Genomic DNA, 54,423 nt, shown 5'->3' with positions numbered 1-54,423 from the left:
TCAGTGGTGGCGCATTATAGGGACTTCTGAACGGCTGACAAGTGTTTATTTGAAAATAATTACTGACCGCGTAATTTATCAACAAAAGTTGTGTTTTGTGATGATTATCGCACCATACTGCTGGTTAAACGGACAAATTCCTGTGCAAAGCGTCCCACATCCTGCCAATCCGTATATTCAACTTCTTTAGTTGTATCCGTTTCCCCACCGGTCATTTTCATAATAAGTTTGATCATGACCTTATCTAACCAACCATATCGCGGGTAACGCAGCGCTCCTGCAAACACCGAGCATTGTTTTGGCTGCCAAGGTGTTGCAAGTAAAAACTTGCGCGTATACGCATTGGTCTGTGGTGTTCTCTTCTCAGGCTTACGAGCAGTGAGGTTTACGGCAAAGAAAGCACTCGGCATTGCATTTAGCTGTGCGGCGTTCGTTTTAGTGAACTGATATAGCGCACGTTGAAAGTGTCCGTAGCGAACCGATGCACCGATCACAACCGCCTGGTAGTTCGCAAGATCGATATTCATCGAGATTGCCAAATCTTGCACATCACACATCGTCGTTTCAGATAAAGTTGAGGCGATATAAGAGGCGATAGCTTTTGTCTGTCCATCTCGGCTTGAATAAAGCACTAATGTTTTCTTCATGGCTTACGGCCTCTGGCATTATCCATAATTAATCGTGAATACTTTAGTTACGCCAAAACGTTGGCGTAAACAGCACTAACAAGGTGAAGACTTCTAATCGACCAAACAGCATAGTGACAACCAGAACCCATTTAGCCGCATCATTCATCGAGGTGAAGTTATCCGCAACCACCCCAAGCCCAGGGCCGAGGTTGTTCAATGTCGCAACCACTGCAGCAAACGCAGAGAAATCATCAACTCCTGTCGCGATAATCGCAAGCATACTAATGATGAAGACTAATGCGTAGGCAGAGAAGAAACCCCACACCGCTTCAAGGATGCGTTCCGGCAGAGCTCGGCTACCTAGCTTGATGGTATAGACCGCATTGGGATGCACCAGTCGCTTAAGTTCACGAGATCCTTGCAAGAACAACAGCAGGATACGGATGACCTTCAGCCCCCCGCCCGTTGAACCCGCACAGCCCCCGATGAATGCGGAACATAATAGAAGCACAGGCAGGAATAACGGCCAGTGCGCAATGCTATCAGTGGTAAAACCTGCGGTTGTCGCCATCGAAACCACTTGGAAAAACGCCTGATTCACCGTTTGTAGCCCCGTTTGATAAACGTTATGCCACCACAGAACAAGGGTACATACCGCGACCAGCGTCAACTGAACAAAAATGAACATGCGGAATTCAGGATCGCGCCAATACACTTTTAAGCTTCGCCCGCTAAGGAGCGCAAAGTGCAAACTAAAGTTACAGCCGGAAATCAGTAGGAATACAGCAATGATGGTATTGATAGTAGGACTGTTGAAATAACCTATGCTGGCATCGTGCGTTGAGAATCCGCCAATCGCGATAGTCGAGAAGCTATGAGAAATGGCGTCGAAAACATCCATTCCCGCTCCCCACAACGCCACAGCACACGCAACGGTCAGCAAAACATAGATGAACCATAACGTTTTGGCCGTTTCAGCAATACGTGGGCGCATCTTATTATCTTTTAGCGGCCCCGGCATCTCAGCGCGGTAGAGCTGTAATCCACCGACACCTAAAATAGGCAAAATGGCCACGGCCAAGACGATGATCCCCATCCCGCCAAGCCATTGCAGCATCTGTCGATAGAATAAAATAGCTTTAGGGAGGTTATCTAAACCAACAAGAGTCGTTGCCCCTGTGGTCGTTAAGCCTGAGAACGATTCAAAGAAGGCATCTGTCACGCTGAGGTTCGGACGCTCTGAAAACAGGAAAGGCAATGCCCCAACGCTGCCCAACACCGTCCAGAACAGCACAACTATCAAAAAACCTTCGCGCGGCTTTAACTCATGTTTTTGCTTACGCTGTGGCCACCACAGCAAAGTACCGATCGTTAGCGCAACAAAGAAAGTTTGAGTAAACGCCCGGCCTGCACCGTCACGATAAATCAGGGCAACAAGCCCCGGGATGATCATAGTTCCGGAGAACAATATGACGAGTAAACCGACGATGCGGATAATGGCACGAAAATGCATTCGGGCACGTTCCTTGCTCAATTAAAGAGTAATAAGTACAACAAAAAAGATAATGCGGGGGATTATTACGAAGTCTGATGTAATTGCAATGAGCCACGGCTCATGTTGCGTAACTTTTCAGCGACGTCTTCTACAACCAGCACTGGCAAACTCACCGTTAGCAGCACATCAACAGCATAATCACTCTGCAAGATCTCGCCCCCAGCCTGCGCTATGACGGCTTCAACTTGGGTTAATAATCCATAGTCACACTGCAAAGTATACTCAGCCTGTGGCACTTTACGCGCTACCGGCAAAAGTTTTAATGCTTGCTGAACACCGCCCCCGTAGGCCTTAACCAAACCACCGGTTCCCAATCGGATGCCGCCATAATAACGCACGACGACCGCCGTAATCTCTCCAATATGACTGCCCATCAGTTGAGCAAGCATTGGCTTTCCTGCCGTTCCCGACGGTTCACCATCATCTGAGAAACCTAACTGCTGGGAATCATCCGGTGCACCAGCAACAAACGCCCAGCAATGATGACGCGCATCAGGATGTTCGGACTTCACCTGAGTAACAAAAGCTTTTGCCGCCTCACTACCCGTCGTATGTGCCAACAAGGTAATGAAGCGGCTTTTTTTGATTTCCTCGCTGAAGCTCAGCGCCTCAGCGGGAATAAGATAAGGCTGACTCATTAATCCAAATGCAGATCGCGCGTCATATTTTCCACGGATTTCTCATGGAAAATAACGTTATCTTCAATACGGATCCCGCCGTAAGGACGGAAAGCGTCAATGCGGGCCCAATCAAAGTGCTGGCTAAATTTCCCTTCTTTCCATGGCGCGAGCAGTGAATCAATGAAGTACAGGCCAGGCTCGATAGTCATCACCATACCCGGTTCCATGATGCGCGTGCAGCGCAGGAATGGATACATTTCTGGCGCGGCCAGATGAGTACCATTTTCATCCTGCATAAAACCTGCAACATCATGAACCTGCAACCCAAGCGGATGCCCTAAGCCATGCGGCAGGAATGGGCATGTCAGCCCTTGTTCCACGGCAGCTTCTTCACTGATATCTTTTAGAATATGGTGTTTTTTGAGCAATTTTGCCAAACGCTGATGCATTTGCAGATGGTAATCCGTGTAGCGCACACCACATTTCAGTGTCGCGATCAGCGCCTGCTGCTCTTTGTTCATATCGCTGACCAACGCCGCAAAGTCGCTATCGCTTTTAGCCGCATAGGTACGCGTTAAATCCGCCGCATAGCCGTTATACTCCGCGCCCGCATCAAGCAAGAAGCTACGGACTTCAGAAGGCAACTTATGCTGTAACGTGGTGTAGTGCAGAACCGCAGCATGCTCATTCAGCGCCACGATATTGTCGTAAGGAACATCCGTATCACGATGTCCTGTTGCCGTCAGATATGCCTGATTGATATCAAACTCACTCATACCTGACTGGAATGCTTCTAACGCCGCTTGATGCCCAACTACCGCCGTCTTTTGCGCTTCGCGCATACACGCTTGTTCATAGCCGGTTTTGTATGCGCGATGGTAGTGCAGATAATCCAGCACCGACTGCGGATTAATATTTTCGGCTTTAATGCCCAGAGACTGCGCGCGCTGCGGCACATAGCCGATATAGGCAACACGCTCACGCGCACTTGGCAACAGCTGTGCAATGTCATCTGCTTTACGCAAAGCGGTCATTTCTACATGAGAAGTCCAAAACGCTTCTGGCAGTGGTTCAACGCTATACCAGTAATCAACGGGAGAATAGAACCAAAGCTTCGGCTTATTCACACCGTCTACCCACAGCCAGCAATTAGGCACTTGAGTCACCGGCACCCAGGCTTTGAACTGAGGATTCACCTTAAACGGATAATCGCGATCGTCTAAGAATAACGATAGCAACTCACCAGAATGAATCAGTAACCCATCCAGTTGACTACGCGCTAAAACCTCACGGGTGCGCTGCTGCAGCGTTTCCATGTGTTCAGAATACAACGAAGCTAGTGTTTCCATGTAAATGACCCTTTGCCCACAACGAATTTTTCCATCTTATCACAGCCCTCCTTAAAAACAGGAAGTTGGCAAAAATCCCATTCAGCTCTCTGTGATCAAGTTTGCAAATGCGCAATGTTTTGTTTGCATTTTATTAACATTAAAACCACACTTCAAAACATCTGGTCATACCAGATCAACTGCGCTGATTCAGGAGATCACGATGCTCTACCAAGGCGAAAACCTACATGTAAACTGGCTCGAAGACGGTATTGCCGAGCTGGTATTTGACGCTCCAGCCGCCATTAACAAGCTGGATACCAAAACTGTTGCCAGCTTAGGCGCAGCCCTAGACGTGCTTGAAAAACAGCCGCAGCTGCAGGGCCTATTGGTGCGTTCAACCAAAGCCGCTTTTATCGTTGGCGCAGATATCACCGAGTTTTTGTCTCTATTTGCGGCTCCAGCGGAAAAACTCACGGAATGGCTCAACTTCGCTAATAGCGTATTTAACCGTTTAGAAGATTTACCCGTCCCCACCATTACCGCCATAAATGGCTATGCGCTGGGCGGGGGTTGCGAATGTGTATTAGCCACCGATTTCCGCATCGCCACACCGGATGTTCGCATTGGCCTGCCTGAAACAAAGCTGGGAATTATGCCTGGCTTCGGCGGTTCGGTTCGTTTGCCGCGTCTGCTCGGTGCGGATAGCGCACTTGAGATCATTGCCGCCGGTAAAGATATTGGCGCTGAACAAGCCCTCAAAGTCGGTTTAGTCGATGCCGTAGTATCGCAAGATAAGCTGGTTAGTGGCGCACTCAAAATGCTGCACCAAGCCATCGATGGCCAACTTGATTGGAAAGCACAGCGCCAGCCAAAATTGGAACCGCTAAAACTCAGCCCAATTGAATCGCTGATGAGCTTCACCACGGCCAAAGGCATGGTGATGCAAACCGCTGGGAAACACTATCCTGCGCCAATCACTGCGGTGAAAACCATTGAAGCAGCCGCCGGTTTAAAACGTGCCGAAGCGCTCAAGCTTGAAACCGCCAGCTTTGTACCATTAACTCGCACTACCCAAGCTCGCGCTCTGGTTGGCATTTTCCTCAACGATCAGTTTGTAAAAGGCAAAGCAAAGAAACTTGCCCTGTCTGGACAAGTCCCTTCGCAGGCCGTGGTGCTCGGTGCGGGTATTATGGGAGGCGGTATCGCCTATCAATCTGCGCTGAAAGGCACGCCGGTGTTAATGAAAGACATCAGTGAAAAATCGCTGGTGCTCGGTATGAATGAAGCAGGAAAACTTCTCAATAAACAGCTCGAACGTGGGAAGATCAATGGCCTGAAAATGGCGCAGATCCTCTCCACAATCCAACCAACGCTGAACTACGCAGGTGTTGAACACGCGCAAATCGTGGTTGAGGCCGTTGTTGAAAATCCAAAAATTAAAGCAGCCGTCTTAGCGGAAGCAGAATCACTGATCAAACCAGACGCGGTTCTGGCTTCAAATACGTCCACCATCCCTATCGATCAGTTAGCCGCCTCGCTGCAACGTCCTGAAAACTTCTGCGGCATGCACTTCTTTAACCCAGTACATCGCATGCCATTGGTAGAGATCATTCGCGGAGCTAAAACCTCCGATCAAACAATTGGCACCGTTGTCGCTTATGCCACCAAAATGGGCAAAACACCGATCGTGGTGAATGATTGCCCTGGGTTTTTCGTCAACCGCGTGCTGTTCCCTTACTTCGCCGGTTTTAGCCTTCTGTTGCGCGACGGGGCTGATTTCCGCCAAGTTGATAAAGTGATGGAGAAGCAGTTTGGCTGGCCAATGGGCCCAGCTTATCTGCTCGACGTCGTCGGCATCGACACGGCACATCATGCTCAAGCGGTGATGGCTCAAGGTTTCCCGCAGCGTATGGGGAAAAACTATCGCGATGCGGTGGATGTGATGTTTGATGCACAGCGCTTTGGGCAGAAAAACGGCGTGGGCTTCTATCGTTACGAGCAAGACAGCAAAGGCAAACCACGCAAAGTGCAAGATGAGCAAACGGCGGCTCTGCTAGCCGAGGTTGCACCATCAAACGAACAGTTCACTGATGAAGAGATCATCGCTCGGATGATGATCCCGATGATCAACGAAGCCGTTCGCTGCTTCGAAGAGAAAATCGTGGCAAGTCCTGCAGAAGCAGATATGGCGCTGGTGTATGGCATTGGTTTCCCTCCGTTCCACGGCGGCGCATTCCGTTATCTGGACACCATCGGCACTACGCAATATGTCGAAATGGCTCAGCGCTATCAGCATTTAGGCGAGCTATATCAGGTGCCGGCCGGCCTGCGCGCCAAAGCAGAAACCAACGCGACCTATTATCCGGCGGCGGCGCCGATTGAGACCGACGCAACGATGGTCTCCAGCGCCACTCAACAGGCTTAAGGAAGGAATCATGGAAAACCGTTCAATTGAAAACGTGGTGGTTATCGATGCCGTCCGCACGCCAATGGGCCGCTCGAAAGGCGGCGCATATCGTCAGGTTCGAGCCGAAGATCTCTCGGCGCATCTGATGCGCTCACTGCTAAGCCGCAACCCAAACGTCGATGCAAAAGAGATCGATGATATTTACTGGGGCTGTGTACAACAAACGCTGGAACAAGGCTTTAATATTGCACGTAACGCCGCTTTGTTGGCTGAACTGCCACATAGCGTACCGGCAACAACGGTTAACCGCCTGTGCGGTTCATCGATGCAGGCGATTCACGATGCCGCTCGCGCCATTATGATCGGCGACGCACAGATTAGCCTGATTGGCGGCGTTGAGCATATGGGGCACGTGCCGATGAGCCACGGCGTTGATTTCCACCCGGGCCTAAGCCGCACCGTAGCCAAAGCGGCTGGCATGATGGGGCTGACCGCCGAAATGCTGGCGAAAATGCACAAAATCAGCCGTGAAATGCAGGATGAATTTGCCGCTCGCTCGCATCAACGCGCCTATGCCGCCACAACCTCTGGCGCATTTAAAAACGAGATCGTCCCTACCGCAGGTCACGATGCCGATGGCGTGTTGAAAATGCTGTTTAATGATGAAGTCATTCGCCCTGAAACCACCGTCGCCAGCTTGGCAGCATTAAGGCCCGCCTTCGATCCGGTAAATGGTACCGTCACGGCAGGCACCTCCTCAGCACTTTCCGATGGTGCATCGGCGATGCTGCTGATGAGCGAATCACGCGCCAAATCATTAGGCTTAAAACCACGGGCACGTATTCGTTCGATGGCCGTAGTGGGCTGCGATCCTTCCATTATGGGATACGGCCCTGTGCCCGCTACCCAGCTCGCCTTAAAACGTGCCGGACTGAGTATTTCAGATATCGGGCAGTTTGAATTAAACGAGGCGTTTGCGGCTCAGACCTTACCATGTCTAAAAGATCTTGGGCTGTTGGATGTATTGGATGAGAAGGTGAATCTTAACGGCGGTGCAATCGCCTTAGGCCATCCACTCGGCTGTTCCGGCTCACGTATTTCAACTACGCTGCTGAATCTAATGGAGCGCCGTGACGTACAGTTTGGTCTGGCAACCATGTGTATTGGATTAGGTCAGGGTATTGCGACCGTGTTCGAGCGGGTTTAACCAACTCTCTTGCCGCTTGAAGCATAACGGATATAAAAGTTTAGTTGCCGTACTTCCCGCCTGTCAGGGGCGGGTTTTTTATTTCTGGCAGAACATCACCTGCTAGCAGTCATTACACCACTAGCAGATGCGTTATATCAGATGAACGCAAACGCATCGCCAAACATATGCTCTGCTTTGGCTTCGCGCTCGGCGCAGAAACGCTCACGCGCAATCTTCGCCATTTCAAAACGCCCAGCGATATAGATGTCGTATTCTGCCAACGAGCCGTAGTCTTGCAAAACAGCGCTCAAAACGGTGCCAGTTCGGCCATTCCAGCCCTCTTCTGGTTGTTCAACCACTGGGATAACTTTCAGCTGTGGATGCTTTTCTTGCAGCGCTTCTAACTCGGCCAGATCGTACAGATACTTGGATTCACGGCCACCCCAATAAATCGCAATTTCACGATTAGGCTGTTGTGCCAGCGCCATCATTAAAATTGAGCGAGTGTAGGAGAACCCTGTACCGCCGGCGATCAACACTAATGGGCGATCGCCCTCTTCACGCAGCCAAGCGTCACCATGAGGAATATCAACATTCACCACACGATCTTTCAGAATGCGATCCATTACCGCCATCGCATAGAGATTAATCTCTGAAGCGCCGATATGCAGTTCGATAAAATCCTTTTCCAATGGCGTTGAAGCCATAGAGAACGGACGCTTGTCACGCTCATCCATTTCAACCATCAAATACTGGCCCGCGCGAAACGAAACCGGTGCTTCCGGCACTAAGCGAACGCGATAAACCGTATCGGTGATAGCCTCAACGGAAGTGACTTTACAGCTCAACGTTGTCATGTAGTTACTCTATCGGATAATGGGTTTTGCATAACCAGACAGCCACCTCTAATCAGGCTTACGGCTTTTCATAGCGTCAGTGTGGTTATCTTCCAGAATTGCCAGCTCGTCCCAGATGGCATCGATCCGCGTGCGGACTTTTTCATCCATAACAATGGGGCGTCCCCATTCGCGTTGTGTTTCGCCCGGCCATTTGTTGGTGGCATCCAGTCCCATTTTGGAACCCAGCCCCGACACAGGAGAAGCAAAATCAAGATAATCTATCGGTGTATTTTCAATCATCACCGTATCACGCGCGGGATCCATTCGAGTAGTGATAGCCCAAATAACGTCGTTCCAATCTCGAGCATTGATATCGTCATCACAAACAATGACAAATTTGGTGTACATGAATTGACGTAAAAACGACCAGACGCCCATCATCACGCGCTTGGCATGACCGGCGTACTGTTTCTTCATGGTAACGACCGCCATGCGATATGAACATCCTTCCGGCGGCAGATAGAAATCCACGATTTCTGGGAACTGCTTTTGCAGAATCGGCACAAAAACTTCGTTTAACGCCAGTCCCATCACCGCAGGTTCATCCGGTGGACGTCCCGTATAGGTCGAATGATAAATAGGATCACGACGTTGGGTAATATGAGTCACGGTAAAAACGGGGAAATTATCGATTTCATTGTAATAACCCGTGTGGTCGCCATAAGGTCCTTCTGGCGCCATTTCACCCGGCTCAATATAGCCTTCCAGCACGATTTCAGCACTGGCTGGCACTTCCAAATCGTTAGAAATACATTTAACGACTTCGCTCTTATTGCCGCGCAACAGCCCGGCAAACGCATATTCAGAAAGCGTATCCGGCACCGGCGTCACCGCGCCGAGTATCGTCGCCGGATCGGCACCTAAAGCCACTGACACTGGGAAGCGTTCACCAGGATGTGCTTGGCACCACTCTTGGAAATCAAGCGCACCGCCACGATGAGACAGCCAGCGCATAATCACTTTATTCTTGCCCAAAACCTGCTGGCGATAAATGCCAAGGTTCTGCCGCTCTTTATGTGGACCACGGGTCACCGTCAGTCCCCACGAAATCAGCGGTGCCGCGTCTTCAGGCCAGCAATGCATCACCGGAATACGGCCCAAATCCACGTCATCGCCCTGCCAAATAAGCTCCTGGCACGGTGCGGTGCTCAGCCGTTTCGTCGGCATATTCAGAACCTGTTTGAACTGAGGTAGTTTATCAAACAGATCGCGGAACCCTTTTGGCGGCTCCGGTTCTTTTAAAAATGCCAACAGCTTACCGACTTCACGCAACGCGCTAACATCTTCCTGCCCCATTCCTAAGGCAACACGCTTCGCGGTACCAAACAGGTTACACAAAACGGGAATGTCATACCCCTTCGGGTTTTCAAACAGCAACGCTGGGCCACCGGCACGCAAAGTGCGGTCAGCAATTTCTGTCATTTCCAGATAAGGATCGATTGGCTGGCTGATGCGTTTTAGCTCACCTCTCTGTTCCAGCAAAGAGAGGAATTCGCGCAAGTCACGGTATTTCATAGCTTTCTTATTGGGCTGGTGAAGAACCCATTATAAGCGTTCTTCACTTTGGTTGCTGCACTTTTGTTACAAGCAGGTAACTAATTGCTTTAATAAGCATTATCATTCGATAGGCTGCCAGCAACAAACGGTATCGCTTAACTCATTGACGATTAACGACAGCGAAAAGGCACCATCTCGGCCAATGCTTGCGTATCAAAATACTCATGAGTTTCTTGGTTGTGGCGGAACACTTTATAGCCCTGAGCTTTGACGCTGTAGTATTCCAACTCATCACCGGAGACATGCAGCAAGCTGCCTTCACGTAACGCAATCACATATTCACTTGGGTTCACCGCACAGAACTCAGCGATACGCTCGTCGCGCGTTTCGCCCATATGACCACTCAGGTGGGCATCGATATAGTGCGGGTTGATCTGAACAGGGAACAAACCTAGGGCAGGCAGTACCATGCTATTGCGCACCGGCATATCGTTGGTGGTTCGAATGCTTGGCGTTGCCACGTTACAACCGGCACTCCAGCCGATGTAGGGGATCTCACGTTCACGTACCGCGCGTTGAATCGGCACAATTAGGCCATTCTCATGCAGCATTTGGTTCAGTAGCCACGTATTACCGCCGCTCACCAGAATACATTCAGCCTCTTCAATGGCTTTTACCGGATCGTCAAAATGATGCAGGCTTGTCACTTGAATGCCTAATGAGTTTTCTAACTCTGCGGCACGCGCGTCGTAGTTACCGCGGATCACAGCATAGGGCACCAGTATCGCAGAACGTATCTTCTTGCTTAGCAGCATGGACTGAATGGGTCCTTTTGCATAACCCAGCAATTCGGATTCACCGGAAACCTTACCGTTACTCAGTAAAAACAACTCCATGGAAATTTCTCCTGACATTGAGAATAATTTTATTGCGCTTTATCACGCCGAAACCACTCCTCACCCGAGTGGTTATATAGGGCGACATTTATAACTAATAATTATGGTCAACGCTGTGATCTTCTGCCTGAAGTGGCAAAAAATGTAAAACCTCGGCATAAGCAATAGGAAATACTCGCTATAAATACCTGAAACTGTCTATCAATCCGACCTTTTGCTATGCTCTGGGTAAGTCATTAAATTGTAGGTTGTTATGGAATCGTGGTATCTGCTGTATTGCAAAAGAGGTCAACTAGAGCGTGCGAAAGAACATCTGACACGTCAGGAAATCCCCTGCTTTACTCCAATGATTACGTTGGAAAAAATCGTACGCGGCAAACGTACACAGGTGAAGGAACCTATGTTCCCTAACTACATGTTTATTGAACTTGATCCCGAAAGAATTCACACCACCACAGTGCAATCTACGCGCGGGGTTAGCCATTTCGTTCGATTTGGATCTCTACCAGCCACTATTCCTTTTAAGGTTATCAAGCAGTTAATGACGGCTCCACCTACTGAGCTCATTGATCCTGATACGCCAACGCCGGGCGACACCGTTGTAATCACCAGCGGTGCGTTTGAAGGTTTTGAAGCCATTTACAGCGAAGCCGATGGCGAAAAACGTGCCATTCTATTGCTTAACCTACTCAACAAACCCGTTCAGCAAAGCGTTGAGAATACGGATTTCGAAAAGCGTTAAACAAAAAAACCGCCGTGAGATATCAACGGCGGTTCTTGTTTTCTTCAAACAGCGATTAACGATTCATTTCTGCATCATGCAACCACTGGGCAACACGCTTGGCGAAATAAGTCAGCACGCCGTCAGCGCCCGCACGTTTGAAGCAAATCAGAGATTCCATAATCGCCGGTTTTTCTTGTAGCCAGCCATTTTGGATAGCGGCCATATGCATCGCATACTCGCCAGAAACCTGATAGGCAAAGGTCGGAACACCAAAGGTATCTTTCACACGACGCACCATATCCAGATACGGCATACCCGGTTTTACCATCACCATATCAGCACCTTCTTGCAGATCTTGAGCCACTTCCTGCAAGGCTTCATCGCTGTTGGCTGGATCCATCTGATAGGTTTTCTTATTACCCCCTTTCAGATTGCCAGAAGAGCCCAATGCATCACGGAATGGGCCGTAGTAGCAAGAAGCATACTTAGCGGAATACGCCATGATCTGGGTATTGACCATCTGCTGGGCTTCGAGCTGATCGCGAATGGCACCAATACGCCCATCCATCATATCGCTCGGAGCGATAATTTCAGCACCGGCTTCAGCATGAGAGAGTGCCTGACGAACCAGAATCTCTTTGGTGATATCGTTAATGACGTAGCCATCAGCGTCAATAACCCCATCCTGACCATGAGTGGTATAAGGATCTAGCGCCACATCGGTCAACAACCCCAGCTCAGGAACCGCATCTTTCAGCGCACGCACGGCACGCTGCACCAACCCATCAGGGTTATAAGCTTCTTCAGCGTGCAGTGACTTTTTGTCTGTGCCAATAACCGGGAACAACGACAATACCGGTACGCCCAGTTTGGCAATCGCTTCTGCTTCTTTGATCAGCAGATCGATTGTCATACGGTGCACACCCGGCATTGAGGAAACCTCTTCCTGATGGTTTTTACCTTCCATCACAAACACGGGATAAATCAGATCGTCTACGGTCAGAACGTTTTCAGCAACTAAACGACGGCTGAAATCATGGCGACGAACACGGCGCAGACGACGGCCTGGGAAGGCCCCTGGAAATGCATAGCTCACGTTATTCTCCTTACTCATACCAGCTGAAAAAGTTGGCGGGCATTATTTTCAGTAACCTGCTTTAACCACTCCACATCCTGCTGACGCCAGCCAGCGACCTGTGAAACGATGTGCGGTAAGAAACAGGGTTCATTACGTCGCGATTTAGGTTTGTTTTCTAAGTCACGCGGCAGTAAATAGGGGGCGTCAGTTTCAAGCAATAGACGCTCAGTTGGGATCTCGGGCAGCATGGCACGCAGCTCAAGGCCACGCCGCTCATCACAAACCCATCCGGTGATGCCGATATACAGCCCCAGATCCAAACATTCATGCAGCTCTTCACGGCTACCGGTAAAACAATGTACTACCGCGCCAGGTATTTTGGCTAACCATGGACGCAATAGAGAGATAAATTTTTCATGTGCCGAACGGCAATGCAAAAACAGCGGTTTGTTGAGTTCTGATGCTAACGCCAACTGGGCGGTAAAGGCTCGCTCTTGTTCATCTGGGGTCGAAAAGTTACGGTCAAAATCAAGACCGCATTCGCCAACAGCAACCACCTCAGGCAAAGCAGCCAACGCGGCGATTTCCTCGGCACATTGACGATTCCATGAACTGGCATTGTGCGGGTGAACACCGGCAGTTGCCCAGCAATAATCTGGATATTCCTGCGCCATGGTGATAGCCCGTTTGCTCTCATGCACATCAGTGCCGGTGATCAACATCGCGTTCACCCCTGCCGTACGCGCACGCTCAACAACCAGAGGAACATCTTTGGCAAACTGACTGCTTGTTAAGTTAACGCCAATATCCAGCATGAAAGCACTCCAAAAACCATGTAAAGAGGCCGCCCTTTCGGCGGCCTCTGGCACTTACTGTGTCAGCCCTGTTTTGGCTGTTCGTCGGTATCTTCTTCGCTTCCCTCATCCTCGTCACTGCGAGAACGACGTTTACCCACGTAGAACCGAGCGAAGAACACACCGATTTCAAACAGGATACACATTGGGATCGCCAGCAGTGTTTGTGAGAACACGTCAGGCGGCGTGAGCAACATGCCCAGCACGAAGGCACCCACGATCACGTATGGGCGTTTCTGTTTTAACTCCGCTGGCGTAGTCACCCCGCTCCAGCACAGTAAAATAATAGCTACCGGAACCTCAAACGACACGCCAAACGCCATAAAGAGCGCCATAACGAAATCGAGATAGTTATTGATATCCGTTGCGATTGTCACACCAATCGGTGCGGTTTTCGCAAAGAAACCAAACGCCAGTGGGAACACGATAAAATAGGCAAACGCCATACCTAAATAGAACAGGAACGAGCTTGAAACCAGCAATGGCATCAGCAGACGGCGTTCATGCTTATAAAGGGCCGGAGCCACAAAAGCCCAAATCTGGTACAAAATCATCGGCGCAGAAACAAACACCGACACCATCATTGTCAGCTTAATCGGCGTAAAGAACGGCGATGCGACATCGGTGGCGATCATGCTAGCGCCCTGTGGCAGCTGCTTAATCAGCGGCGATGCAATCAGGTGGTAAATGTCGTTGGAAAAATAGACCAGCGCCAGGAATACCACCAGAATACAAATAATCGAATTTAAGAGTCGCTTACGTAGCTCGATTAAATGGCTAATCAGAGGCTGGGTATCATCAACGGCCATGCTTTAACGATCGCTTGTTGTAGAGTGAGAGGGAACAGGCTGCTCTGGCATTTTCACTGCTGGTTTTTCAGCATCGACCAAAGCGTCCTCTGTGGCTACCGGCTCAGCCGATGTTGCATTAGTTGCTTCAACCTTGACGGCTTCGGCACGCTTGCGTTCATCTTCTCTTAAGCCTGCATCGACTTCGTCGTGAAACGCTTCAGGGTCTGTCACATCCGGTTTATGGATGGTTTCAGCAGCCTTTGTAACAGGCTCAGCAACCTGAGTCTGATAACTGCGCTTCATTGACTCTGCGGCTTCTTTTAGCTCATCCATTGAGGCTTTTAGTTCAGGGGTCAGATTCTGAAGACCAGCGCTTTCGGCTTTCTTCAAACTATCCTGCAACTCCTGAAGCTTTAACTCCTGCGACAGTTCGTTCTGAACAGAGGCCGCAAGAGATCGCAGCGCCCTGATCCATCCGGCAACCGTACGCACTGCAACGGGCAAACGTTCAGGCCCTAGTACAACTAGGCCTATCACCATTACCAACAGCAGCTCACCAAACCCGATGTCAAACACGGCTTACACCTGCTCTTTGTTCTGGCTCTTAGATTCTTCTTTCTTCACTTCAGGCTGCTGCTCGGACAGAGACTTAAAGTCTGCATCCTGCGGGGCCGCAGTGTTGTTTGTGTTAGCCGACGGTGGGGTTTTGTCTTCATCACCAATCGCCTTTTTAAAACCTTTAATTGACGCACCAAGATCGGAACCCAGAGTACGCAGCTTATTAGTACCAAACAGCAGTACTACGATCACTGCAATAATCAACAACTGCCAAATACTGATACCACCCATTTTAATCACCTCTATTGATAGGGGTTATTCGTGCGCCGCATTATACGGTAGTCACGCAGAAATATTGAACTACTAACCAATAACAATTAACCAAAAGTATGCGCTAGGAACGATGAATTACTCGTTTTGGGTATCTACTGGCGGGTATAACGCCATCCAGCGATCCAAGCCACACATCCGCCAGCAATAACCCAAACTGGCCAGACTGCAATTTTCGCGGCAACCAAAATCGTACCACTCAGTAATAGTGTAGCGCCAATCCCAAACAAATATCGTGAGCGTCCATGGCGATTGCGTTGTTTATCGAGCTGCGTGAATAAACGGTCGACGCTCTGCTGCAAGGCTTTATGCTGTTGCAGGCTGTCATAGAATAACTCTGGCAGCTCCGGCAGCTTTTCAGCCCAGAACGGCGCTTTCTCTTTCAAGGAACGAATAATGGCAGGTATGCCTACCTGATCGCGCAACCATGTTTCCAAGAAAGGCTTGGCAGTCGTCCACAGATCTAACTGTGGATAAAGCTGACGCCCCAACCCTTCCACATACAGCAGCGTTTTTTGCAATAGAACCAGCTGCGGCTGCACTTCCATGTTGAAGCGCCGCGCAGTATTGAACAGATTTAACAGCACATGACCAAACGAGATTTCGGCCAATGGCTTTTCGAAAATAGGTTCACATACCGTGCGAATAGCAAATTCAAAATCTTCAATGTTGGTATCACGCGGAACCCAGCCGGAATCGACGTGTAACTCTGCAACCTTACGATAATCACGATTGAAGAACGCAATAAAGTTTTCTGCCAGATAGCGCTTATCGTCTTTGTTCAAGCTGCCCACGATGCCACAGTCGATGCCAATATACTGCGGATTTTCTGGGTGCTCGTAGCTCACAAAGATGTTGCCGGGGTGCATATCCGCATGGAAGAAACTATCGCGGAATACCTGAGTAAAGAAGACCTGCACGCCGCGCTCTGCCAACAGTTTCATATTGGTATTTTGCGCATGTAAAGCAGGCAAATCAGACACTGGGATACCGTAGATTCGTTCCATTACCAACACGCTTTCACGGCAGTAATCAGAGTAAATCTCGGGAACATACAGCATTGGGCTGTCTTCGAAATTACGACGAAGCTGAATGGCGTTCGCGGCTTCTCGCAGCAAGTTGAGCTCATCCAATAGCGTTTTTTCGTATTCACGCACCACTTCGCGCGGACGTAAGCGACGGCCATCCGGCATCAGCTTCGGAACCCAGCCCGCAAAACGATACATCAGGCGTACGTCAGCTTTGATGATAGGTAGGATATCGGGGCGAATCACTTTCAGGACGATCTCTCGGCCATTCTCTTTTAATTTAGCCGTATGAACCTGAGCGATAGAAGCCGAAGCCAGCGCATTTTGGTCAAAATCATCAAACCACTGCTCAAGCGGGCCGCCCATTGAATCTTCAATTTGCTTACGGGCCAGAGCACCATCAAAAGGCGCAACGCGATCCTGAAGCAGCGCCAGTTGATCGGCGATCATCGGCGGGAACAGATCGCGACGGGTCGACATCATCTGGCCAAACTTAATCCAAACCGGCCCTAACTCTTGTAATGCCAAACGCAGGCGTTCACCAAGAGGTTTGTCCTTGTGCTTGTTACGCATCCAAAACAGCAAATGCCTACCCATGCGCAGCGGCAAGGTAATGCGCATTTTCGGGATCAGTTCATCGAGGCCGTATGTGAGGAACACACGAACAATCAAATAAAAGCGGCACAGTTCCGTTGGCGTCATACCTTGTCCTCAAGCTGAGAAAGTCGCTTATCCAGACTTTCCATCTGACGATTGACAGCATCAACCTCTTCGTTAAACCACGCCGCTTCCAATGCGCCCGGAGCCACACGCCACTCTTCGGTCATAGCTTGGCCAATATACTGCTGTTGGCGTTTACAACCCGTGGCGATAAAACCAGCGCCTTTACGCAAAAACTGGCTCATCCCCTGAGCAACAATATCGCCCGTATACGGCGCTAACAGCTCAGCAGGATCCCATTCAGCTAAATCCAACAGACCAATGAACTGCTGCACAACCTGAATATCGCCTTCTACGTTTAAATCACCAGAACGAATAAGCGCAGTCAGTTGCTGACGATCGCGCAGTTCAGGTAACACGGATAGCCTCGTCGTAACGCTGCAATCCGTGTTGTCTTCCCATGCGCCTAAAACATCCACGCGACTCTCACTAAAAACCAAATAGAGCGGTGAGTTTATTTCATTGACGAAAACACCCAACACTTTACCTGTCAGGCGCTGACGAGCGCTGTTTAGCGCCCGATCGCGGTACAATATTCGGTTGAGCGCCGTTTCAATCGCACCAGTCAATAATGGGTTTAGCAATGGGGTCAGCATAACGATCCTTCAGTTAAAACTTGTAACCACGATGTAGAGCAACAATCCCACCGGTTAAGTTGAAATACGTAGTGTTTTCAAAACCTGCGTCATCCATCATAGATTTCAGCGTTTCTTGATCGGGATGCATACGGATAGATTCTGCCAAATAGCGATAGCTTTCAGAATCATGCGCAACCAGCTCGCCAATTTTTGGCAAGATGTGGAATGAATAAGCATCATAGGCTTTATTCAGTGGCTCGAGTAATGGCTTAGAGAACTCTAGCACCAGCAAGCGTCCACCCGGCTTCAACACGCGATACATAGAGCGCAGCGCTTTATCTTTATCGGTTACGTTACGCAGGCCAAAGGCAATGGTAATGCAGTCAAAATGGTTATCAGGGAACGGCAGCGCCTCAGCGTTTGCTTGAACGTAGTTGATATTGCCGATCACACCCAGATTGCGCAGTTTTTCGCGACCAATCTTCAACATGGAATCGTTGATATCCGCCAGAACAACTTCGCCCTGCTCGCCCACAATGCGTGAAAATTTCGCCGCTAGATCGCCCGTACCACCGGCAAGATCAAGCACCTTTTGCCCACGACGAACGCCGCTGCAATCAATGGTAAAACGCTTCCAAACCCGATGGATGCCAAATGACATGAGATCATTCATCAAGTCGTACTTTGCCGCAACGGAGTGGAATACCTGAGCAACTTTGCTCGCTTTTTCAGTGGTGGCGACGGTTTTGAAACCGAAATGAGTGGTTTCCGGCGTTTGATCTACCATTTTTTCTTAGCCTGCTTTTAATCTGATTGATTGTGAATCTACGCGATTAAGCGCTGTTCGGTGGTGCGAACAGTGCTCGGCCTAGTCGAAGCAAGGAGCAGTGTTAATCATCGAGTCCGTTAGCGACTCTTATGGCAGGTTGCTGGGTAGCGTAATCCGCAGGTTCAGCAAACTCCTCATCTTCGGGTTCATTTTCCAGTCGGGCTTCTTCAGCAAGTGAAGGGCTAATTGGCCGTTTCACTTCCACTCCCAGAGTACGGAAACTCTCGACTTGTCCTATCAGATTACCACGGCCTTGCGCCAGTTTGTTCATTGCCTGACGATAACTTGCCTGTGATTTATCCAGACTCTGTCCCAGAGATTCCATATCATCGACAAACAAGCGCATTTTATCGTATAGCTTCGATGCACGATCGGCGATCTTCTGTGCATTTTGGCTTTGATGTTCATAGCGCCACAAATTGCTGATAGTACGCAACGCAACCAATAAGGTCGTCGGGCTAACCAGCATGATGTTATGCCGCAATGCTTCGCTAATCAGTTCTGGTTCGCGATCAATAGCAGCCAAGAAAGCTGGCTCCACAGGGATAAACATCAAAACATAATCCAGCGAGCGCAATCCGGGGAGTTGCTGATAGTCTTTACGCCCTAGTTGACGTATATGTCCTTTAACCGAGGCAACATGTTCTTGTAGCGCGAGTTCTCGCACCGCGTCATCCTCGGCATTAAAGTAGCGTTCATAGGCCACCAGCGACATCTTGGCATCAACCACCACGTCTTTACCCTGCGGAAGACGCACAATCACATCCGGCTGCATGCGGTTATTTGCACCAACCTGCACACTCACCTGCGTTTGATATTCATATCCTTCACGCAGACCCGAGGCCTCTAAAACGCGGCTAAGTACCACCTCACCCCAGTTACCCTGCGTTTTGTTATCTCCTTTCAAGGCCTTAGTCAGGTTGACGGCCTCACGCGCCATTTGCGCATTCAACTGCTGGAGATTGCGAATTTCATGAGCCAGCGTATGCCGCTCTCGCGATTCTTGCCCAAAACTCTCTTGAACCTGACGGCGAAAGCCATCGAGCTGTTCACGCAATGGGCTTAGCAAGCCATTCAGGCTTTGCCGATTCTGTTCTTCAACGCGCTTTCCACTCTGCTCAAAAATACGGTTAGCGAGATTTTCGAACTGGGCACTCAGGCGCTGCTCGCTGTTAATCAGCAAGCGCTGCTTTTCTTCAGCCCCTAGTCGAGTTTCTTCTAAGCGAATCGTCACCTCGCGCAGTTCGGCTTCCTGCGCGCTATTAACTTCACGCAGAGCGCGAAGTTCTTGATTAAGTTGTTCATATTCATCACGCCAAATCGACTGTTGGTTTAACTTCTCCTGCGTCGCTGCATATTGGCTATATAACGTGCGTAGTTCTTGTTCTTTCTCTCGCACCTGTTGTTCTTGTTGCTGGCGTTGCTGAATCAGCGTCTGCTGTTCTTGCTGATACTGCGCAATTTCCTGCTGATGCAGACGTAAATCGCCCTCCAGCGTCAATCGATGCTGTTGCATGCGCAAACTTGCCAGTAACCAACCCAGCAGCAGGCCAACAACGCCGCCTGCTAAACCATAAAATATGCTGGAATCCACCCTGCCTCCGCCTTGATGACTTTTTCTGAACGTCACGGTAATAATATACTGTATGGATGTCCAGAGCGAGTAAGCAAAGTCTGCGAGGCTGCGCGCAAAGTGCGATGAAACGCAGCGAAACTCAGTCAAGCCAGCCGTTTAGCCATTGGATGCCAAAAGCGCCGGGAGCCAACATGGCAAATCCCCACAGGATGGCCGAGAGTAAATTTGCCAGCTGGAAATACCGCTTGGGCATCCCGCAAATGCCTGCCACCAGCGGAACAACGGCACGTAGTGGGCCAAAAAATCGGCCGATAAATACACCCCATGTTCCCCAGCGTTCAAAGAATGCATGCCCGCGCACCATCAAATGTGGATGACGAGAAAGCGGCCACATATGCTCAACCTGATGCTGATAGCGATCGCCAAACCAATATGAGACCCAATCGCCCATAAAAGCACCAACGCTAGCGGCAATCCACAGCGGCCAGAATGCGATCCCGCTTTCTCCAACCAGCGCACCTAACCCAAGCAAAATCACCGTTGCAGGTAATAACAGTGACAAAAATGCCAGCGACTCGCCGAAAGATAAAAAGAAAACAATCGGAATAGCCCAATGTTCATGGTTACGAACAAATTCAACCACGACCTGAATAATGCTATCTAACGTCACGGCGTCGCTCTCTTGAATAGGGTTGTCTTGGCAGGATACGGCATCAAAGCAGCGTTGTGGATTAACCAAAAATAAACGGCCGATAAATCGACCGTTTAAGAGAGTAGTAAAACTTAATTATTTATGCTGTTGCGGTCGTCTGTTCAGCACGCAGTTCTTTTCCACGTACATCCCACAGTTCACGCCATTTACGCAGAGCAGAGATCAGGATAATCACACCCAGAACCATCATGATGATCGAGATGGTACCGTTGAAGATGTTGTAACCTTTCGCCGCAGAGTTGAAATAAACGTTTTTAATCATCCAGTAACCGGCATAGTTTACGGTCACAAACAGGTACGCTAACGGGATAACGCAGGTCAGCATATACACGCGTTTGGTCGCCAAGCGCAGGATGATCGTTGCACCGATAATCAGACCCACAGAAGCCATCAACTGGTTAGACACACCAAACAACGCCCACACCGAGTTAATATCACCGGAGTTCAGCAGGTAGCCCCACAGCGCACAGGCGATGATAGAGCAGAAGATTGAGCCTGGCAGCCAGTCAGTACGTTTCAATGGCGCCCACAGGTCACCCAAGAAATCTTGCAGCAGGTAACGTGCTACACGAGTACCGGAGTCAACAGCGGTCAGAATAAATACCGCTTCAAACATGATGACGAACTGGAAGAAGTAAGAGGCCAAATTGCTAAACCATGGCACACGGATAAAGATATCTGTCATACCCACCGCCAGCGTAACTGCACCACCGGTACGGCCGTAAAGATCCAAACCAATCTCTTGGCTCAGCTTCGGCAAGTGAACCACTTCCATGCCTAACCCAGCCCACGCTTCTGCGCTGGAGTTAATCGCAAAGTAATCAGCAGGATGCAGAGAAGTTGCTGCGATCAGCGCCATCACGCCAACCACACATTCTGCCAGCATCGCACCAAAACCAACCGGCAGTATATCGCTCCATTTGTCGATCTGTTTTGGCGTAGTGCCAGAACCGATAAACGCATGGAAACCAGAGATTGCGCCACAGGCAATGGTGATAGAGATGAACGGCCACACTGGACCAGCCAGAACCGGGCCACCACCGTGGATGAACTGAGTCACCGCAGGGAACTGGATTTCTGGGTTTATGAAGATAACGCCGATAACCAACGCGCCAAACACGCCGATTTTCATAAAGCTTGAAAGATAACCGCGTGGCGTCAACAGCATCCACACCGGTAACGCCGTTGCAAAGAATGCATAGGCTGGCAGCAACAGGCTTACGGTCGTCGCTTTAAACGTCAACCACTCGCCAAAAGTCGTATTTTGAATATGTGGGCCGAAGAATACGCAGGCCATAATAGCCGCGATTCCTACGTAAGTTGCGCCCTTCATGCTGCCGGTCACACGTTCCCATAGCCCCACGCCGATCGCGATAGGAATGGTCATGAATACGGCGAAAGTCCCCCAAGGGTTACGTTCCAGCGCATGCACCACCACCATCGACAAACCTGCCATGGTAATCGTGATGATAAACAGCATGGCTAAACCGGTACACCAGCCCGCAATCGGACCCAGTTCAGATTTAGCCACTTCAGATAGGGATTTACCCTGGTGTTTCATGGAAGCGAACAGCACCACGGTGTCATGCACCGCACCGCCGACCACACAGCCAATCAGCAACCAGAGGAAGCCCGGCAGATAGCCGAACTGCGCAGCCAGAACCGGACCAACCAGAGGCCCCGCCGCGGCGATAGCCGCAAAGTGACTACCAAAGTTAACCCATTTTTTGGTAGGTACGTAATCTTTCCCGTCTTCAAAGGTATGTGATGGAGTCACTTCGTTATCATCAGCACGCAGTACCTTTTTTACGAAAAAGATACCGTATAAACGGTAGCAGATCGTAAGGATACACAGCGTAGCAATAACGAATGTAATTGCGTGTTGCATAGTTATTATCTCCTGAGGATTTCTCAGGCGCTAACATACTGGAGGGCTATTTGTGGAGGGGGTTGAATTTGGTTAAGCGGCGCTTTGGTTACGTAAGCGGTATGAAAAATGGATTGAGTGGAGCCGAAAGGCTCCACTTGCTTTAAATATCGGAGATTTACGGCTCAAGGAACTGTTGCTGAAGTTGTGATCTCACCTGCATATTTAGCCCATATTCTTGTTCCAGCCAACGATCAACCGTGCTGTATTTCTCTTTGATCGCATCCAAGGCCGTCACCAAAAATTCCTCACGCGCAGACAGTACGTGAGAAAACTGCCCCAGCGCTTTTTCATTCAATTTTATAGATAGGTAATCCAGCATTTGGCCGCGGAATGGCGCTAACGTGGTTTCGGTTAATAGATAATCTTCCATCACCGTTGCTTCATCGGCGCCTAAGGCAAACAGCACTAACGCGGAGCCCACGCCCGTTCTATCTTTACCTACCGCACAGTGCTGCACAATTGCGCCTTCCTCACCGCTTTGCAACAAAGTGCTTAACAGCTGATAAGCATGGTTGCTGAATGGCAAGCGGCGATAGAGTTCCAGCATAAATGCGTTCGCATCAAAAGATTCCAACGCTTCACTGGTCAGTTTCTCCAGATTGGCATTCACCTCAGTGCTCAGTGGATTGGCTGGCAAGTTGATATAGCGCACCGCATCCCACAGCACATCAGGCTTGTTAGAAACCTCATCGGCATCACGATAGTCGAGGATATTTTTAATCGGTACATCTTGCAGGTAACTCAAATCTTTGTCCGTGAGGCGGTCTAACGCGCCCGAACGGAACAACTTACCACGCTTAACCCGACGCCCATCGGCAGCCAGATAGCCGCCCATGTCACGGAAATTAACGCCGCCTTCCAATGGGGCCAAGGAGGGATGCAAAAAAATAGTGGCTGTCATCATGACCTCTTATTATTTTAGATTATCACTCCCACCTTATCAGATTCAGTGAAAAACGGTAAAACCCCGCCGCACTGAATCCCAAAAGCCAACTGATTACTCAGGGTTATTCACACCACCATAGGCTGCAAACCATGCCAACATACGATCCCAACCGTCTTTCGCCGCCTCAGCGTTGTAGCTTGGACGATAGTCGGCATAAAAAGCGTGGCCTGCCTGTGGATAAACAATAATCTCCGCCGTTGCGTTGGCTGCACGTAGCGATTGGCGCATGGTTTCCACCGTTTCTTGCGGAATACTGTCATCTAAACCACCATAAAGCCCTAACATCGGCGCGCTGAGCTCGGCGGCAATGTCTACAGGATGCTTAGGCGACGTGAGCGTTTTGTCTCCCACAAAGCGTCCATACCACGCAACCCCCGCTTTCAACTGTGGATTATGCGCGCCGTATAGCCACGTAATACGCCCACCCCAGCAGAATCCGGTGATATACAGACGACTAGCATCACCACCGTGACGGGCCGCCCAATGCGCCGCGTGATCTAAATCACCCAGCACCTGTTTGTCTGGCACTTTGCTGACGAGGTTTTGAAATAGCGTTGGAATATCGGTGTAATCACTGGCTTCCCCCTGACGGAAATACAGCTCGGGTGCGATAGCCAAATAGCCCTGCTTGGCTAAACGGCGGCAAACATCTTGAATATGCTCATGCACACCGAATATCTCCTGCACGACCAACACAATCGGCAACGGGCCATCGGCATGCAAGGGTTTAGCTAAATAAGCAGGAAGATCGTCTCCCTGAGAAGGGATCGTAGTAAAGCCGGCATGCAAACCTTCACTATCTGTATGAACGGTACTCTGGGCAATCGTGCCCGCAGCGGGGGAGAAGGTGGATGGTGAGTTTACCAATGTGATGAGGTCTTCAGTCTTCATGTAAAACTCCCTGTCTGAATATATTGCAAGAATGTTAAGTATAAATAGCAATAATTTGTTTGCTTGAGAAGCAAACCCTCAATAATTGGAGTTACATCACGACAATAAGCAAACGCAGCCAACACCGATGCAACTTCACCTATGACGGTATAAACAATCTTCTGGAAAGCCAAGACAACACATTATCACCCACCAAATGGCCGCTTAGCTGGCGAACACAAAATAGGCATGCCACACTGTTGGCGGTGAAAAAAACGGCTAACTCGCCACTTTATGTGATTTTAATCACAATTATTTGTCGTTCTTGTTATTGTTTCTTCATACGTAGTGATTTGAGTCACGCATTTAGCCGATGAATTTCAGTAGAGTGCGTTTTTGTTCCTCCTTACAACTTATAGCAATGACAGAGGAGTCCGTATGTCTAAGTCTGATGTTTTCCACCTTGGCCTCGTAAAAAGCGATCTGAAAGGCGCAACCTTGGCTATCGTTCCTGGTGATCCTGAGCGCGTAGAAAAAATTGCCAATTTGATGGATAACCCAGTTAAGCTGGCCTCGCATCGTGAATTCACGTCTTGGCGTGCAGAGCTAGACGGCAAATCTGTCATCGTTTGCTCAACCGGTATTGGCGGCCCATCAACGTCTATCGCCGTTGAAGAACTGGCACAGCTGGGTATTCGTACCTTCCTGCGCGTAGGCACCACTGGCGCAATTCAGCCGCACATCAACGTGGGCGATGTACTGGTCACCACCGGTTCCGTACGTTTAGATGGCGCTAGCCTGCACTTTGCCCCAATGGAATTCCCAGCCGTTGCTGACTTTACCTGTACAACCGCTCTGGTAGACGCCGCTAAGGCCGTTGGCGCAACCACTCACATCGGCGTAACCGCATCTTCTGACACCTTCTATCCGGGTCAAGAGCGCTATGACACCTTCTCTGGCCGCGTAGTGAGCCGTTTCAAAGGCTCAATGAAAGAGTGGCAGGAAATGGGCGTGATGAACTTTGAGATGGAATCAGCGACTTTGCTGACCATGTGTGCAAGCCAAGGCCTGCGTGCAGGTATGGTTGCGGGCGTTATCGTTAACCGCACCCAGCAAGAAATTCCAAATGCAGAAACGATGAAGAAAACAGAATCTCACGCGGTGAAAATCGTCGTTGAGGCCGCTCGTCGCCTGCTGTAGTCAGTAGTTCTCTAATTTGAAAGGGAGGCGAAAGCCTCCCTTTTTTGATCTAAAAATGACCATTCCACAACGTTGCTGGAATGCTGCTCGCATATTCTCACCAAAGTAGAAAATATCCTTTTTCATTGTTGGCCTTCACGCCTAATCTTCGCCACCAAGTTACTTTTCTAGGCTATCTCTACTCACATATTTTTAGTGCCGTGAACGATACGCTTATTGTTAGCCGCTCTATGGCTGAATCATATTTGTTCAAGTGTACATAGTACATTTACAGGTGTACTATGTACCTCCATAAAGGAACAGACTCCGTGAGTCACGCGCTTGAGTTTATCGAAACATCAATGTTTACGCGGCAAATCAAGCAGATTGCCACGGACGATGAATTAAAAGAGCTTCAAAAAGAACTGATTAGCTCTCCAAGCAAAGGCGACCTGATACAGAAAACAGGTGGCCTACGAAAGATTAGAATGGCGGCTGGCTCACAGGGAAAAAGCGGTAGTGCTCGTGTGATTTACTTTCTAGCGACTGAAGATATTATTTATCTGATCATGGCCTATCCCAAAAGCACCAAAGACAGCCTGACCGATACAGAAAAATCAGAGTTGAAGAAACTAACGAAATTGCTAAAAGATGAGGTGTGATATGAGCTTTTTTGACGACCTAAAAACATCTCTTGAGGAGGCTGTCGACATTAAAAATGGCCTTAAAAACCCAGCACGCGTTACCCGCTACGCTATCGCTGATGTAAAGGCGATCAGAGAACAACTTAACGTTTCGCAAAGCGAAATGGCAAAAGCACTGGGAACCAGCGTCGATACCATCAAAAGCTGGGAAACAAAAAGACGTAATCCAACGGGCCTAGCTGCAAAAGTGTTGGCAACTATCCAGGCTAATCCCGCGTTCTTCCAAGAACTTGCATCCCATTAGTCAGTGATAGTTGTTTGCCATACTTTTTATTCCGAAACCTTTTTATTCCGAAACCCAAGATAGATTCGCGGAACAAGCCCAAAATCGAAGACTCATTCCGCCATTCTGTCGTTATCAGAGCGACAAACAACCAAACGCCCCTTGCCAGTCCTGTTCAAATTTATCCACCGCCGCATCCACGGCTGGGGAAGCCAAGAATTGCTGTGCCACATCTAGCGGCAGCGTTATCGCGTCACAACCCGCTAATAAGCAATCCAAAGCCTGACGCGGTGTTTTAAAACTGGCTGCTAGTACTTTGGCGTGCGGAGCATGCATCTCTAACAACGACTGAAGTTCCTGCACCGTTTTAATTCCATCGCCACCCTGTGCATCAATGCGATTCACGTAAGGTGCGACGTAATCAGCGCCCGCCAGCGCAGCCAATAATCCTTGCGCGGCACTATAAACCGCAGTCCCCAGCGTTGGGATGCCTAATGTCTTCAGCTGCTTAATGGCCGCCAGACCTTCCTGCGTTACAGGGATCTTTACCACCAGCCCAGAAACCTGTCCCGCAAGCTGTTTAGCCTCTAAAACCATCTGCTCAGCATTTCGCCCCATCACCTGCGCAAATAAAATGCTACCGCCACCAAGAGCCTCCCTAAGCTGCGGCAAAACCTCCCAAACCGGTTGGCCTCCTTTAGCAACAATGCTTGGGTTCGTTGTTACTCCTTGCAATGGGAAAATACGAGCCAAACGTTTTACTTCTGCAATATCTGCGGTATCTAGATACAGTTCCATAGCCTATCTCCTTAGATTAAATATCTAGCTCACGAGCCAGTAAATTAGCCACATCGGTTGCCTCTTTGGCTTCGACCAACGCCGAGCGAAACTCTTCATGCATAATGCGGCGCGCCAATCGAGAAAAGATGCGCATATGCTGATCGCCAGCGGCATGCTTGTTCAGCGTTAACATGATGATATATTGGGCTTCCTCGTCTCCCCAAACCACAGGCTGTGGAAGCCGCGCAACGCTGATGGTGGACTGCTCAATATGCTCGGATTTGGTGTGTGGAATCGCGAAACCAAAACCCAAACCGGTGGAAAACACCGCTTCTCTCGCCCATAGGTCTGCCTCCAGCTTACGGGGATAGCGGCACCGCCCGGCCAACAACAGGTTATCGGTCATGCCTTTGATGACTTCTTCTTTGCTACGCCAATCATTACTTAACGAAATGCAATCTGCGCTAATCAACGGTGCGTCTTGCTGCGTCATCCTGAATTGAGCCAACAAATGCTCCACCTCTAAAGACGTGCGGCAGGCCATCGCTTGATTGAGTAACAAACGGCACTCTCGGCTATCTAACTGTGCAAGGCGCGCTTTGGTGGCAGGAATTGAAGGGGCGCTCATGCTAATTTCATCAAGCCCCAACCCCAGCAGAAGCGGTAGAACAGAACCTTTCGCACCAAGTTCACCGCATAGCCCAATCCATTTACCCTGCCGGTGCACTTCACGAACGGCATGATCAAGCGCACGTAAAAAGGCAGGATTTAGGCTGTTATAGTGCTTCGTTACCTTGGCATTATCGCGATCGACGGCGAGCAGATACTGGGTCAGGTCGTTGCTGCCGATACTAAAGAAATCAATTTCCTCGCAGCATTGATCGATAATAAACATCACCGACGGCACTTCTAGCATGATGCCAAGCTGGATCTTTTCATCGAAAGGGATCTGTTCTGCACGTAAGTTTTGCTTCACTTCAGCCAGTTGATCTTTCACCCATAAAATCTCTTCCATAGAAGAAATCATCGGGATCATTATCTTGAGTGAACCATGCGCAGAGGCACGCAGGATCGAGCGCAGTTGGGTATGGAATAGAGAAATAAATTCCTGATAAATACGCACGGCACGATAGCCAAGGAACGGGTTATTTTCTGCCGGGATCTTAAGATACTCTACCGGCTTATCACCCCCTATATCCATCGTTCGCACAATAATGCTACGCCCATTCGCCCCCTCTAACGCCTGGCAATAAATATTGTAAAGTTCATTTTCTGAAGGCGCGTGCGCACGATCCATGTACAGCATTTCGGTGCGGAACAACCCTACCGACTCGGCACCGTTACCAAAAGCCGGTGCGGCCTCAATGGAATGGGCAATATTTGCAGCCACTTCCAAACGCACACCATCTGCGCTGCGCCCTTGTGCCGAAAGATAGGCTTGCTGCTGTTCGCGAATGCGCGCCTGTACCTGCGCTTCCTGCTGATAATAGCGCAGTACTTCAGGTGACATCTCCAGCGCGATCAGCCCTAAATCACCGTCAATCTGCACATTTTGCTGCACATAATCCGCAAGAGCATTGGCGTCAACGCCAACCAACGTTGGTATATTGAACGAGCGCGCCAAAATAACCGTATGCGACGTACTACCGCCGCTGTTCAACAGCAGGCCTTTCAATAGCGATTTATCCAGCTCTAAAAACTGACTTGGCGTCAGTTCGTCAGCCATACAAATACTGTTTTGCTGCAAGGAGATTTGAGAAGGGAAACGCTGAGTACCATAAATTTGCTGCAAAAGTTGGAAGCACACATCACGTACGTCTAACGCACGCTCTTGCAGATATTCACTGGCCGATGCGGCAAACTGCTGACAGAAATACTCACCGGCAGCCACGATCGCTTGGGCACAGCTAGCTCCCCCAACAACCTGTTCTAATAGCTTGTTGCGTAGGGAATTATCACTTAATAACGAACGGTGAGCCTCGAGAACCGCGCTGGCCGTTCCGCTATCGTCCATTAATTGAAGATCCAAAGACTTCAATAGGCGACTTAGCCCAGCATCCAACTCCCTTTGCTCTTCCTCCACTCCGCGTGACGCTGGCAGCTCACCCAGACGATTAAAATCAATGCCAGACAAATGCACCAAAATGCCATTCGCAATCCCACCACAAACCGAACGCGCACGCACAATTTTAGGATTTAGATTGGTCAAGGACTGCGGCAATACTTCCTCCTGCGTTTGCGTAACCTGTGGCAAAGGCTCATCGCAGTGGGGAAATTCATTCTTAATGAAGGAAGACAGGCGCTCGAGTACCTGCTCAGCATCAGCGCCCTCAATCATGAGATGGCATTCATCGCCGTGCAAAGTATCGGTACCAATCAGCGCCAAAGCACTTTTGGCATTCCCTTTTCGTCCAGTGCGTAAATTAAGCCACTCAATATGCGCGGTGAACTGATTGCACAGCGTTTCGATATGGCTCGCCGGACGGGCATGAACACCGTTCGGCAATTCACAGGTAAATTTCAGCACTTGCGACATGGCACACTCTCCTGAGCTAACGCTTGATAATGCTAGACAGGATAGAAGCAGTGCAGCCTGTGCGGATATGGGACAAAAATGCCAAACACTGGACAAATGTAATCATCCATAAAAAATGAGATGCGGCTCACATCGCAAATTAACGCTAGATTCTTCGATTCATTCACCATAAGTTTGCGCTCGATCTCATTTTCACCCACACCGTACAAATATCCAGTAAATGGCATTTTTCTCCACTGTCTGCCGAACTTCAGATTGCCTATTGTGGAGTCCAGCTTCGAGTCAGATCGGCCTTGATGACTCATCCCATGCATTCACTCTCTGTACTGGAGAACGCGATGAAAGAGTTGGTTCAGATACTTAAAAATACCCGCCAGCACTTAATGACTGGCGTCTCGCACATGATCCCTTTTGTCGTCGCCGGCGGCATTCTGCTTGCTGTCTCCGTCATGCTATACGGCAGGGGTGCCATGCCCGATGCAGCAACCGATCCCAACTTAAAAAAGCTGTTTGATATTGGCGTTGCTGGTCTGACATTGATGGTGCCCTTTCTGGCTGCTTATATTGGTTATTCCATCGCAGACCGCTCTGCGCTGGCTCCCTGCGCCATCGGTGCATGGGTAGGAAATTCATTTGGCGCGGGTTTTTTCGGGGCCATCATCGCTGGGATTATCGGCGGCATCATCGTGTTTTATCTCAAGAAGATCCCTGTTCCCAAGATCCTACGTTCGGTCATGCCTATCTTCGTTATTCCAATTATCGGCACTCTCCTCACGGCGGGGATCATGATGTGGGGATTGGGCGAGCCCGTTGGCGCGCTCACCTCAGGTCTGACCCACTGGTTGCAAGGCATGCAGCAGGGAAGCATTGTCGTCCTTGCGGTCATCATGGGGCTCATGTTGGCTTTTGATATGGGTGGCCCCGTCAACAAAGTTGCCTACGCCTTCATGCTTATCTGCGTTGCTCAAGGCGTTTATAGCGTTGTGGCCATTGCCGCCGTCGCGATTGCCATTCCGCCTCTTGGGTTGGGTTTTGCCACCCTGATTGGCCGCAAATATTACAACACGGAAGAAAAAGAAGCGGGTAAAGCCGCGCTGCTCATGGGCTGCGTGGGCGTCACCGAAGGTGCGATACCTTTTGCCGCCGCCGATCCATTACGGGTAATCCCATCCATCATGATCGGCTCCGCCTGCGGTGCTGTGACCGCTGCATTGTTTGGTGCTCAGTGCTACGCCGGCTGGGGAGGACTTATCGTTCTGCCCGTCGTTGAAGGAAAACTGGGTTATATCGCCGCGTTGGCCGTTGGCATGGTGGTCACCGCGCTGTGCGTCAATCTATTGAAAAGTTTGGCAGCCAAAAAACAGGCCGTGCAAACAGAGAATCAAGAAGACGATTTAGATCTGGATTTTGAAATCAATTAATTCTGTTTTGAGGACATCATTATGACAAAGATTATCGCTGTAACTGCTTGCCCATCCGGTGTCGCCCATACTTATATGGCTGCTGAAGCCTTAGAACGCGCAGCTAAAACCAAGGGCTGGGAATGCAAAGTTGAAACCCAAGGCTCAATCGGATTAGAAAACGAATTAACAGCTGAAGACGTCGCATCTGCAGATATGGTGATCTTAACCAAAGACATTGGCATCAAGTTCGAGGAAAGATTCCAAGGTAAAACCATCGTACGCGTCAACATCAGCGACGCGGTTAAACGTGCAGATGCCATCATGGGCAAAATAGAGTCCCATATTTCACAAACGGCCTAATTGCAGGAACCGATGTGGATTGTTAAATCCATAATCATTTTCCCCGCTGAATCCTCGGATCGGAGTCCACTATGACCGCTCGTATCGAACGCTTAAAAGCAGCGATGTTTGCTAACCCTAGAGAAATTTCACTGGAGCGAGCCTTGCTCTATAGCGCAAGCCACCAGCAAACTGAGGGCGAGCCAACGATTTTGCGCCGAGCGAAAGCCACCGCATACATACTCGATCATGTTGAGATCTCAATCCGAGACGATGAGTTAATCGCGGGCAACCGCACCGTTAAACCGCGCGCAGGGATCATGTCTCCTGAAATGGATCCCTACTGGCTTCTCAAAGAACTAGACCAATTCCCGACTCGCCCACAGGACCGTTTCGAGATCTCAGAGGCGGATAAAGCCATTTACCGTGAACAGCTATTCCCTTATTGGGAAAAGCGTTCAATGAAAGACTTCATCAACGGGCAGATGGACGATGAAGTCAAAGCCGCAGTAAAAACACAAATTTTCAGCATTAATCAAACCGATAAAGGGCAAGGGCACATCATCATTGACTACCCTCGTCTGCTGAAAAATGGCCTAGGCGCGCTGGTCAGCGAAATGCGTTTATTGATCGCCGAGCAACCTGATAACGCTTTTTATCAAGCCGCTTTTCTACTGCTAGCAGCCTCGCAGCGCCACATACTGCGTTATAGCGCGCTAGCGCAAGAAATGGCGTTGGCTTGCCCTGATGAGCGCCGTCGCCAAGAACTCGTCAGAATGGCAGAAGTATCCGGCATCATTTCCACTGAGCCTCCGCAGGATTTCTATCAGGCCTGTCAGCTGTTTTGGTATATGAACATCATTTTGCAATATGAGTCGAACGCCAGCTCGCTGTCGTTAGGGCGTTTTGACCAATACATGCTGCCCTTTTATCAATCGTCATTGAATCAAGGTGAAGACCCGCTTTTCCTGCGTGAGCTATTGGAATCGCTGTGGATCAAATGTAACGATATCGTGCTACTACGCTCCGCTTCGAGCGCACGCTATTTTGCTGGTTTCCCAACAGGTTATACCATTTTGCTGGGTGGCCTGACGGAAACAGGCCGCAGTGCGGTCAACATCTTGTCGTTTTTATGCTTAGACGCATACCAAAGCACTCAGCTGCCACAGCCCAACCTCGGCGTGCGCGTGAATGAATTAATCGACCGACCTTTCCTGTTGAAAACCGCCGAAACTATTCGCATTGGCACCGGAATTCCCCAAATCTTCAACGATGAAGTCGTTGTCCCTGCATTTTTGAATCGGGGCGTTTCTCTAGAAGACGCACGAGATTATTCGGTAGTCGGCTGCGTAGAGCTCTCTATACCGGGTAAAACTTACGGCCTGCATGACATAGCCATGTTTAATCTACTCAAAGTCATGGAAATCGTCCTGCTTGAAAATGAAGGCAACGCTAATCTGCATTACGAAGATCTGTTGGAACAGATCCGCAATAAAATTTGCCACTACGTAAAATTGATGGCGCAAGGCAGTAATATCTGTGATATCGGCCACCGTGATTGGGCGCCAGTACCGCTGCTTTCATCCTTCATTAGTGATTGTCTAAGCAACGGCAAAGACATTACCGAAGGGGGAGCTCGTTATAACTTCTCTGGTGTGCAAGGCATCGGTATCGCAAATCTCAGTGATTCTCTACATGCGTTGAAAGGCATGGTTTTCGATCAACAGCGACTCAGCTTTGATGAGCTCATTGCGACGCTTAAGGCTAATTTTGCAACGCCAGAAGGCGAGAAGATTCGAGCCCGTCTCATCAATCGCTTTGAGAAGTACGGCAACGACATCGACGTGGTGGATAACATCAGCGCCGATCTACTGCGTTTTTACTGCAAAGAAGTTGAAACCTATCGCAATCCTCGTGGTGGGCAGTTCACACCGGGTTCCTATACCGTTTCAGCCCATGTTCCGCTTGGTTCAGTCGTTGGCGCAACGCCTGATGGACGTTACGCAGGTGAACAGCTTGCCGACGGCGGGCTATCGCCGATGCTCGGTCAAGATGCACAGGGGCCAACCGCCGTGCTCAAATCGGTGAGTAAATTGGATAACTATCTGCTTTCAAACGGTACATTGCTGAACGTTAAGTTCACTCCGTCTACACTAGAAGGGCAATCGGGGCTGAATAAGCTAGCCGATTTTCTGGGTGCATTCACTAAGCTCAAGCTACAGCATATTCAATTTAACGTGGTGAACGCCGAGACATTACGTGCCGCACAGGTAAAACCACAAGACTACGCGGGGCTCGTGGTACGTGTGGCTGGTTACAGCGCCTTCTTTGTTGAGCTGTCGAAGGAGATTCAAGATGACATCATTCGCCGTACGGCACATCAGCTCTAACCCGCCGATATCCGCTGGGCACTTGCCCAGCAATGTTGCGCGGATCTTTAATATCCAACGTTATTCGCTTAATGACGGCGGAGGGATCCGCACTGTCGTATTTTTCAAAGGATGCCCGCACACCTGCCCTTGGTGTGCAAACCCTGAATCTATTTCTAACCAAATACATATCGTACACCGTGAAGCCAAGTGCCTACATTGCCAGCCTTGTCTGAATAATGCCGATGAGTGTCCGGCCACCGCGATGGAGCGTATTGGCCGCGATATTTCGCTCGACGATCTACTGAAAGAAGTGCTGAAAGACGATGTGTTTTTCCGTTCGTCTGGAGGGGGAGTTACACTTTCTGGCGGTGAAGTGCTAATGCAAGCGCCCTTTGCCAGCGAATTTCTCACCAGGCTCAAATTTTTAGGCATTAATACCGCCATAGAAACTGCGGGTGATGCAAGCACCACAGCGCTTCTCGAACTGGCCAAGCAGTGTGATTCCATCCTGTTTGATCTAAAAATTATGGATGAAGAACAAGCAAGAAATCTGCTCAATATGCACCAACCGCGTGTTTTACGTAATTTCACTCGGCTGATTGAAGAAGGAATAACACTCATCCCACGTGTGCCGCTTATTCCCGGCTATACATTAGACATAGGGAATTTTCAGGCCATATTAGATTTCTTAGCGCCATTCAAACTACCCGAAATCCATTTACTCCCGTTTCATCAGTTTGGCGAAGCCAAGTATCGTCTGCTGAATCGTCCTTACAAAATGAGCGACGTGATGGCGCCTGACGAGACAGAGCTCGACCCCATTAGGCAACTGGCCATCGACGCTGGATATCGTGTTATAACGGGTGGGTAATGAGTGTGCTAGCGAGGAAAGTAAAATGACAATAAAACTGGTCGCGGTTACTGGCTGTATTAGCGGCGTAGCTCATACCTATATGGCAGCAGAGCGATTGGAGAAAATCTGCCAACAGGAAAAATGGCAGGTAAAAATTGAAACTCAAGGGGCACTTGGTATCGAAAACCAGCTATCAGAGCACGACATAGCCTTAGCGGATGTCGTGTTATTAATTGCTGATATTGAACTGGAAGGCGCTGAACGCTTTACCCATTGCCGCTGCGTTCACAGCAGCATCAACACCTTTCTCCGCTTCCCTGAACGCACGTTATCAGCGGTGAAAAAAATCGTCACATCACCGCAGGAAACTCACATCAACATTCGCTAGATAGAACATTCGCTAGGCCGTTTTGCTACGCCTTATCCAATAACTGGCTCCGATACTGGCGGCGATACTCCGAAGGGGAACGCTCGGTAGTTTTCCGAAACAGCCGGCAAAAGTAGTTACTATCGACAAAACCACACGCATGAGCGACTTCCTTCACTTTCATATCGTAGCGTTTCAGTAAATGCTTGGCCTGTTCAAGGCGCGTGTAGTTAAGATATTCATTAAAACCTACGCCCCCCGCTTTTTGGAATAAATGTGAAAGGTAGTTAGGCGAAATATAAAATGCCTGCGCAACAGACTCACGGGTTAATGGATCGCGATAAAACTCATCGACATGCTGACGCACCGCGTCAAACAGTGCCTGACTACGCGATGCGGTCTGAACCTGGCTGCCGAGTAAATCTAAACAATGGCTGATCAATCCCTTCACGATGAAACGTGCTGTGTTTTGATCGCGCTGATTCCACGCCAGTTCATTCAGCGCCTGCAATAAAAATGAGCCTACGCGCGGGCCACGGCGCGCCACGTTTTGCTTGCCCAAATCCTGATACTGCTCGCCATTCCAGCTCAATAGGCTAAAACCAAGCTGCTGCTTGCCGAACAATACGCTCAGCGTTGTTACTACCGAGCCCCATTCTGGGCTATTCCAACCTCCGGCAGGTACAAACAAAGCGTCACCCGCTTGTAGAATCTGCTCAGTTGAACCGCCCTGCACATCCTCCCACCTCATTTTTTGCTGGCCTTCCAAAACCAGTTCTAAGCGGGGGAAATTAACCTGATATGCCAATTCCGGAGCAGGTTGCTGATTACCCGTAAAATACACTTGTCCTTGTCGCTCAGGCTGCTGTAACCACAACGTCAGCGCATGGGTAAGTTCTCTCATCAGCATTGCATCCTTGATATCAATAGGCTTGATTTGGTTTTTTTGAGAATAACACAGAGATTTTAATGCCAAGAGGTTCTTTGGTTTGACCTTTTCATCACATGGCACATTATGTTAATGCCTTGTTGCATTTTGTTTGCTTTTATATTGTTAAGGAATGGATAGCTGCAAATTCATTCCGTACAAACCTTCTTTCTTTGCTCATAACTAAAACACCCTATTCGGCAGGACATCACTTCGCGTGGTGGCCTCGTTATACGCAACAGCTCCATGACGGTTTGATTCATATGTTTAGCTAGGTACGGAGGCAAATTATGAGAAGAATCAGGTACCATCACACCTTATTGGCTTCAGCGTTGCTGGTGTTTTCTGCATCCAGTTTGGCGGAGCAGCTACCTAACTGCGAAAGCGTGGTGCGTCAGGCCAACGAACAGCTCATGCATCAATCTTCAGCCACCATCAATGATACTCAGGGTTTGAGCTCGTTAATCCGCCAAATCAATCAGCACCAAGAGCTACCCACTAGCTATGTCACCACCGACAAAGCAAAGCGATTTGGCTGGAGCGGAAACACACAAGAATCTATTTGGGCGAGTAATTTACTTTTAGAAAACAAAAGCATCGGTGGGGATGCCTATGATAAAAGCCCAAGCAATGCGAATGAGCGCTGGTACAGTGCTGATGTCGATAGTCTGCGCGGATATCGCAGCGGTAAGCATTTAATTTATCAGCCAGCAAACGCAACTTACTATCTCACCACCAACGACGGCAGCTCTTTTGTCGCGATTCCTCAATGCCTGTAACTGATAAGCCGGATGCTGCATTGCGCAGCATCCGAAACCAAAGATATTTTATCGACCGTTTATTAAACCGAGATACACGGGGCTATCGCAGGGCGGGGCGCTCCGGCAGCTAAAGCTGCTACGACCCCATCCCTACGATTCCCCTAAAATCAAACTTGAGTAAACATAATTAAACTCAAGTAACTAGCTTCCTATTAAGCCTCAAGCTCACGCAGACGCTGCGCCGCTTTAACCATGTTCGCCAATGACTGGCGCGTTTCTGGCCATGCACGAGTTTTCAAGCCACAGTCTGGGTTTACCCACAGACGCTCGGCCGGAATGTTTTGCGCGGCTTTACGTAGTAGATCTTCAATCCACTCAACGCTCGGCACATTTGGCGAATGGATGTCATACACGCCAGGACCGATCTCGTTTGGATATTCGAACTCTTTAAACGCCTCCAGTAGGTCCATATCAGAGCGAGAGGTCTCGATGGTGATCACGTCGGCATCCAGCGCCGCGATAGAATCCATGATGTCATTGAACTCGCAGTAACACATATGCGTGTGGATCTGAGTGTCGTCTTGTGCAACGGCCGCATTCAGTCGGAAAGCATCAACCGCCCACTCCAGATAAGCCTGCCAATCAGAGCGACGCAGCGGTAAACCTTCACGCAGTGCGGGTTCATCGATCTGAATAATACCAATGCCCGCTTTTTCCAAATCTTCGACTTCGTCACGCAGCGCCAACGCGATTTGCTTCGCAATGGTTTCCCGCGTCACATCTTCACGCGGGAATGACCAGCAGAGGATCGTCACCGGCCCTGTCAGCATGCCTTTCACCGGTTTGTCCGTCAGAGACTGAGCGTATTTCGCCCACTCAACGGTAATCGCTTCAGGACGGCTAATATCACCAATAATGACCGGAGGTTTAACGCAGCGAGAACCGTAGCTCTGCACCCAACCATTTTGGGTAAATACAAAGCCATCAAGATGCTCACCGAAATATTCCACCATGTCATTACGTTCGGCTTCACCATGCACCAACACGTCCAGACCTAAGCGTTCCTGCTCGGCAATTGCCTGTTTGATATGTTCGCTGATGCCCGTGCGATAGTTGTTGCCATCAACACGGCCTTGTTTGAAATCTAAACGCAGGCCACGAATCTCCGTGGTTTGCGGGAATGAACCAATAGTTGTTGTTGGCCATGCCGGTAAATTGAAACGCTTACGCTGGGCTTCAGCACGCTGTTCATAAGGCTGGTTACGGGCGCTATCACGCGCCGTAATCGCCGCCAGACGTTGTTCCACCTGCGCGTTATGCACTCGGCGAGAACTGCGACGCGCACGGATCGGTGCGCTGTAATCCGCCAGCGCTTGCAGATTATCGGCAACCGGTTCGTTAATTGCCTGAGTTAACAGCGCCAGCTCAGCACATTTTTGCAGAGCAAACGCAAACCAGCTTTTCACCTCTTCGTCCAAACGTGTTTCCACGCTCAAATCAATCGGGCTATGCAGCAGCGAACATGAAGAACCCACCCAAATTTGACGCTGAGCCACCAGCGGCTGAATACGCTCGAACCACTGGCTGACGTCAGCACGCCATACATTACGGCCATTAATCGCACCGACCGATAATACCCACTCCTGCGGCAACTCATTATGTAAGGCGTTCAGGTCATCTTTGCCGTGTACCGCATCTACGTGCAGGCCTTGAACCGACAACGAACGGATGGTTTCAAGGTTATGGCTGATCCCTTCAAAATAGGTAGTCAGCAGCAGTTTCACCTGCCCCGCCAACGCTTGATAGGCTGGCTGATAAGCATCAAGCCATTCCTGCGGTAGTTCGAGCACCAGCGCAGGTTCATCAATTTGCACCCATTCGATACCGCGATCTGCCAGCGCTTTCAGAACCTGCTGGTAAACCGGCAAAATATCTTGCAGAAGGTCTAAGCGATCAAACTGCGCGCCTTTGACCTTACCGAGCCACAGATAGGTGATTGGCCCGAGCAGCACTGGCTTGACGTTATGACCCAACGCCAACGCTTCATCCACTTCTTCTAATAGCTGCGTCCATCCCAGAGAAAATTTCTGTCCCTGCGTGAACTCCGGCACCATGTAGTGATAGTTCGTGTTGAACCATTTGGTCATTTCAGCCGCCGCCGCCGGTTCGCCGCTTGGCGCACGTCCACGGCCGATGCGGAAAAGCGTATCCAGATCGATTGAGCCGTCAGCATTTTGGTGGCGAGCCGGAACGTTGCCCAGCAACAGACTGGTGGTTAGCACATGGTCATACCATGCAAAATCGCCGACCGGCAGTAAATCAACGCCTGCTTGCTGCTGCTGTTGCCAATGGCGAGCACGCAGTTCTTTACCCACGGCCAGCAGTTCATCTTGAGAAATAGTGCCCGCCCAGTAACTTTCCTGTGCTTTTTTCAGTTCGCGACGCAGGCCGACACGCGGAAAACCTAAAGTGTGATTGATTACGCTCATTATTCTTACCCCATTATGTAGAGAGATATCACCGATATAGCCGCGTTCGGCGTCGGAATTATTGTGGCTATACTCTGAATAATTCGGTTTGAAGAACGGTGGAAAAATGTCAGCCCTAGGAGGTAGATCGCGATGTCACTAGGGTGAACAAGCCTAACCAACGCATCAGCAACTTGAATTATGCCGTGTATAGCCATCTAGATGTTTACACATCCATAATCCACAGGTACTGTATATCGAACAAGCGCAAATTATTCACACTCAAGGTGAAAGACTCTCATGATCGAACTGAAACACTTAAGGACGCTACAGGCTCTGAGAAATACGGGCTCTCTAGCCGCTGCGGCAGCGCAGCTGCATCAAACGCAGTCCGCCCTTTCACATCAGTTCAGTGATTTAGAGGAACGCTTGGGCTATCGCTTATTTGTACGCAAAAGCCAGCCGCTGCGTTTTACCGTGCAGGGTGAGATTATGTTGAGATTGGCGGAACAGGTTTTGCCGCAGATCCAACAGGCGTTGAAAGCCTGCAACGAGCCACACCAAAGTGCGCTACGCATCGCCATTGAGTGTCATAGCTGTATCCAATGGCTTACCCCAGCGCTAGATAAATTCCGTGAGCATTGGCCGGATGTTTCCGTCGATTTTCACTCAGGTGTTACCTTCGATCCTCAGCCTGCGCTGCAACAGGGTGAACTGGATCTGGTCATGACGTCAGACATCTTGCCGCGCAGCCATTTGCATTACACGCCGATGTTTGATTATGAGGTTCGGTTGGTGCTTTCGCCCGATCATCCTTTGGCAGGCAAAGCTGAAATCACGCCGCAGGATTTAGCGGATGAAACGTTGCTGATTTATCCGGTGCAACGCCAACGCCTAGACGTATGGCGCCACTTCCTACAGCCAGCGGGCGTCACGCCCGCACTGAAAAGTGTGGATAACACGCTGTTGCTGATTCAAATGGTTGCGGCACGAATGGGCATCGCTGCGCTGCCGCATTGGGTGGTGGAGAATGTGGAACGCCAAGGCTTAGTCGTCACCAAGCCTCTCGGTGATGGTTTGTGGAGCCGTCTGTACTCTGCGGTTCGTGACGGTGAACAAAATCAGCCCGTGACCGAAGCATTTATTCAGTCCGCCCGCCGTCATGCCTGTGAGCACCTGCCGTTCGTGCGTGATGCACAGGTCTATCACGGCAAGATTACCCGTGATGCTTTATCTCACGACGAACAATCCATCGACGGTGCACCCATAGCGAAAGCGCAATCACCACGCCACCGGCAATCAGTCTGATCCAGTCCGGATGCTGCTGCCAGATCGCCAGATTAACCAGCAGCCCCGCAGGGATCAGCACGTTATTCATGATGGCTAACGTACCGGCATCCACCTGCGTCGCTCCATAGTTCCACATGAAGTAGCCCATACCGGAAGCCCCCACGCCAAGCCAAATCAAAATCCCCCACTGTAATCCCGTGGTGGGCATCATCTGGTGATGACCAAACAGCAGCCACGCCGGTAAAGCGATACAAAGTGCGCCTAAATAGAACCATGAAAACGCGTTGCGCTGCGGCATAGGGCTGATTTCCATCACGCGCTTATAACCCACCTGCCCTATCGCAAAGCAGATATTAGCGCCCTGAATGAGAGCAAAACCGAGCAAAAACTGCGGGCTTAACGGGTTATAGCGAATAATCAGCGCCCCTAAAACCGCCAGCAGTGCGCTGAATAAATATCCCCAGCGCAGCCGATTTCCCTGCATCAGATCGTAGATCAGCGTGACGTAAATTGGCGTCATGATGGTGAACAGCAGAACTTCTGGCACCGAAAGATACAAGAAGGACTGGTAGTAAAACAAATACATCACCCCGAGCTGGCAGGCACCGAGCACCATATACAACAAAGCCTGTTTGGCTTGTACCCCGCGCCAGCGCAAGAAGGGTAAAAAGACCAGCGCAGCAAGCGCGACTCGCACTAATACCGCAAACCAACCATCAACCTGACCGGCCAGATAAACGCCAATCAAGCTGAATGAAAATGCCCACAACACGGTGGTGAGAAGTAATAAAATCACGAAGTCTTTTGCCCATTGCAGATTTAGGCAACAATTCTACTCAAGGACGCACATGAATGTTGGGCGAAGTAGGTTTACAGTTGAGTGATTTTCAGCCATCCGTTCAAGAGGATTTAATATAATCGACAAAGGCACGCAAGCCGCAGGTCATATATTGCCGACTCGGGTAGTACAGCTGAAATCCTGGCTGCTCCGGTAACCATTCGTCGAGTACGGAAACCAACTGACCGCTTTCAAGATGAGATTTCACTTGGTCATAATACAAAAAGGCAATACCCGCCCCGAGCAAAGTGGCATCCAGCATCGCATCTACGTCGTCCAAAATAATATTGCCGTTGGGGGCAAGCTCTAGCTTTCCTTCAGGCCCGTAAAATTCCCAGTGGTAAGGCCGCCCGCTGGGGAAACGAAAGATAACGCTCTGATGATCCACCAGCTCACGCGGATGAGTAGGCTTGCCATGCTGGGTGAAATAATCCGGCGTGGCGACCACGACAAACTTAACCGGTGGGCCGATAGGAATAGCGATCATATCTTTTTCCACAATCGCACTTGGGCGAACTCCTGCGTCAAAAGCCTCACCCACGATTTCAGCCAGTTTATCATCGGTGGTGATTTCTACTTTGATATCAGGATACTGGCGAGAAAAACCGACAACCAACGGAATCAAAAATAGCTTAGCTGCCACACGCGCCGCATTAATTTTTAATGTTCCCATCGGCAAATCACGAAAGCAGTTCACTTCATCGATCATGGTATTAATTTCATCAAATGCGGGGCGCATTCGATCGTATAAACTCTTACCGGCTTCGGTCAGCGCAACGCTGCGTGTGGTGCGGTTGAATAGCCGGATTTTGAGCCGTTGCTCAAGCTGCTTAATCGCATGGCTTATCGCCGAAGGTGACAAGCCAAGCTCATCTCCCGCCGCACGAAAACTTTTATGCCGCGCAACAACGATGAACGGAGCAAAATCGGAAAAGTTCAGCCGCATTAGTGAAAATCCTTCATCAACCTATCTCAAATACTCACTTTTACAGAATTATCTTTCCCTCGTAAAGTGTCAGCCACACCTTAAGAGATTGAGATAACTCCATGAAATCAGAGAAAATGTATATTGTATGGGCGCATCCTCGCGCTGATTCATTGACCGCACATATTGTTGAGGCCATGCAAAGCCAAGCCGCCCACCATGCTATCGACGTTACCACGCTCGACCTTTACCGCAGAGGGTTTAATCCTGTGCTAGACGTTGAAGATGAGCCGGACTGGGAAAACCCAAATAAGCAATATTCGCCTGATGTGCATCAGCTATATAGCGAACTGGAAGGTCACGACACGCTGGTGGTTGTCTTCCCACTGTGGTGGTACAGCTATCCGGCCATGATTAAAGGGTATATGGATCGCGTTTGGAACCATGGACTCGCTTACGGCGGGAAAGGTTTTCCGGCGAAAAAAATTCGCTGGGTAGCGTTGGTTGGTGGCTCGCAATCAGGCTTTGTGAAATACGGTTGGGAAAAAAACATCACCGACTTTCTCACCAGCTGTGGCAGCTACTTAGGCATTGAGGACACTAAAATTACCTTCCTCTACAACACTATAGGCGTTGAAGAAGACATCACCGATCGCGAGAGTCATTATCAATCGCTGTTTGCTATCGCCCGCAAAGTGATTGACGAAACCGCAAACTAATCGGCTAAACATTGCAAAAAAGGGACGCACGCTTACGTCCCTTTAGCTTCATCTCTCTACTATTTTTGCGCGCTCAAATCCACGGCATCCTCAACTCTGGCATGAAGCGCCAAGGCGGGAAAATCACGGAAAGTATAGTATTTGGCAGGCGCAGGCAGTTGCTTCATGGAACGACCAGGCCAAAGCTGAAGTTCTCCCAGCGCTTGCATCTTCAAGCCAGCCCATTCGCTGGGAAGCTGAAGGCGCAGCGGCTTCGCCTGCTCACCCGGAACCGGCGTAGGCACGCGATCGTCTTCCGTTAGGTAGTTACGTTTCAACACCAGAAATTTCTCCGGCACGGCGCGATGGCTATTCCACCAGTTACCATCCAGCATATCGAATTGGAAACGCGTATCGCTGGCGTCAACCGCACCTAGGCGATGCAACGCATCTGGCAAAACTGTCTGCATAGCCATATTAAACTGCGCTACCGAAGCCGTGTGTCCTTGCAAAATCAATGACGTTGCCAAACGAGCACCGACCAAGTTCGAATAGAGATCTTCCGGTGAAAAGGCAGAAATTCCCTCTGAAAATCCGGGAACTGACTCAAAACCATACCACTGAGCAATTTCATGCCACGCAGCTACTTGGAACGCTAAATAGCTCGAGAGATAAGCGGCCAACGTAAAGCGCTCGGCTTCGTCCTGCGGAGGCGTGAATGCAAACAGCGTGATTTTGCGTTTCGCGAGTTCTTGGCTGAGTTCGATAGTTTGTGCCTGACCCAGCTGTGGCCAAATATGGCTAAACAGATAGAGCGTCATATCCGCCGTATCACGCACATGCGCAATATCGATGAATCCACCCCGTGTGGTATACAGCAAACCATCTTGTTCGCTGCTGATCCCCATGAGATTGGCAACCGCACCAAACAGACTGTCGTTATAGTGGTGTTCCCCCAATGAATCAGCCTCTACCACGTTATTGAGCTGATAAAAGGGAACAGGGATCCCTAGAGCCTGTGCTTTTAAGTTATAGCCAAAAGCACAGCACGGACGTAATCCATCGGGGGCAGAAAGTCGTTCAACCGTTGGCCACACACGCGTAGCGCTCTGCTGAGGCACAGTTGATAGATCAGGCGTAATCGGCAATTTAACATTCGCTGAGCAGGCAGATGTCAGCAAGATCAGACTCGATAGTCCATATTTGAGCACAATGTTCAAAATGCTTCCCCTACCTGAAAATAGAATCCCGTGCTGCCTTTACCGACACCAAGATCGAGACGAACGTTCATACGCGGCTTAAATTCAAAACGATAGCCCACGCCCACCGAGGGCAGCCATGCGCTTTGGCCTAAATCTCGCGTATTTGGTCCCATCGTGCCCGTTCCCAGCCAGCCAACGACGCCATGACGCCAATCTAGCTTTCGTCGATATTCGATTTGCGTGCTCACCACGTTTCGATCGCGATAACGTCCTTCGTAATAACCACGCATCCGATTGTTGCTGCCCAGCAATGGCAGCATATTCCATGGAACATCGCCGTGCGTGAAGCGGCCATCAATCTCCCATGCCAGCACATTTTTGTCATCTAATGCATGGTAAAGCGCATAGCGGCTGTCCAAAGAATCAAAGCGGGTATCACTGCCAAGCCCTGGAGCATAATAGGTATAGGTTAAATTCACCAACTGACCATGTTGGGGATTGGAAACAAAATCACGGGTGTCGTAGGTAAACGTTGCGCTAGCGCCCGAGCTCAGCACCGAAGTACCCGCTTTTTCGCGCTCTAGCGTTCCGCGATCTTTGTCTTGAATCGATGCGGCATGAACAGAAGAAAATGACCAGCCAAGGCCTAAATAAGTGTTCGGTGCAATTCGGTAGAGCAGATCGGGCTTAGCGCTGAATTCCTGCGAGGTATATTTCTGTTTATCGTCATTGTTGCGGCCAGCACTAAATCCCGTTCCCCAGTAATAGGTAGGCATATCGTTGAGTGCACCGCTGAGATAAAAGCGCCACGCGTCGTCAGCAAAGAAGCTGTAGTTCTCTAAACCTAAACCGAAAGCGCCGGTAGAACTGGCAAATCCGCTCAGTGAGAGCGTTGAATTCTGGCTAACGTGATCGTTTTTGTCCGGACGATACATGCCAACCACGGCCATACCTACGCCCAAGCCTAACTCTGGCGTATAAAAGGGGCCCGGCATCACGCCCCAATCAATACCTTTATCAGGGTTAAACTGGTTGTCCGAACCGAGCCCTTTTAACCAGCCATCCACCTGCTGACGCGATGGCAGGAGATCTCCTGCCTGTGCGAAAGAAGAAATGCTAAGGCAAACCACGAGCCAAAGCCCGCCAATGCCCCGCATTAGAAGCGGTACTCACCGGAGACAAAGAAGCTATTACGTTCAGCAAAACCAATTTCAGTCAGAACATTGAAGTTACGGGTAATTTCATACTGCGCACCGACTAAGACGTTCCAAGGCGATTGCAGATGCTGTTTGACGTCAAAACGGCCTTTACCGTCAGGATCGGCGATGTTCATCAAACCAGCTAAATCGCCCGGCATATTAAGGTCTGATAGGCTGCCTTTGAACTCCTGCTGAACGTCCTGATACATGCTTCCGACCCAGACATTCAGTTTGCTTGGTGCCATGTGCAAGGCATCAATCGCAGGGATAGTAAAACGATAGCCAACGCGTGGAGACAGCGTGAAAGCGTCAATGCTGCCATCTAAAATATCAAAACGAGTTTGCGTATAGTTCATATCAACCATAGCGAACCAGTCTTCATAGCCACCGACAAAAGTCGTACCTGCGCCGTAGGTTGTGCCTTTAAATTTCAATTTGAAATCGAGATCTTGCAGTTGGCCGCTATCATGCATGCCTTTTACTACTCGGGCGATAATCCAGTCCATGCTGCCCATAGGGTATTTCGAAGGATCGGAATTAACCGACACTTTGGATAAAGAACTGCCTTTGGTATGACCCACAATCCCGTACACGTTCATGAATGGCAACAGCCACATATCCAATTTCAACGTATCGGTTTTACTTTTCTGGCGAGTCTTATCTACTTTTATATCGAATAAACTCGATGGAAGCTGGTAACTATCCCATCCCAACCCATTGAAATTAATGCTATCCACATTAATGTTCTGGCGGATATTCATATGGCTAACGCTGACACCAAACGGCAGCGGTAAATCATAGCCGCGTGCGCGTGCTTCATCTCCCCAAATAGGCAGGATAGAAGATTCTTTTTCAGGCGTCGCAGCAACCGGCGCTGATGATGTCGTCGTCGTGTGGGCATCACTTCCCATAAGAACCGGCGTTGCCGCCTGATCAATCATGGCCTGAGTCGAAGCCGGCGTAGCTGGTGTATCAGCAAAGGCTGAGGAGGAAATAATTGCAGCAGGAAGCAGCACAAACAGCGCAGAGTTTTTCATTTTTTATCAGATTTTAAGGATGAGAATATGAGTGGAAACTCAAGTGAAATTCACCAAGAGAATAATTAAGGGCGAGAGTATACCAATAAACCATGTGTGTATCGTAAGTCATAAAATGCGCATCGCGGCTAAAGTAGGCTTTAGCCGCGATTTATTTTCTAGTAATAACAGGGCGTTATTACGTTACTTCGACTTTCTTAATAATCTTAAAGCGTTAGCAGTAACCAAGGCTGTTGCACCAGAATCTGCCAAAACGGCCAACCATAACCCCGTCAATCCTAATAGGCTTGTCACCATAAAGACGGCCTTAAGCCCCAACGCAATGGTGATATTTTGTCGAATATTGGCATGTGTCGCGCGCGACAGCGCAATGATTTCCGGCAATCCGGTGAGACGGTTATGCGTTAACGCTGCATCAGCGGTTTCAAGCGCCACATCTGAGCCACTGCCCATCGCAATCCCAATACTCGCCGCCTTCATGGCAGGCGCATCGTTAATGCCGTCCCCGACCATCGCCGTATCCGCTTTTTGGCTGAGTGCCGTCAAAGCATCTACTTTATCGGCTGGCAGCAGGCCTGCGCGGTATTCAATGCCCAGCTTACTGGCGATAGCAGCCGCTGCGCGCGGATTATCACCGGTTAGCATCACGCCGCTGATCCCCATTTGTTTCAGCCGTGCTAAGGCTTCTACGGCGTCTGCACGTAAGGTGTCACTTAATGCAATAACGCCAATAGGTTGCTGTGCCTGAATCACCACGACCACCGTTTTCCCCGCGCTCTCTAACGCGTGGATCTGCGCAAGTGCATCTTCGCTCAAGGCATCCTGCGGCAGTTTAGTCGGTGCCATCACCTGAACCAGCGCGCCGTTAACCACGCCTTCAACCCCAACACCGGCCTTCGCCTGACGATCGTCGGCGGTTAGCATGGCTAATTTTTTATCAGCAACATTACGGACAATCGCCTGCGCCAAAGGATGATGCGAGCCCACTTCAACCGCAGCGGCTAACGTCAAAATCTGATCGGTGTTGATCCCTGACAAAGCAACAACGTCTGTTACCTGCGGAGTTCCCTGCGTCAGCGTGCCGGTTTTGTCGAAAGCGATGGTGGTGACTCTTCCTAGCTGTTCCAGCGCAGCACCGCCTTTAATTAATGCACCACGGCGAGTTGCGGCAGCCAACCCCGAGGTGATAGCTGCCGGAGTCGAAATAACCAACGCGCATGGGCAGCCAATGAGCAACATGGTTAGGCCGCGATAAATCCAAGTATCCCAAGGCTGGGCAAATAACAGCGGCGGCACCAAAATCACCAACAGCGAGAACAACATAATCGCTGGCGTGTAATAACGACTGAAACGATCGAGGAAACGCTCAATAGGTGCTCGGCGTTCATCCGCCTCTTCAATCAGTTGAAGTATGCGGTCAATCGCATTATTGCCCGGTTCCGATACCACGCGAAGCTGGCATACGCGATCAACAACCAGCGACCCAGCAGCCACTTTCTCTCCGCTTTGGCGCTCAACCGGAACCGACTCACCGGTCAGCGCACTTTCATCAAAGCTAATGCCATCTGCCAACAATTCAGCATCCGCAGGCATACGTGCGCCCGGCGCAACTTCGATAATTTGTCCCGGCATCAACGACGACACCGCAACCGTTCTACGTTGACCGTTTTCAACCACGACGGCATCTTCCGGCACCAGCGCCATAAGCGCCGTCACGCCTTTACGCGCGCGGCTCGCGGCGTAAGACTCTAAGAGTTCGCCGATCATGAACAGCAGCAGCACCATCGCGGCTTCTTCGGTTGCACCAATAAACAGTGCGCCAATTGCGGCAATGCTCATCAAGGTTTCAATCGCGAACGGCGTACCGCTACGCGTCAGGTTCCACGCTTGTCGAACCACCGGAGCCAAACCGACTAGCGTGGTGGCAATAAATGCGATACGGCCTAATGCTGGACTAAACTGTTCAATGCCATAGCTGACGATCATCATGACCACTAGCGAGATCAACAGACCGTATTCTTTCCAAAAACCATTTTCAGGCTGAGTTTTCGTGCCACCCGCACCGAGTAACACAAAACCGGCTTTTTCCACCGCAGCCTGTACTTTTTGGCTAACGTCATGCCCTGCATCGACAACCAGCTTTTCAGTGGCAAACAGCACGGCGGCGCGTTCCACGCCGGGGATGCCCCCCACCGCAGTTTCTATCTTTTTGGCACAGCTAGGGCAGTCCATTCCGCGGATTTTCCAGCTAAAACGCTGACTGCCTATCGGTGGAGGTGTAAGAGGAGATGCTGAGGGGTGTTCGTCCTCATTAGCGCCATCATCATGACAATGGCCGCCGCTACAGCAGCTATCCCCCTCTGAAGCCGAGGAAGAAACCGAGCTGGCATGGTTATCTTGCGATGCGGGCTTATCAGAACAACAACCATGTTGGGTTTTGCTATGGCTGTGACCACAGCCGCATGAAGAACTCGCATGGTTATGACTATGCTCGTGTGTAGGATTCTTTCCATGTGAATGGTGAATATGCTCAGACATGCTGACCTCCGTGAGGTTATCCGCTAAACGGAAAAGAGAAATAATCGAGATTTAATAGCAGTCTACACCTTGGAGTCCACTCCAGAGTCAAGGGTTTAAATGAGAAAAATTCTTGTTTTTCACGCATTAAAACAAACCAATTTTGGCTTTAAATGGAGATCTTGTTCTGATTTTTTGAACAGAGGGATGAGTTTTTTACGCTTTCATATTATCGGCTTAGGTCTAAACTAGATTTCAACAACAAGAGCCTGATTGGCTGGCTCATAGGAGATTTTGATTATGATTTATATCCGTAAAGCAAATGACCGTGGTCACGCAAATCATGGTTGGCTGGACAGCTGGCACTCATTTTCTTTCGCCGATTATTACGATCCAGACTTCATGGGTTTTTCCGCATTACGCGTAATTAACGACGACAAAATCGCGGCAGGTGAAGGTTTTCCAACCCATCCACATAAAGATATGGAAATCCTGACTTATGTAATGGAAGGGGCAGTTGCTCACCAAGACAGCATGGGCAACAAAGAACAGGTTAACGCCGGTGAGTTTCAGATCATGAGCGCCGGTACCGGTATTCGCCATTCTGAATTTAATGCCCATCAGGATCGCGATTTACATCTGTATCAGATTTGGATCATTCCAGATCAGAAAAACCTGACGCCACGCTACGAGCAAAAAGCGTTTGATGTCCCACAGGGCCGCCAGTTGGTGCTTTCTCCTGATGCCCGTGATGGATCGCTGAAGGTGTTCCAAGACATGACGCTGACCCGCTGGGCATTGTTGAAAGACGAACAAAGCGTCTATCAGATGCAGGCCGACCGCCGCGTTTGGATTCAGGTGGTTAAAGGTAATGTTTCTATCAACGGCCAGCACGTCAGTACCGCAGACGGTGTGGCAATTTGGGACGAAGCGGCTATTTCGATCCATGCAGACGACAAAGCAGAAATTCTGTTGTTTGATTTGCCACCGGTGTGATTAAAACGTCATCGTAATAAATGAAAAATAGTTTACAGGCCACTGATTACAGTGGCCTTTTTTGTTTATCGAGAAAATTAATTTTTTCTTAATTATCAATTAATTTTAATAAATCCCCATCAGGTTATAAATTAACCCGCATACGCATCCACACGTAAAGCTCGCTCTTGTGTTTTATGTTCATACTGGATACCGACACAAGCAATGAAAGACATAGCGCAGTTTGAAATCGCCTAAAAATGGTTCATCGCAAACTATGTCAACATTCGACCTGACAGCAAGATATATGTTTTCGCGATTGTACTGAGCTATTTATTTGCTCTTAACCAAAGCAACAATAGCTTTTTGGCGTCATGTATCTGGTCAACGGAAAATAGTGTAAGGACACTTCACGATGAAAAATGGACTGTATTTTTCGTGCCAAATTGGTGGGTTACCAACAAATACTTTTGATGTAGCAGAGTTTCATTTAAACGAAAAACTCTCAGAGCTATTTGAACTAACCCTAACGCTGGTTAGCCATAACGCGAACATTAATATTGATGACTTACTTCTTTTGCCTGCGTCATTAACAATAACAGTTAATGATATTAAGCAACGAACAATAGCCGGTATCGTTGCCCGTGCTGAGCACGGCGATAGCGGATTTCGACGCACGTTTTATACATTAACGATTCGTCCCGAAATGTGGACGATGACGCTAAATCAAGAAAGTCGCATTTACCATCAGCGTTCGGTACCCCAAGTTTTAACCGAGCTACTACAGCAAAATCAGATTCAAGCCTCCTGCGTTCAATTAAAAGATGCACATCAACCGCGAGAATTTGTGACCCAAAAAAGAGAGTCAGACTATCAATTTTTTTGCCGCCTTGCGTCCGAAGAAGGCGTGGTTTTTTGGTTCGACGCCGATGGAATGCAGTATAGCGATACACATTTAGCGATGTCTGGTACCGATTTATTATTCTATAACCCACACCCTAAAACAGCTATGGATGGAGATATTATCCATAGCTTACGCTTTGGCGCCTCAATGCGCCCGGGCAAAACGGCGCATAAAGACCGCAACTACCACATTCCAGATTACTTCTTAGAGCATTCGGCCGAGACGGAAAACGTATCAAATAGCCATACAGTTTTTGAAAGCTATGGCCGCTTTCAAAAAGATGCCGAAGCAGCGCCTATGGTGAAATATCGGCTTGAGCAACTTCGCTCAGATAGCCGAGCTGGGCATGCTCAATCTAACTGCATCCGTTTGATGCCGGGCTACATGTTCAGGATCACTGAACATCCACTCCAAACCATGAACGATCTTTGGCAAATAACGGCCATTGAACACCACGGTAAAATGCCTGAAGCGTTAGAAGAAGAGGATAATCAAGGCGGTACGACATTAACCAATAGTTTCAGCTTTATGAGCGGAAAAGCAGACTGGCGGGCACCCTTCATCTTCAAACCACAGGCTGATGGAGATGAAGTTGCCGAAGTCGTTGGCCCCAAAGGGGAAGAAATTTATGTAGACGCAGATGGTGCCGTTAAAGTGTTTTTCCATTGGAATCGTTACGACGCTGAAGATGACAAAGCCTCATGCTGGGTTCGTGTTGCTCATGGATGGAACGGTAATGGATTTGGCTTCCTCGCAACGCCTCGCATTGGCCAAGAGGTCATTGTTTCTTATCTGAATGGGGATATCGATCGCCCCATCATCACGGGATGTACCTACAACGGAAATAATCGTCCTCCGCTAAATTTGCCCGCAGAAAAAACAAAAACCACGTTTAAAACCAAAACACACAAAGGTGACGGCTTTAATGAGCTTCGTTTTGAGGATGAAGCAGGCCGTGAGGAGGTCTACATCCATGCCCAAAAAGACATGAATACTGACGTTCTCAATAACCGCAGCACTACCGTTGACGCCAATCATACCGAGCATGTGAAAAAGAATCAGGCCGTTACCGTTGATAAAAACCAGATAACAACGGTGAAAAAAAACCAAATTATTCATGTGCATAAAAATGAAATGGAAACGGTAAACATCGCTAAAAAAGAGACGATTGGCGTTGCCAAAATTCTCAGCGTGGGTTCCCTCTATCAAACCGTTGTCGGCGGTATTATGAACACCTCTGTCGCGCTGATTGAAGCACTGCAGGTTGGAATCATGAAATCCCTTACTGTGGGAAAAAACTATACCGCGAATATTGGTAAAAAAATGACGGTCAGTGTCGGTGAGCGTAAAACCGAAAGCGCTGGCAAGGTGTCGGTCTACTCTGCAGGAGAGCATCTGGAGCTTTCCTGCGGTGGAGCACGAATTGTTCTGACCAAAGAAGGAAATATCCACTTCATTGGGAACACCATTAATCTTCAGTCTTCACTCGCCTTAAGCGGCGATTCGACGCTGATTAACTGGAATTGCGGAGCCACATTGTCGCCTCCAGAACTGCCTAAGGACACTGACCCTGATGGTTTCGATGGAGGCATGGGTGGTGGTGGGCCAAGCGGCGCCGGTGGACCAGGATGCTACTAAATGCAGTCGATACTAAGGAAGGTATAACATGATCGGATTACCCGCAGCGCGTCAAACAGACGAAACTACGATCGGCGGCCCTATCACGCAGGGTTCGTTAGGCGTGTTGATTGGCGCACCCAGCGGCGTGGCCTGTTCGACCTGTCCCGATGGACAAAAAGTCGGTAAGCCCGTCAACCCATTATTGGGCGCCAAGGTCCTCTCCGCCGAAACTGACGTCGCCTTACCGGCCGCGGTGCCTTTTATCCTGTCCCGCAGCTACAGCAGCTACCAAACCAATACCCCCTCGCCCGTGGGCTTGCTCGGCCCCGGCTGGCAATTGCCCAGCGGCGTCAGCCTGCTGGTAACCAAAACCGGCCTTATCCTCAACGATAACGGTGGGCGCAGCCTGCATTTCAACACGCTCGCCGTGGGTGAGGCGCATTTCAGCCGCAGCGAATCCCTGTGGCTGGTGCGCGGCGGCCTGCTTGAGCGCGACAAAAACCACCCGCTGGCGATGCTCTGGAGCACCCTGCCCGAGTCATGGCGGTTAAATTCACATCTGTATTTGTGTACCGCCGACGCTCTCGGCCCGTGGTGGGTGCTCGGTATTTCGGAAGACGAAGGCCACACCGCACTCCCTGCGCCCTTATCAGCACGGCGTTTTTTGCGCGGCATGCGTGACCGTTTTGGGCAGGAATTACAGTACGTTTACGCCGGTACTGACCTATATTCCGGCGTCATCACCGAGGTTGAGGACAGCGTGGGGCGGCGTTATCGGCTGGAGCACCAGCATATCGCCGAGGCGGTCTGTGCGCAGCGTGGTGGATGGGGGCGTGACAACGGCGTTCGCCTCTCGGCGGTGTTTCTGGTGCATGACCCCGACTTTCCCGATGTGCCCACCGACCCGCTAGTGCGTTACGAATACACCCCGCGCGGTGAACTGCAAACCGTGTATGACCGCAGCGGGCAGGCCATTCGCCAGTTCGCTTATCACCCCGATTTACTCGGGCGCATGACCGCCCACCGCTACCTGGGTCGCCCCGTCAGCCGCTATACCTACGACGCACTGGGCCGCGCCGTGACCCAAAGCAATCCCAACGGGCTGGATTATCAGTTCGATTATGCCGCCGACAGCACCACGGTGACCGACAGTCTGGGCCGTCGTGAAACCTACTATTACACCGGTGAAAAAGGCCTTAAGCGGGTGGTGAAACGTACGTACGCCGACGATAGTGAAAGCCACAACGAGGTGGTGGGCTATCTGCTGATGGCGCAAACCGATGCGCTGGGCCGAAAAACGGCGTTCACCCACGATATTACCACCAGTCAGCTCACCAGCATCGTCGCCCCCGACGGCAACCGCACCCGCTTTGGCTATAATCTCCACGGTTTACTGACTCAAACGATACTGCCCGATGACCGTCGCCTCGTGCGCAGTTATGACGCGCTTGGCCGTCTAACGGCTGAAAGTGACGCCCTTAACCGCACCGTACGCTATGCCTATGCCGACGACGCCAGCTCGCAGCCCTGTACGATGACCGATGCCGGCGGCGGGCAAAAATCCCTCACATGGACACGCAGCGGCCAGCTCTCTCGCTACACCGACTGCTCGGGCAACACCACCGAATACCGCTATGACCGCTGGGGGCAACGCCGAGAGATTTGCCGCCCCGCAGGCCTCACGCTGCGTTATGAGTACGACACCCGTGGCCGCCTCTCCGCCACGGAAAACAACGCCGGTGAACGCACTCAGTATCA

47 protein-coding genes are annotated in these 54,423 nt (G+C 49.9%); 17 read left to right on the top strand and 30 right to left on the bottom strand.

Annotated elements, in window-relative coordinates:
* Positions 1-104: 104 nt before the first annotated feature.
* From hemG to pepQ, 4 genes are all read right to left on the bottom strand, one after another.
* Positions 105-647 carry a menaquinone-dependent protoporphyrinogen IX dehydrogenase gene (gene hemG, locus RSC70_RS17190; protein ID WP_282815197.1) on the bottom strand — a complete coding sequence of 181 codons (543 nt, stop codon included), beginning with the start codon at positions 645-647 and terminating at the stop codon, positions 105-107.
* Positions 648-690: 43 nt separating this feature from the next.
* Complete coding sequence (gene trkH / locus RSC70_RS17185) at positions 691-2,142, bottom strand: Trk system potassium transporter TrkH (RefSeq protein ID WP_025802255.1); 1,452 nt, start codon at positions 2,140-2,142, stop codon at positions 691-693.
* A 65-nt stretch (positions 2,143-2,207) separates the two neighbouring features.
* Positions 2,208-2,822 (bottom strand): IMPACT family protein, encoded by a 615-nt coding sequence (locus RSC70_RS17180; protein WP_025802253.1) that lies wholly within the window; start codon positions 2,820-2,822, stop codon positions 2,208-2,210.
* Positions 2,822-4,153 (bottom strand): Xaa-Pro dipeptidase, encoded by a 1,332-nt coding sequence (gene pepQ, locus RSC70_RS17175; RefSeq protein ID WP_103008850.1) that lies wholly within the window; start codon positions 4,151-4,153, stop codon positions 2,822-2,824. Before pepQ ends, RSC70_RS17180 begins: the two co-directional genes overlap by 1 nt.
* Positions 4,154-4,355: 202 nt before the next feature.
* Between pepQ and fadB the strand changes: the two genes are divergently transcribed.
* Both fadB and fadA read left to right on the top strand, forming a co-directional pair.
* Complete coding sequence (gene fadB / locus RSC70_RS17170) at positions 4,356-6,560, top strand: fatty acid oxidation complex subunit alpha FadB (protein WP_332543065.1); 2,205 nt, start codon at positions 4,356-4,358, stop codon at positions 6,558-6,560.
* Between the two features lie 25 nt (positions 6,561-6,585).
* Positions 6,586-7,749, top strand: a complete 1,164-nt coding sequence (gene fadA, locus RSC70_RS17165; protein ID WP_043490348.1) for an acetyl-CoA C-acyltransferase FadA — start codon at positions 6,586-6,588, stop codon at positions 7,747-7,749.
* 137 nt (positions 7,750-7,886) lie between these two features.
* On the opposite strand, the gene fre is transcribed toward fadA, so the two are convergent.
* The 3 genes from fre to pepE form a co-directional block, all read right to left on the bottom strand.
* Positions 7,887-8,588 (bottom strand): NAD(P)H-flavin reductase, encoded by a 702-nt coding sequence (gene fre, locus RSC70_RS17160; protein WP_040047260.1) that lies wholly within the window; start codon positions 8,586-8,588, stop codon positions 7,887-7,889.
* A 48-nt stretch (positions 8,589-8,636) separates the two neighbouring features.
* Positions 8,637-10,145, bottom strand: coding sequence for a 4-hydroxy-3-polyprenylbenzoate decarboxylase (ubiD, locus tag RSC70_RS17155; RefSeq protein WP_332543064.1), 1,509 nt, complete (start codon positions 10,143-10,145; stop codon positions 8,637-8,639).
* A 152-nt stretch (positions 10,146-10,297) separates the two neighbouring features.
* Positions 10,298-11,023, bottom strand: coding sequence for a dipeptidase PepE (gene pepE / locus RSC70_RS17150; protein ID WP_332543063.1), 726 nt, complete (start codon positions 11,021-11,023; stop codon positions 10,298-10,300).
* A gap of 253 nt (positions 11,024-11,276) precedes the next feature.
* On the opposite strand from pepE, the gene rfaH reads away from it, so the two are divergent.
* Positions 11,277-11,765 carry a transcription/translation regulatory transformer protein RfaH gene (gene rfaH, locus RSC70_RS17145; RefSeq protein ID WP_332543062.1) on the top strand — a complete coding sequence of 163 codons (489 nt, stop codon included), beginning with the start codon at positions 11,277-11,279 and terminating at the stop codon, positions 11,763-11,765.
* A 55-nt stretch (positions 11,766-11,820) separates the two neighbouring features.
* Here the strand turns inward: rfaH and hemB are convergent, their stop codons facing one another.
* The 13 genes from hemB to RSC70_RS17080 form a co-directional block, all read right to left on the bottom strand.
* Positions 11,821-12,843 (bottom strand): porphobilinogen synthase, encoded by a 1,023-nt coding sequence (gene hemB / locus RSC70_RS17140; RefSeq protein WP_040047264.1) that lies wholly within the window; start codon positions 12,841-12,843, stop codon positions 11,821-11,823.
* A gap of 14 nt (positions 12,844-12,857) precedes the next feature.
* Entirely contained in the window at positions 12,858-13,640 is a 783-nt protein-coding gene (gene tatD, locus RSC70_RS17135; RefSeq protein WP_332543061.1) for a 3'-5' ssDNA/RNA exonuclease TatD, read from the bottom strand.
* A 62-nt stretch (positions 13,641-13,702) separates the two neighbouring features.
* On the bottom strand, positions 13,703-14,488 hold the full coding sequence (gene tatC, locus RSC70_RS17130; protein WP_040047266.1) for a Sec-independent protein translocase subunit TatC: 786 nt from the start codon (positions 14,486-14,488) through the stop codon (positions 13,703-13,705).
* A gap of 3 nt (positions 14,489-14,491) precedes the next feature.
* The gene (tatB, locus tag RSC70_RS17125; protein WP_130986633.1) at positions 14,492-15,046 is read right to left on the bottom strand and encodes a Sec-independent protein translocase protein TatB; all 555 of its coding nucleotides are present in this window, start codon (positions 15,044-15,046) and stop codon (positions 14,492-14,494) included.
* Between the two features lie 3 nt (positions 15,047-15,049).
* Positions 15,050-15,319, bottom strand: a complete 270-nt coding sequence (tatA, locus tag RSC70_RS17120) for a Sec-independent protein translocase subunit TatA (RefSeq protein ID WP_025802230.1) — start codon at positions 15,317-15,319, stop codon at positions 15,050-15,052.
* A gap of 134 nt (positions 15,320-15,453) precedes the next feature.
* On the bottom strand, positions 15,454-17,088 hold the full coding sequence (gene ubiB, locus RSC70_RS17115) for a ubiquinone biosynthesis regulatory protein kinase UbiB (RefSeq protein WP_063586015.1): 1,635 nt from the start codon (positions 17,086-17,088) through the stop codon (positions 15,454-15,456).
* A complete protein-coding gene (ubiJ, locus tag RSC70_RS17110; protein ID WP_040047269.1) occupies positions 17,085-17,702 on the bottom strand; it encodes a ubiquinone biosynthesis protein UbiJ in 618 nt (205 codons plus the stop codon). Before ubiJ ends, ubiB begins: the two co-directional genes overlap by 4 nt.
* A gap of 13 nt (positions 17,703-17,715) precedes the next feature.
* On the bottom strand, positions 17,716-18,471 hold the full coding sequence (gene ubiE / locus RSC70_RS17105) for a bifunctional demethylmenaquinone methyltransferase/2-methoxy-6-polyprenyl-1,4-benzoquinol methylase UbiE (RefSeq protein WP_040047270.1): 756 nt from the start codon (positions 18,469-18,471) through the stop codon (positions 17,716-17,718).
* A 103-nt stretch (positions 18,472-18,574) separates the two neighbouring features.
* Positions 18,575-20,107 (bottom strand): DNA recombination protein RmuC, encoded by a 1,533-nt coding sequence (gene rmuC, locus RSC70_RS17100; RefSeq protein WP_040047271.1) that lies wholly within the window; start codon positions 20,105-20,107, stop codon positions 18,575-18,577.
* 121 nt (positions 20,108-20,228) lie between these two features.
* Positions 20,229-20,759 (bottom strand): DedA family protein, encoded by a 531-nt coding sequence (locus tag RSC70_RS17095; RefSeq protein WP_332543066.1) that lies wholly within the window; start codon positions 20,757-20,759, stop codon positions 20,229-20,231.
* Positions 20,760-20,880: 121 nt separating this feature from the next.
* Positions 20,881-22,689 carry a carbon starvation CstA family protein gene (locus RSC70_RS17090; protein ID WP_040047273.1) on the bottom strand — a complete coding sequence of 603 codons (1,809 nt, stop codon included), beginning with the start codon at positions 22,687-22,689 and terminating at the stop codon, positions 20,881-20,883.
* Positions 22,690-22,846: 157 nt separating this feature from the next.
* Positions 22,847-23,632 (bottom strand): tyrosine-protein phosphatase, encoded by a 786-nt coding sequence (locus tag RSC70_RS17085; protein ID WP_332543060.1) that lies wholly within the window; start codon positions 23,630-23,632, stop codon positions 22,847-22,849.
* Between the two features lie 96 nt (positions 23,633-23,728).
* Entirely contained in the window at positions 23,729-24,568 is an 840-nt protein-coding gene (locus tag RSC70_RS17080) for a dienelactone hydrolase family protein (protein ID WP_130970744.1), read from the bottom strand.
* Positions 24,569-24,985: 417 nt separating this feature from the next.
* On the opposite strand from RSC70_RS17080, the gene udp reads away from it, so the two are divergent.
* The 3 genes from udp to nadS all read left to right on the top strand — a co-directional run bounded on the left by udp (position 24,986) and on the right by nadS (position 26,674).
* A complete protein-coding gene (gene udp / locus RSC70_RS17075) occupies positions 24,986-25,747 on the top strand; it encodes a uridine phosphorylase (RefSeq protein WP_025802213.1) in 762 nt (253 codons plus the stop codon).
* A gap of 308 nt (positions 25,748-26,055) precedes the next feature.
* Complete coding sequence (locus RSC70_RS17070; RefSeq protein WP_282808169.1) at positions 26,056-26,388, top strand: type II toxin-antitoxin system RelE/ParE family toxin; 333 nt, start codon at positions 26,056-26,058, stop codon at positions 26,386-26,388.
* Position 26,389: 1 nt separating this feature from the next.
* Positions 26,390-26,674: a NadS family protein gene (gene nadS / locus RSC70_RS17065; RefSeq protein ID WP_046360362.1), complete on the top strand. Its 285-nt coding sequence runs from the start codon at positions 26,390-26,392 to the stop codon at positions 26,672-26,674.
* Between the two features lie 114 nt (positions 26,675-26,788).
* Here nadS and fsa read toward each other — a convergent pair whose 3' ends face one another.
* Both fsa and ptsP read right to left on the bottom strand, forming a co-directional pair.
* Positions 26,789-27,451 (bottom strand): fructose-6-phosphate aldolase, encoded by a 663-nt coding sequence (fsa, locus tag RSC70_RS17060; protein ID WP_332543059.1) that lies wholly within the window; start codon positions 27,449-27,451, stop codon positions 26,789-26,791.
* A gap of 16 nt (positions 27,452-27,467) precedes the next feature.
* Entirely contained in the window at positions 27,468-29,969 is a 2,502-nt protein-coding gene (ptsP, locus tag RSC70_RS17055; protein WP_130998761.1) for a phosphoenolpyruvate--protein phosphotransferase, read from the bottom strand.
* 338 nt (positions 29,970-30,307) lie between these two features.
* On the opposite strand from ptsP, the gene RSC70_RS17050 reads away from it, so the two are divergent.
* The 5 genes from RSC70_RS17050 (at position 30,308) to RSC70_RS17030 (ending at position 35,324) form a co-directional block, all read left to right on the top strand.
* Positions 30,308-31,390 (top strand): PTS fructose transporter subunit EIIC, encoded by a 1,083-nt coding sequence (locus RSC70_RS17050; RefSeq protein WP_130998760.1) that lies wholly within the window; start codon positions 30,308-30,310, stop codon positions 31,388-31,390.
* A 21-nt stretch (positions 31,391-31,411) separates the two neighbouring features.
* Positions 31,412-31,732: a PTS fructose-like transporter subunit IIB gene (locus RSC70_RS17045; protein ID WP_025802206.1), complete on the top strand. Its 321-nt coding sequence runs from the start codon at positions 31,412-31,414 to the stop codon at positions 31,730-31,732.
* A gap of 71 nt (positions 31,733-31,803) precedes the next feature.
* Positions 31,804-34,101 carry a formate C-acetyltransferase gene (locus RSC70_RS17040; protein ID WP_332543058.1) on the top strand — a complete coding sequence of 766 codons (2,298 nt, stop codon included), beginning with the start codon at positions 31,804-31,806 and terminating at the stop codon, positions 34,099-34,101.
* Positions 34,067-34,954, top strand: coding sequence for a [formate-C-acetyltransferase]-activating enzyme (locus tag RSC70_RS17035; protein WP_332543057.1), 888 nt, complete (start codon positions 34,067-34,069; stop codon positions 34,952-34,954). The genes RSC70_RS17040 and RSC70_RS17035 overlap by 35 nt, the downstream gene beginning before the upstream one ends.
* Before the next feature lie 25 nt (positions 34,955-34,979).
* Positions 34,980-35,324, top strand: a complete 345-nt coding sequence (locus tag RSC70_RS17030; RefSeq protein ID WP_063586022.1) for a PTS fructose-like transporter subunit IIB — start codon at positions 34,980-34,982, stop codon at positions 35,322-35,324.
* A 25-nt stretch (positions 35,325-35,349) separates the two neighbouring features.
* Here RSC70_RS17030 and RSC70_RS17025 read toward each other — a convergent pair whose 3' ends face one another.
* Positions 35,350-36,210, bottom strand: coding sequence for a helix-turn-helix transcriptional regulator (locus RSC70_RS17025; RefSeq protein WP_442904323.1), 861 nt, complete (start codon positions 36,208-36,210; stop codon positions 35,350-35,352).
* 311 nt (positions 36,211-36,521) lie between these two features.
* Here RSC70_RS17025 and RSC70_RS17020 point away from each other — a divergent pair, with 311 nt between their 5' ends.
* Entirely contained in the window at positions 36,522-37,010 is a 489-nt protein-coding gene (locus RSC70_RS17020) for a ribonuclease (protein ID WP_332543055.1), read from the top strand.
* A 194-nt stretch (positions 37,011-37,204) separates the two neighbouring features.
* Here the strand turns inward: RSC70_RS17020 and metE are convergent, their stop codons facing one another.
* Positions 37,205-39,481, bottom strand: a complete 2,277-nt coding sequence (metE, locus tag RSC70_RS17015) for a 5-methyltetrahydropteroyltriglutamate--homocysteine S-methyltransferase (RefSeq protein ID WP_332543054.1) — start codon at positions 39,479-39,481, stop codon at positions 37,205-37,207.
* 279 nt (positions 39,482-39,760) lie between these two features.
* On the opposite strand from metE, the gene metR reads away from it, so the two are divergent.
* A complete protein-coding gene (gene metR / locus RSC70_RS17010; protein ID WP_040047282.1) occupies positions 39,761-40,768 on the top strand; it encodes an HTH-type transcriptional regulator MetR in 1,008 nt (335 codons plus the stop codon).
* Here metR and RSC70_RS17005 read toward each other — a convergent pair.
* Both RSC70_RS17005 and RSC70_RS17000 read right to left on the bottom strand, forming a co-directional pair.
* Positions 40,677-41,546 (bottom strand): carboxylate/amino acid/amine transporter, encoded by an 870-nt coding sequence (locus tag RSC70_RS17005; protein ID WP_332543053.1) that lies wholly within the window; start codon positions 41,544-41,546, stop codon positions 40,677-40,679. The genes metR and RSC70_RS17005 overlap by 92 nt on opposite strands.
* Positions 41,547-41,649: 103 nt before the next feature.
* Positions 41,650-42,534: a LysR family transcriptional regulator gene (locus tag RSC70_RS17000; protein ID WP_332543052.1), complete on the bottom strand. Its 885-nt coding sequence runs from the start codon at positions 42,532-42,534 to the stop codon at positions 41,650-41,652.
* Positions 42,535-42,635: 101 nt separating this feature from the next.
* Here RSC70_RS17000 and RSC70_RS16995 point away from each other — a divergent pair, with 101 nt between their 5' ends.
* Entirely contained in the window at positions 42,636-43,232 is a 597-nt protein-coding gene (locus tag RSC70_RS16995; RefSeq protein ID WP_332543051.1) for an NAD(P)H oxidoreductase, read from the top strand.
* Between the two features lie 59 nt (positions 43,233-43,291).
* On the opposite strand, the gene RSC70_RS16990 is transcribed toward RSC70_RS16995, so the two are convergent.
* The 4 genes from RSC70_RS16990 to RSC70_RS16975 all read right to left on the bottom strand — a co-directional run bounded on the left by RSC70_RS16990 (position 43,292) and on the right by RSC70_RS16975 (position 49,187).
* Positions 43,292-44,434, bottom strand: coding sequence for a DUF4056 domain-containing protein (locus RSC70_RS16990; protein WP_432707165.1), 1,143 nt, complete (start codon positions 44,432-44,434; stop codon positions 43,292-43,294).
* Positions 44,428-45,570, bottom strand: a complete 1,143-nt coding sequence (locus RSC70_RS16985; RefSeq protein WP_332543050.1) for a BamA/TamA family outer membrane protein — start codon at positions 45,568-45,570, stop codon at positions 44,428-44,430. Before RSC70_RS16985 ends, RSC70_RS16990 begins: the two co-directional genes overlap by 7 nt.
* Positions 45,570-46,523 (bottom strand): hypothetical protein, encoded by a 954-nt coding sequence (locus tag RSC70_RS16980; protein ID WP_442904322.1) that lies wholly within the window; start codon positions 46,521-46,523, stop codon positions 45,570-45,572. The genes RSC70_RS16985 and RSC70_RS16980 overlap by 1 nt, the downstream gene beginning before the upstream one ends.
* A gap of 309 nt (positions 46,524-46,832) precedes the next feature.
* Positions 46,833-49,187 (bottom strand): zinc/cadmium/mercury/lead-transporting ATPase, encoded by a 2,355-nt coding sequence (locus RSC70_RS16975; protein ID WP_332543048.1) that lies wholly within the window; start codon positions 49,185-49,187, stop codon positions 46,833-46,835.
* A gap of 279 nt (positions 49,188-49,466) precedes the next feature.
* Here RSC70_RS16975 and RSC70_RS16970 point away from each other — a divergent pair, with 279 nt between their 5' ends.
* The 3 genes from RSC70_RS16970 to RSC70_RS16960 form a co-directional block, all read left to right on the top strand.
* Entirely contained in the window at positions 49,467-50,162 is a 696-nt protein-coding gene (locus RSC70_RS16970; RefSeq protein WP_025802180.1) for a pirin family protein, read from the top strand.
* A 394-nt stretch (positions 50,163-50,556) separates the two neighbouring features.
* Positions 50,557-52,683, top strand: a complete 2,127-nt coding sequence (gene tssI, locus RSC70_RS16965) for a type VI secretion system tip protein TssI/VgrG (RefSeq protein ID WP_332543047.1) — start codon at positions 50,557-50,559, stop codon at positions 52,681-52,683.
* 28 nt (positions 52,684-52,711) lie between these two features.
* Positions 52,712-54,423 (top strand): DUF6531 domain-containing protein (locus RSC70_RS16960; protein WP_332543046.1); only part of this gene is annotated, 1,712 nt, incomplete at its 3' end.

The organism is Hafnia sp. (assembly GCF_036648275.1).
In the GTDB taxonomy this organism is placed as follows: Bacteria; Pseudomonadota; Gammaproteobacteria; order Enterobacterales; family Enterobacteriaceae; genus Hafnia; species Hafnia alvei.
This window is presented reverse-complemented; position numbering and strand designations above follow the sequence as displayed.

Coding starts and splice junctions, on each gene's coding strand:
- hemG (WP_282815197.1), bottom strand. CDS start 647: ATGAAGAAAACATTAGTGCTTTATTCAAGCCGAGATGGACAGACAAAA.
- trkH (WP_025802255.1), bottom strand. CDS start 2,142: ATGCATTTTCGTGCCATTATCCGCATCGTCGGTTTACTCGTCATATTG.
- RSC70_RS17180 (WP_025802253.1), bottom strand. CDS start 2,822: ATGAGTCAGCCTTATCTTATTCCCGCTGAGGCGCTGAGCTTCAGCGAG.
- pepQ (WP_103008850.1), bottom strand. CDS start 4,153: ATGGAAACACTAGCTTCGTTGTATTCTGAACACATGGAAACGCTGCAG.
- fadB (WP_332543065.1), top strand. CDS start 4,356: ATGCTCTACCAAGGCGAAAACCTACATGTAAACTGGCTCGAAGACGGT.
- fre (WP_040047260.1), bottom strand. CDS start 8,588: ATGACAACGTTGAGCTGTAAAGTCACTTCCGTTGAGGCTATCACCGAT.
- ubiD (WP_332543064.1), bottom strand. CDS start 10,145: ATGAAATACCGTGACTTGCGCGAATTCCTCTCTTTGCTGGAACAGAGA.
- pepE (WP_332543063.1), bottom strand. CDS start 11,023: ATGGAGTTGTTTTTACTGAGTAACGGTAAGGTTTCCGGTGAATCCGAA.
- rfaH (WP_332543062.1), top strand. CDS start 11,277: ATGGAATCGTGGTATCTGCTGTATTGCAAAAGAGGTCAACTAGAGCGT.
- tatD (WP_332543061.1), bottom strand. CDS start 13,640: ATGCTGGATATTGGCGTTAACTTAACAAGCAGTCAGTTTGCCAAAGAT.
- tatC (WP_040047266.1), bottom strand. CDS start 14,488: ATGGCCGTTGATGATACCCAGCCTCTGATTAGCCATTTAATCGAGCTA.
- tatA (WP_025802230.1), bottom strand. CDS start 15,319: ATGGGTGGTATCAGTATTTGGCAGTTGTTGATTATTGCAGTGATCGTA.
- ubiB (WP_063586015.1), bottom strand. CDS start 17,088: ATGACGCCAACGGAACTGTGCCGCTTTTATTTGATTGTTCGTGTGTTC.
- ubiJ (WP_040047269.1), bottom strand. CDS start 17,702: ATGCTGACCCCATTGCTAAACCCATTATTGACTGGTGCGATTGAAACG.
- ubiE (WP_040047270.1), bottom strand. CDS start 18,471: ATGGTAGATCAAACGCCGGAAACCACTCATTTCGGTTTCAAAACCGTC.
- RSC70_RS17090 (WP_040047273.1), bottom strand. CDS start 22,689: ATGCAACACGCAATTACATTCGTTATTGCTACGCTGTGTATCCTTACG.
- RSC70_RS17085 (WP_332543060.1), bottom strand. CDS start 23,632: ATGACAGCCACTATTTTTTTGCATCCCTCCTTGGCCCCATTGGAAGGC.
- RSC70_RS17080 (WP_130970744.1), bottom strand. CDS start 24,568: ATGAAGACTGAAGACCTCATCACATTGGTAAACTCACCATCCACCTTC.
- udp (WP_025802213.1), top strand. CDS start 24,986: ATGTCTAAGTCTGATGTTTTCCACCTTGGCCTCGTAAAAAGCGATCTG.
- nadS (WP_046360362.1), top strand. CDS start 26,390: ATGAGCTTTTTTGACGACCTAAAAACATCTCTTGAGGAGGCTGTCGAC.
- fsa (WP_332543059.1), bottom strand. CDS start 27,451: ATGGAACTGTATCTAGATACCGCAGATATTGCAGAAGTAAAACGTTTG.
- ptsP (WP_130998761.1), bottom strand. CDS start 29,969: ATGTCGCAAGTGCTGAAATTTACCTGTGAATTGCCGAACGGTGTTCAT.
- RSC70_RS17050 (WP_130998760.1), top strand. CDS start 30,308: ATGAAAGAGTTGGTTCAGATACTTAAAAATACCCGCCAGCACTTAATG.
- RSC70_RS17045 (WP_025802206.1), top strand. CDS start 31,412: ATGACAAAGATTATCGCTGTAACTGCTTGCCCATCCGGTGTCGCCCAT.
- RSC70_RS17040 (WP_332543058.1), top strand. CDS start 31,804: ATGACCGCTCGTATCGAACGCTTAAAAGCAGCGATGTTTGCTAACCCT.
- RSC70_RS17035 (WP_332543057.1), top strand. CDS start 34,067: ATGACATCATTCGCCGTACGGCACATCAGCTCTAACCCGCCGATATCC.
- RSC70_RS17030 (WP_063586022.1), top strand. CDS start 34,980: ATGACAATAAAACTGGTCGCGGTTACTGGCTGTATTAGCGGCGTAGCT.
- RSC70_RS17020 (WP_332543055.1), top strand. CDS start 36,522: ATGAGAAGAATCAGGTACCATCACACCTTATTGGCTTCAGCGTTGCTG.
- metE (WP_332543054.1), bottom strand. CDS start 39,481: ATGAGCGTAATCAATCACACTTTAGGTTTTCCGCGTGTCGGCCTGCGT.
- metR (WP_040047282.1), top strand. CDS start 39,761: ATGATCGAACTGAAACACTTAAGGACGCTACAGGCTCTGAGAAATACG.
- RSC70_RS17000 (WP_332543052.1), bottom strand. CDS start 42,534: ATGCGGCTGAACTTTTCCGATTTTGCTCCGTTCATCGTTGTTGCGCGG.
- RSC70_RS16995 (WP_332543051.1), top strand. CDS start 42,636: ATGAAATCAGAGAAAATGTATATTGTATGGGCGCATCCTCGCGCTGAT.
- RSC70_RS16985 (WP_332543050.1), bottom strand. CDS start 45,570: ATGCGGGGCATTGGCGGGCTTTGGCTCGTGGTTTGCCTTAGCATTTCT.
- RSC70_RS16980 (WP_442904322.1), bottom strand. CDS start 46,523: ATGGGAAGTGATGCCCACACGACGACGACATCATCAGCGCCGGTTGCT.
- RSC70_RS16975 (WP_332543048.1), bottom strand. CDS start 49,187: ATGTCTGAGCATATTCACCATTCACATGGAAAGAATCCTACACACGAG.
- RSC70_RS16970 (WP_025802180.1), top strand. CDS start 49,467: ATGATTTATATCCGTAAAGCAAATGACCGTGGTCACGCAAATCATGGT.
- tssI (WP_332543047.1), top strand. CDS start 50,557: ATGAAAAATGGACTGTATTTTTCGTGCCAAATTGGTGGGTTACCAACA.